The organism is Verrucomicrobiales bacterium (genome assembly GCA_016793885.1).
GTDB lineage: Bacteria > Verrucomicrobiota > Verrucomicrobiia > Limisphaerales > UBA11320 > UBA11320.
Genome location: JAEUHE010000183.1, coordinates 57,672 through 115,342 on the forward strand (window position 1 = coordinate 57,672; position 57,671 = coordinate 115,342).

General features: G+C 57.5%; 48 protein-coding genes and 1 tRNA gene (1 of these 49 only partly in view). 24 read left to right on the top strand and 25 right to left on the bottom strand.

Annotated features, from left to right (window positions below; translation table 11 throughout):
• Positions 1-334: 334 nt before the first annotated feature.
• From JNN07_21425 to JNN07_21455, 7 genes are all read right to left on the bottom strand, one after another.
• Positions 335-571 (bottom strand): hypothetical protein, encoded by a 237-nt coding sequence (locus JNN07_21425; protein MBL9170311.1) that lies wholly within the window; start codon positions 569-571, stop codon positions 335-337.
• Between the two features lie 151 nt (positions 572-722).
• Positions 723-1,739 (bottom strand): hypothetical protein, encoded by a 1,017-nt coding sequence (locus JNN07_21430; protein ID MBL9170312.1) that lies wholly within the window; start codon positions 1,737-1,739, stop codon positions 723-725.
• 26 nt (positions 1,740-1,765) lie between these two features.
• Positions 1,766-2,962 (bottom strand): VCBS repeat-containing protein, encoded by a 1,197-nt coding sequence (locus tag JNN07_21435; GenBank protein MBL9170313.1) that lies wholly within the window; start codon positions 2,960-2,962, stop codon positions 1,766-1,768.
• Between the two features lie 106 nt (positions 2,963-3,068).
• Positions 3,069-3,296, bottom strand: a complete 228-nt coding sequence (locus tag JNN07_21440) for an ATP-binding protein (GenBank protein MBL9170314.1) — start codon at positions 3,294-3,296, stop codon at positions 3,069-3,071.
• Between the two features lie 68 nt (positions 3,297-3,364).
• On the bottom strand, positions 3,365-4,672 hold the full coding sequence (locus tag JNN07_21445; GenBank protein ID MBL9170315.1) for an MFS transporter: 1,308 nt from the start codon (positions 4,670-4,672) through the stop codon (positions 3,365-3,367).
• A gap of 6 nt (positions 4,673-4,678) precedes the next feature.
• Positions 4,679-5,605 (bottom strand): NAD(P)-dependent oxidoreductase, encoded by a 927-nt coding sequence (locus tag JNN07_21450; protein MBL9170316.1) that lies wholly within the window; start codon positions 5,603-5,605, stop codon positions 4,679-4,681.
• 169 nt (positions 5,606-5,774) lie between these two features.
• Positions 5,775-6,890, bottom strand: coding sequence for a hypothetical protein (locus JNN07_21455; GenBank protein ID MBL9170317.1), 1,116 nt, complete (start codon positions 6,888-6,890; stop codon positions 5,775-5,777).
• 371 nt (positions 6,891-7,261) lie between these two features.
• On the opposite strand from JNN07_21455, the gene JNN07_21460 reads away from it, so the two are divergent.
• A complete protein-coding gene (locus JNN07_21460) occupies positions 7,262-8,359 on the top strand; it encodes a hypothetical protein (protein ID MBL9170318.1) in 1,098 nt (365 codons plus the stop codon).
• A 230-nt stretch (positions 8,360-8,589) separates the two neighbouring features.
• Here the strand turns inward: JNN07_21460 and JNN07_21465 are convergent, their stop codons facing one another.
• Entirely contained in the window at positions 8,590-10,062 is a 1,473-nt protein-coding gene (locus tag JNN07_21465; GenBank protein ID MBL9170319.1) for a delta-60 repeat domain-containing protein, read from the bottom strand.
• A gap of 182 nt (positions 10,063-10,244) precedes the next feature.
• On the opposite strand from JNN07_21465, the gene JNN07_21470 reads away from it, so the two are divergent.
• The 4 genes from JNN07_21470 to JNN07_21485 all read left to right on the top strand — a co-directional run bounded on the left by JNN07_21470 (position 10,245) and on the right by JNN07_21485 (position 12,928).
• Positions 10,245-10,604, top strand: a complete 360-nt coding sequence (locus JNN07_21470; GenBank protein ID MBL9170320.1) for a winged helix-turn-helix transcriptional regulator — start codon at positions 10,245-10,247, stop codon at positions 10,602-10,604.
• Positions 10,588-11,076: an SRPBCC domain-containing protein gene (locus JNN07_21475; GenBank protein MBL9170321.1), complete on the top strand. Its 489-nt coding sequence runs from the start codon at positions 10,588-10,590 to the stop codon at positions 11,074-11,076. Before JNN07_21470 ends, JNN07_21475 begins: the two co-directional genes overlap by 17 nt.
• Positions 11,077-11,211: 135 nt before the next feature.
• Complete coding sequence (locus JNN07_21480; GenBank protein ID MBL9170322.1) at positions 11,212-11,562, top strand: GFA family protein; 351 nt, start codon at positions 11,212-11,214, stop codon at positions 11,560-11,562.
• A 139-nt stretch (positions 11,563-11,701) separates the two neighbouring features.
• Positions 11,702-12,928, top strand: a complete 1,227-nt coding sequence (locus JNN07_21485) for a tetratricopeptide repeat protein (GenBank protein ID MBL9170323.1) — start codon at positions 11,702-11,704, stop codon at positions 12,926-12,928.
• 806 nt (positions 12,929-13,734) lie between these two features.
• Here JNN07_21485 and JNN07_21490 read toward each other — a convergent pair.
• Entirely contained in the window at positions 13,735-15,132 is a 1,398-nt protein-coding gene (locus JNN07_21490) for a hypothetical protein (protein ID MBL9170324.1), read from the bottom strand.
• A gap of 489 nt (positions 15,133-15,621) precedes the next feature.
• Here JNN07_21490 and JNN07_21495 point away from each other — a divergent pair, with 489 nt between their 5' ends.
• The 4 genes from JNN07_21495 (at position 15,622) to JNN07_21510 (ending at position 22,490) form a co-directional block, all read left to right on the top strand.
• Complete coding sequence (locus JNN07_21495) at positions 15,622-16,188, top strand: hypothetical protein (GenBank protein MBL9170325.1); 567 nt, start codon at positions 15,622-15,624, stop codon at positions 16,186-16,188.
• 140 nt (positions 16,189-16,328) lie between these two features.
• Positions 16,329-17,612 (top strand): DUF2130 domain-containing protein, encoded by a 1,284-nt coding sequence (locus tag JNN07_21500; protein ID MBL9170326.1) that lies wholly within the window; start codon positions 16,329-16,331, stop codon positions 17,610-17,612.
• Between the two features lie 4 nt (positions 17,613-17,616).
• Entirely contained in the window at positions 17,617-20,520 is a 2,904-nt protein-coding gene (locus tag JNN07_21505; GenBank protein MBL9170327.1) for a PHP domain-containing protein, read from the top strand.
• The gene (locus tag JNN07_21510; GenBank protein MBL9170328.1) at positions 20,517-22,490 is read left to right on the top strand and encodes an ATP-binding protein; all 1,974 of its coding nucleotides are present in this window, start codon (positions 20,517-20,519) and stop codon (positions 22,488-22,490) included. Before JNN07_21505 ends, JNN07_21510 begins: the two co-directional genes overlap by 4 nt.
• A 43-nt stretch (positions 22,491-22,533) precedes the next feature.
• On the opposite strand, the gene JNN07_21515 is transcribed toward JNN07_21510, so the two are convergent.
• The 7 genes from JNN07_21515 to JNN07_21545 all read right to left on the bottom strand — a co-directional run bounded on the left by JNN07_21515 (position 22,534) and on the right by JNN07_21545 (position 30,462).
• A complete protein-coding gene (locus JNN07_21515) occupies positions 22,534-23,865 on the bottom strand; it encodes a type I restriction endonuclease subunit R (GenBank protein MBL9170329.1) in 1,332 nt (443 codons plus the stop codon).
• Positions 23,813-24,220: a hypothetical protein gene (locus JNN07_21520; GenBank protein ID MBL9170330.1), complete on the bottom strand. Its 408-nt coding sequence runs from the start codon at positions 24,218-24,220 to the stop codon at positions 23,813-23,815. The genes JNN07_21515 and JNN07_21520 overlap by 53 nt, the downstream gene beginning before the upstream one ends.
• 6 nt (positions 24,221-24,226) lie before the next feature.
• Positions 24,227-24,823 carry a JAB domain-containing protein gene (locus JNN07_21525; GenBank protein MBL9170331.1) on the bottom strand — a complete coding sequence of 199 codons (597 nt, stop codon included), beginning with the start codon at positions 24,821-24,823 and terminating at the stop codon, positions 24,227-24,229.
• 627 nt (positions 24,824-25,450) lie between these two features.
• Complete coding sequence (locus JNN07_21530; GenBank protein MBL9170332.1) at positions 25,451-26,917, bottom strand: hypothetical protein; 1,467 nt, start codon at positions 26,915-26,917, stop codon at positions 25,451-25,453.
• Between the two features lie 227 nt (positions 26,918-27,144).
• Positions 27,145-27,519 carry a hypothetical protein gene (locus JNN07_21535; GenBank protein ID MBL9170333.1) on the bottom strand — a complete coding sequence of 125 codons (375 nt, stop codon included), beginning with the start codon at positions 27,517-27,519 and terminating at the stop codon, positions 27,145-27,147.
• Positions 27,520-27,804: 285 nt separating this feature from the next.
• On the bottom strand, positions 27,805-28,818 hold the full coding sequence (locus JNN07_21540; GenBank protein ID MBL9170334.1) for a hypothetical protein: 1,014 nt from the start codon (positions 28,816-28,818) through the stop codon (positions 27,805-27,807).
• A gap of 93 nt (positions 28,819-28,911) precedes the next feature.
• Positions 28,912-30,462 (bottom strand): helix-turn-helix transcriptional regulator, encoded by a 1,551-nt coding sequence (locus tag JNN07_21545; GenBank protein MBL9170335.1) that lies wholly within the window; start codon positions 30,460-30,462, stop codon positions 28,912-28,914.
• Between the two features lie 86 nt (positions 30,463-30,548).
• On the opposite strand from JNN07_21545, the gene JNN07_21550 reads away from it, so the two are divergent.
• The 5 genes from JNN07_21550 to JNN07_21570 are packed head-to-tail and all read left to right on the top strand — an operon-like array spanning position 30,549 to position 33,879.
• The gene (locus JNN07_21550; protein ID MBL9170336.1) at positions 30,549-32,078 is read left to right on the top strand and encodes a type IV secretory system conjugative DNA transfer family protein; all 1,530 of its coding nucleotides are present in this window, start codon (positions 30,549-30,551) and stop codon (positions 32,076-32,078) included.
• A complete protein-coding gene (locus tag JNN07_21555; protein ID MBL9170337.1) occupies positions 32,075-32,782 on the top strand; it encodes a hypothetical protein in 708 nt (235 codons plus the stop codon). The genes JNN07_21550 and JNN07_21555 overlap by 4 nt, the downstream gene beginning before the upstream one ends.
• A gap of 13 nt (positions 32,783-32,795) precedes the next feature.
• A complete protein-coding gene (locus tag JNN07_21560) occupies positions 32,796-33,080 on the top strand; it encodes a hypothetical protein (GenBank protein ID MBL9170338.1) in 285 nt (94 codons plus the stop codon).
• Between the two features lie 21 nt (positions 33,081-33,101).
• Positions 33,102-33,668: an RNA polymerase sigma factor gene (locus tag JNN07_21565; GenBank protein ID MBL9170339.1), complete on the top strand. Its 567-nt coding sequence runs from the start codon at positions 33,102-33,104 to the stop codon at positions 33,666-33,668.
• 4 nt (positions 33,669-33,672) lie between these two features.
• Positions 33,673-33,879 (top strand): hypothetical protein, encoded by a 207-nt coding sequence (locus JNN07_21570; GenBank protein ID MBL9170340.1) that lies wholly within the window; start codon positions 33,673-33,675, stop codon positions 33,877-33,879.
• A gap of 28 nt (positions 33,880-33,907) precedes the next feature.
• Here JNN07_21570 and JNN07_21575 read toward each other — a convergent pair whose 3' ends face one another.
• Positions 33,908-35,236: a relaxase/mobilization nuclease domain-containing protein gene (locus JNN07_21575; GenBank protein MBL9170341.1), complete on the bottom strand. Its 1,329-nt coding sequence runs from the start codon at positions 35,234-35,236 to the stop codon at positions 33,908-33,910.
• The gene (locus JNN07_21580; GenBank protein ID MBL9170342.1) at positions 35,233-35,580 is read right to left on the bottom strand and encodes a hypothetical protein; all 348 of its coding nucleotides are present in this window, start codon (positions 35,578-35,580) and stop codon (positions 35,233-35,235) included. The genes JNN07_21575 and JNN07_21580 overlap by 4 nt, the downstream gene beginning before the upstream one ends.
• A 311-nt stretch (positions 35,581-35,891) precedes the next feature.
• Here JNN07_21580 and JNN07_21585 point away from each other — a divergent pair, with 311 nt between their 5' ends.
• Together JNN07_21585 and ltrA are read left to right on the top strand one after the other, a co-directional pair.
• On the top strand, positions 35,892-36,233 hold the full coding sequence (locus tag JNN07_21585) for a hypothetical protein (GenBank protein ID MBL9170343.1): 342 nt from the start codon (positions 35,892-35,894) through the stop codon (positions 36,231-36,233).
• A 637-nt stretch (positions 36,234-36,870) separates the two neighbouring features.
• The gene (gene ltrA / locus JNN07_21590; GenBank protein ID MBL9170344.1) at positions 36,871-38,115 is read left to right on the top strand and encodes a group II intron reverse transcriptase/maturase; all 1,245 of its coding nucleotides are present in this window, start codon (positions 36,871-36,873) and stop codon (positions 38,113-38,115) included.
• 282 nt (positions 38,116-38,397) lie between these two features.
• Here ltrA and JNN07_21595 read toward each other — a convergent pair whose 3' ends face one another.
• Positions 38,398-38,955, bottom strand: coding sequence for a tyrosine-type recombinase/integrase (locus tag JNN07_21595; protein ID MBL9170345.1), 558 nt, complete (start codon positions 38,953-38,955; stop codon positions 38,398-38,400).
• An 88-nt stretch (positions 38,956-39,043) separates the two neighbouring features.
• Here JNN07_21595 and JNN07_21600 point away from each other — a divergent pair, with 88 nt between their 5' ends.
• Complete coding sequence (locus JNN07_21600; protein MBL9170346.1) at positions 39,044-39,268, top strand: hypothetical protein; 225 nt, start codon at positions 39,044-39,046, stop codon at positions 39,266-39,268.
• Between the two features lie 132 nt (positions 39,269-39,400).
• A complete protein-coding gene (locus tag JNN07_21605) occupies positions 39,401-40,693 on the top strand; it encodes a hypothetical protein (GenBank protein MBL9170347.1) in 1,293 nt (430 codons plus the stop codon).
• Here the strand turns inward: JNN07_21605 and JNN07_21610 are convergent.
• Entirely contained in the window at positions 40,690-41,160 is a 471-nt protein-coding gene (locus tag JNN07_21610; GenBank protein ID MBL9170348.1) for a hypothetical protein, read from the bottom strand. The two genes, JNN07_21605 and JNN07_21610, sit on opposite strands and share 4 nt — an antisense overlap.
• Before the next feature lie 139 nt (positions 41,161-41,299).
• On the opposite strand from JNN07_21610, the gene JNN07_21615 reads away from it, so the two are divergent.
• The gene (locus tag JNN07_21615; GenBank protein MBL9170349.1) at positions 41,300-41,602 is read left to right on the top strand and encodes a hypothetical protein; all 303 of its coding nucleotides are present in this window, start codon (positions 41,300-41,302) and stop codon (positions 41,600-41,602) included.
• Positions 41,603-41,883: 281 nt separating this feature from the next.
• Positions 41,884-43,182 (top strand): tyrosine-type recombinase/integrase, encoded by a 1,299-nt coding sequence (locus JNN07_21620; protein ID MBL9170350.1) that lies wholly within the window; start codon positions 41,884-41,886, stop codon positions 43,180-43,182.
• Here the strand turns inward: JNN07_21620 and JNN07_21625 are convergent.
• The 3 genes from JNN07_21625 to gcvT form a co-directional block, all read right to left on the bottom strand.
• Positions 43,142-43,233, bottom strand: a tRNA-Ser gene (locus tag JNN07_21625). The two genes, JNN07_21620 and JNN07_21625, sit on opposite strands and share 41 nt — an antisense overlap.
• 55 nt (positions 43,234-43,288) lie before the next feature.
• Positions 43,289-44,974 carry a class I SAM-dependent methyltransferase gene (locus tag JNN07_21630; GenBank protein MBL9170351.1) on the bottom strand — a complete coding sequence of 562 codons (1,686 nt, stop codon included), beginning with the start codon at positions 44,972-44,974 and terminating at the stop codon, positions 43,289-43,291.
• Complete coding sequence (gene gcvT, locus JNN07_21635) at positions 44,974-46,119, bottom strand: glycine cleavage system aminomethyltransferase GcvT (GenBank protein MBL9170352.1); 1,146 nt, start codon at positions 46,117-46,119, stop codon at positions 44,974-44,976. Before gcvT ends, JNN07_21630 begins: the two co-directional genes overlap by 1 nt.
• A 160-nt stretch (positions 46,120-46,279) precedes the next feature.
• Here gcvT and JNN07_21640 point away from each other — a divergent pair, with 160 nt between their 5' ends.
• A complete protein-coding gene (locus tag JNN07_21640) occupies positions 46,280-46,732 on the top strand; it encodes a hypothetical protein (protein MBL9170353.1) in 453 nt (150 codons plus the stop codon).
• A gap of 325 nt (positions 46,733-47,057) precedes the next feature.
• Here the strand turns inward: JNN07_21640 and JNN07_21645 are convergent, their stop codons facing one another.
• On the bottom strand, positions 47,058-49,844 hold the full coding sequence (locus JNN07_21645; GenBank protein MBL9170354.1) for an immunoglobulin domain-containing protein: 2,787 nt from the start codon (positions 49,842-49,844) through the stop codon (positions 47,058-47,060).
• Positions 49,845-50,059: 215 nt separating this feature from the next.
• Here JNN07_21645 and JNN07_21650 point away from each other — a divergent pair, with 215 nt between their 5' ends.
• Positions 50,060-53,059 carry a PQQ-dependent sugar dehydrogenase gene (locus JNN07_21650; GenBank protein MBL9170355.1) on the top strand — a complete coding sequence of 1,000 codons (3,000 nt, stop codon included), beginning with the start codon at positions 50,060-50,062 and terminating at the stop codon, positions 53,057-53,059.
• 7 nt (positions 53,060-53,066) lie between these two features.
• On the opposite strand, the gene sufT is transcribed toward JNN07_21650, so the two are convergent.
• Positions 53,067-53,618, bottom strand: a complete 552-nt coding sequence (gene sufT / locus JNN07_21655; protein ID MBL9170356.1) for a putative Fe-S cluster assembly protein SufT — start codon at positions 53,616-53,618, stop codon at positions 53,067-53,069.
• 102 nt (positions 53,619-53,720) lie between these two features.
• Here sufT and mutS point away from each other — a divergent pair, with 102 nt between their 5' ends.
• Complete coding sequence (gene mutS / locus JNN07_21660) at positions 53,721-56,288, top strand: DNA mismatch repair protein MutS (GenBank protein ID MBL9170357.1); 2,568 nt, start codon at positions 53,721-53,723, stop codon at positions 56,286-56,288.
• A 563-nt stretch (positions 56,289-56,851) separates the two neighbouring features.
• Positions 56,852-57,671, top strand: the 5' portion of a protein-coding gene (locus tag JNN07_21665; protein MBL9170358.1) for a sigma-70 family RNA polymerase sigma factor. It continues 701 nt past the right edge of the window; the window shows 820 of its 1,521 coding nt (coding positions 1-820); the start codon lies at positions 56,852-56,854; its stop codon lies off the right edge, out of view.

Here is a 57,671-nt window from a genome sequence, read left to right on the forward strand (position 1 = left end):
TCGCTGGAGGCGTCGCCTCGCCCAAGCATGCAGAGTCTGCTTCACTCACTAGGGGCGACCCGGTGCCATTGGCAGTGGTGCGGGCCTTAGTGTCCCCAGGGGTGTTCGACACAGAATCGGGCGCATCCTCATGTCCCTTGTTCGTCATAACAAACGCCAAATTAGCCTGAAAGGACGGCCCTGTCACGATCGTTCCTCCCTTTGAAGTCACGATCGCGGGCCGAAAACACTTTTCGCCCCCCCCATCTACCGCAGCCCAACCAAGGCTCACACTTCGTTCGGAATGCGGTAATGCTTCCGATACGCCGGCTTCAGCAGCGCGTTGGCCGCGTCGCTAGTCGTGTCCGAGCCAGGCATCCCAGTCGAGGTCAGGTGGCGGTTCGCGGTCGGCGATTCGCTGAGGCACACGTTTCTGGACCTTTTCGAGATCCTTCATGATGCCTGCGCCGCGATCCTTCCAGATGTCGCAGACGTACTTGAACTCGACTCCGGGCAATCGCGACATCCCGCCCGAATGGGATGCCGCGCGCCCGCCCGCGCCGATGAGCGCGAGGACGATCTGGTCACCCACGCTTTGGGCGCGGGCGATGCGGGGAAAGCTGAGCGCGGCTGAACCGGCGGCGAGAGTGGCGCTAACCTTTCCGGATGACGCAATGAAATGACGGCGGGCGATGGGTTTTTCGAACCGAGCGCCGCAAGTCGTCGCATGATCCGGTTGCGCGTTATCTATAGGCCGAGACCGGCTTCGGAACGACGCCGAGTTGCTTGTAGTTGAAACCGCTGTCGAGCGGCTGGTAAGTGCCGACGATGTCCACGCTGCGAGTCGGGGTGATAGCGGATTCCAGGCCCATACCCCAATAGGCGGCGTTGATAATGAGCCGGCGCAGCCCGGCGGACTGCAGATCGTGCGCGCTGCCCATGGTGGTGTGAAACACGCGAGCCTGCTTGCCTTCGCTGGTCTGCCAATACTTGAACCACGCGACGGGCAGCGGCTCCAGCTTCGGATTCGGCGGGTCGTCGGGTTTCCGGCCCAGGAGCGGCTGGCCCCAGACCAACGCGGTGCAATTGGTGGGCAGGCTCGTGCCTTCCTTGTAGGTGCGGTACACGTCCGACTTGCCCCAGATGTTGCTCACGCCGATCAAGATGGGATGATCTTTTTGTTGGGGCACGATGGTGCCGCGAGTGGAGTCGGCCTGCCAGCGGCCGTGGTGCTCCAAGAACGATCCACCGAGCACATCCTCGCCCCAGCGGACCTGCTTCCCGTTGATCTTATAGGGCAACGCGGCGTGAAAGCCGTGGTTGCCCGTCCGGATGGACATGATGGGCCGGCCGGAATCGATATACTTCACGATGAGCTGGCGTTCCGACAAGGGGAGCGTGAGCAGGCGGGGAAAGAAAATGACGAGATCGGCCAAGGCGAGTTGCTCCAGGCCGGGAATGTGATGCTCTTTGAACTCCTTACCTTTCTCAGGATAGACCGGCATCGTGGGATCGACTTCGCCCTTTTCGTTCACCGCGAACAATACCGTGCAGTCGAAGCCGTGATGCTGGCTGAGAATCTTCGCCATCATGGGCATCGATTCCTCGCTGCGATACTCCTGATCGGCGGCGATCAGCACGATGCGCTTGCCCCTGCCCGGGCCGTCACCGCCGGTGTATGTCAGCCATGGCGTGCCGTTATCGGCCGACGCGACGACGGCGAACCCGAGCAGCGCCGCTCGGAAGAGATGTCGGTTCATTTTCATTACGGATATCGGACCTACTCTCACCGTTTGGCACCCAGGTTCTCATACCAAACCACATTGCCCGATGCGCGGCCGGCGTTCAGTAAATCGCCGTCGCCATCCCCATCCATGTCCACGGTGCGCAAATCATAGCTCTCCTGGTTGTCGTCCAATGTATGAATGGTGAATTTGCCTCTGCCGTCGTTTTCATACCAGCGGACCCACTTACTCTCGTAACCGCAGGACGCGGCATCCGTGTCGCCGTCCCCGTCGTGATCAAAAACGGTCAGGCTGTGAGGTTGGCGAATCTCGGTGTCGATCTGATGGATGTTCCAGCCGGGGTTTTCGAACCACAGCAGTCCTTTGCTGTGCCCACGGGATGCCAACCAGTCCACCTTGCCATCGCCATTCACATCGCACGGCAGGATGTTGGTCGCTGCCTCCTGATTCTCCGCCAGAATGACTTTCTTCCACGGGCCTTTGACGCCGTCTTTTCCGGGATTCTTCCAGAACGCAAACCAGTTGCCACCGGCGAAGGGTCCGCCCTTGGCCCCGACGGCGATTTCCTTCCAACCGTCGCCATCAATATCCCCGGCGCCCATGTAGTGGCTGCCTCCGCGGGCGTCCTTGTCAGCGAAGATGTGACGCTCCCATCTCTGCGCCGTGAGCGGCTCCTTCGGGATGCTGAACCAGGCAATGGAGTCGCCCAACCCCTTGTCAGGCTCGAAGTTGTTGATAATGAGATCCGCGCGACCGTCGTTATCGATGTCCGCACGGGTGATGCAATGGATGCCGACGATGTCAGGATCGATGAGGCGCGGGGTCCAGACGCGGTTAGCAAGACGCCCACGTCCCGGATTCTCCAACCAGATCGGAGCGGCATGCGACAGGGTACCCGCCCAATCCATGTCACCGTCGCCATCGACATCAATCACCTCGCTGTGAATGGCAGCGGCACCTTCGCCGCCTCCCTTGCCAAGGTAACGGTGAACGACGATTTCGCGCCAGTCCGGCGCCAGAAACAGGCTGACGCGTCCCTTGAAACTGGCAATGACGTCGAGCGCCTTGTCTCCGTTGGCATCAAGGGCGACGGCCGTGTAGCAGTCGCCCTGCTGAGTGATGAGATGCTTTCCCCAACCGGACCTCCTCTCCTGCGCCGTGGAGAAGGAGGCAAGGCTGGACGCGACCACGACGCAGGTGGCGATGAATTTGAAAGTGTAGCAGGACGCGAATTTCATGGTTGCATGTTTGGACGATGCCGACCGCGGCAGCGCTTCAAAAATGATATCAGCACTGGATTCAGAAGGGAATTCTCACTTTTTTACGCTGCTCAGCCTGTAAAGGTCATGCAGCGTGTGGACGCGCACGTCCTGCAATCGCGCCTTGGATCTGGCGGGTGCTGCCTTGATGAAGAGCCGACGCCAGATGGTTGAACGGCTTGAGATGAATCTGTCCGGTGCGGCGACCGAACAGAGGGCTTCGTTTCCCCAGCACCTCGCGCTCGATGAACCTCAAGTAGGACCCGCACAGCACGAGAAAGAAGCTAGCTCTTTCCCACTCGACGGCGCCCATAGACGGGTATGAAGGCGCTCTTCGGAGCGGTCCAGGCTTCCTCGAGGAAGGCGAGTTCTCGCTGACGATCATGTATCGAGCTTCTTTTCGGTGGTGTCAGGCGCCCACCAAATGACGATGAGCCCTAGAAGATAGATAAGTCCGCAGGTCGCTCCGACTTTTGGATACGAACCGCCCATCGCGGCGAAAAGGCCACCGGCGGCCAATACACCCAGTGCAGTAGCGAAGCGGCCAACGTTATAAGCGATGCCGCTCCCGGCAGCGCGTACCCGCGTGGGAAACAGCTCCGGCAGATACAGGGGCAACCAGCCGAAGAACAACGTAGCGACGAAGCCCTGCGCGAACACGATGGGCAGGAATGACGCCTGCAGCGGCGCGGTGCCGAGGAACATCAATGACGTTATGGCCGTCGTGGCCGCGCTGATGATCGCGTAGGCACGGCGGCGTCCAAGCCAGGCGGCAATCTGTGCTCCAAAGAAGCTACCCATCACGGCGCCGAGCGCCCACCAACCCTGCGTGATAGCTTTGTAGCCCGCCTCAGCCGCGCCGCCGACCTTGTCCGCCCACGGAATCATCCACTTGCTCGCCGCCCACGCGCCAACCATGGGAACGGAGCCGAGAAGAATGCCGATTACCGTGAGACGGAGCAGCGGCGGACGCAGGAGTTCGCGCAGGATCCCCTCAGAGCGTGCATTGGCAGAGGAGGCGAGGGAGCTCTGGCCTTCTTCGCCCAGAGCCCAGCGGGTCCCATTTCGTCTACCGTTGCGGGACGCCAGCCACAATGGCGACTCCGGAATCACCGTCAAGGCGAGCAAGCCGAGCACAGCGGGCGCGGCGGCGAGTTGAAAAATCCAACGCCAGGATTCCGGTGTGATGTGCCAGGTGCGGGCGATTTGCGAGAGCATGAGAATGCCGCCATTCAGGGCCGCGCCCATGAGCCCGGCGATGATGGGACGCGACTTATCCGGCCAACACTCAGCGGCGAGAGCCACGGCATTCGGCCACACGCCGCCCACGCCCAGACCCACCATGAAACGCAGCACGAGCATTTGTTCCTGCGTTTTCACAAAGGCGCCAAGCCCGGCGAAGATCGAGTAAAACACCACGCTGACTCCGAGTGCCCGCGTGCGGCCAACCCGATCCCCCAGACTGCCAAGAACGATTCCCCCAACGGCCGCACCGAGCATCAGCGCTGCCGTGAATCGCGCAAACCAATCGCCGCCCAACGCCGGCGTGAAGGCGTCGCCCAGCAGGCTCTGCGATACAGACAGGGAAGCCACGGGCATCAGGCCCAACTCGACGCCATCGAACAGCAGGCCGCCGATGGCCGCGAACAACACGACGAAACGCGAAGAGTTGGAAAGCGATGTGGCCATGCGTGCTCAGTCCACCGCTTCGAACACACGGATGATGGCGCAGTTGTCCAACGGACCGAGCCCTTTCGATTCCGCCTGCTGCAGCAACTGGGCGTGAACGTCAGTCAAAGGTATCCGTGCGTGGCTCAGCTCGGCGGCCCTCTGAATCAAACGAACGTCCTTCAAATGCTGCGAAAGCCGGGCCTGCGGCTCGAAGTCGGCAGCGATCATTTTGTCGCCCTTTGTATCCATGACCCGCGAGTAGGACATGCTATCCCGCAACACAACCAGGGTCTGCTCAAGATCGAGATGCAGTTTTCCCGCAAAGGCCAGTCCTTCAGCCAGGACCGCCCGGTTCAATCCTAGCACCAAATTGCTCACCAATTTCAACTTGGCGGCGCTGCCCCAATCGCCAACGTGGTGGATCTTTCTCGCGAAACAAACCAGCATATCGTTGCACAACGCCGCCGCCGCCGCGGTTCCGCTCGTCATAGCCAGGACCTCGCCACGCCGGACCTGGCTGCTGTTCCCGGAAATTGTGGCCTCCACATAGGCCACCCGGTGCCCGGCCAATCGGCGGCCGGCCGCGGCAGCAGCCTCCGGGCGACCGGTCGTCGTATCCAAGATCACCTGTCCGGGACGAAGAAGGGGCTGCAGCTCATCGAGCACGGTTCGAACCACCTCACTATCCGGGAGGCTGAGGATAATCCGCCGGCAGGAAGTGATTAAATCGGTGACACTCGTTGCAGCACGCCCCCCTCGAGTGACGAACGCGGCCAAACAGCCGGGGTCGATGTCAAAGCCCTGCACCGTGAATCCATGGGCCAGCAGACGTTCCCCCATCGCGCTGCCCATCAGTCCCAAACCAATCAACCCAATGGAATCGCGTTCACCGACTTCCTTCTTAACCGCGGCAATCGACGATGTTTCTGATCCATCAGGGGAAAAGGGCATGCCGTGCAGCCTAGCCGTCGCATTCCGCTGTGGACATGCAAAAATGACGAAGCCAACGAGCGGATTCGCGGCGCGGGCGCGGCCCCATGGTCGTGGGCCTTCCTCTCGACCCCCCGCCCCGCTTCTACCGGGGGGCGGCGATGCGGTGAGAAAGCAGATGCAACAGGTATCACGGCTGGACCCGGCCTAGCCCGAACTGATCGCCCGTGCGCACCGGCTTGCCGCCGCGGAAATGAATCTCCACGATCTTCTCGCTCATGACGGGGCGATTCTCCTCGTCAGTGAGCCGCGCCACTACCTTGCGCGTGGCGATGTCGATGATGTCGCCCGTGGACGGCCAAGCGTGACGGCCATCGAGGCGGAAGGTGACCCAGCCCGGTTCATCCCGCACGGAGAGACTGGCCACCTGCTTCGGCGGCATGACCGTGGCGTCGAAGACATGCATCCGCTGATTGTGCGCGTCGCACACCCAGAGCTCGCGCTCGTCCGGCGTGAGGCCGACCCCATGACTCGGGCAGCCGTGTCGCTTGACTGCTCCCTTGCTGAAACCGCTGACCTCGACGCGATGCAGCCTCTTCCCGGTCCTGAGATCACCGATCTCAAAGCCGAGCAGCTCGTTCACATTGACAAACACCAGCGATTGCGCGCCGTTGACCGTGAACGGCCGAATGGGCTGGGTGAACGGCCCGACCTCGCGGACAATCTGGCGCTTCGCTGTCGCGGCCACCCGCAGGTAAGGAGAGCGCAGACCAGCGAGGTACACCTCGTTGCCGTCCAATCCACAGATCGTGTTGTGAGCGCCTGCCTGAATCTCGATCCGGCGCAGCACATCGCCGTTCACCCCATTCACCACATTCCAGTGATCCTTCTCCAAGGAAGGCAGGTAAATCTCCTTGCCATCCGGCGTCATCGACATGCGATCGCAGCCGCCCTCGTAGTTGCGCTCCCACAGCAGTTTCTCCGTGATCAGGTCGAGGCACAGGAGCGACGTGAGCGTGCTAATGTACATGCGACCCGTGGCGGCGCTTGCACAAACGCCTTTCACGTTGCTCGGCTTGCCCGCCGCATCCAGACCGCCGGTCGCTATGCGTCTCACGAAGCGATAATCGTGCTCGATGTCGAACACCAACAAGCCATGCCCGCCGTACTCGAGGTAATTCCGAATACCCGGCGTGGCGACGTACAGATAATGTCCATCTGCCGGGGCGCTGAACGCAGAGGATTGAACAAAGGGCGCGCCAGCAAACGCCAGCACGGACAAGAGGTGGGTCAGCAAAGTTCTCATGACGGTATTGTGTAACTAGGTGAACGCCCCGAGGCTGACACAGCGGGAGACCATTGGCGAACCGAATTGCCGCAAGGTCAATCGCCCACTGCTTGGCTATTCGGAAGGAAAGTTCCCGGTAGCCCAGGAAGCCACCTCCTGTTGTCATTCCCTCCTGCGGAGCCTGGTCTGACCCGCAACCGGAATCTCCCTCCGGGGGGCGGGAAGCTGCCCTTCCTTTCTGGAGTGCTTGTCGAAATTAATCACAGTTACCCTTCAGAGAATCAAGAATCAGCCGATGATCAGGAATAACTCTAAGCTCTTGATGGAATGCCTGAGGCAGACCAACGCAGCAACCTGACACAGTTAGCACCGCGATACGATTCAAGCCTATGCGCGACCCCGTTTCTCAAGATCCTAAACCTCAACCCAAATTATCCAGCCTCATCCGATGGATTTCCAGAGTCATCTGCAAGAACCCTACAACCACCAGCGTGGCTGCGTTCGCTCTCGTTTTGCTCCTCTGCTTCGCGCGTTGGCATCAGTCCTATGTAGGACCTACCATTCTGGATAGCCGCGGACTTGTTCAGAAACTGAACTTCTCCTTCTCTACTGTGGAACTAGGGTTGCTCCTTATCGGATTGACTCCCGAGGTGCTACGATGCTCGCTCGGCCTCATCTGGATCATTGCCTTACTATCCAAAGCCAAGTCCTTAATCATACTGCTATTGGAGTGGGGGGAGTGTAATCTTCTCCTTAAACGAGAACGCGAATTCAACTTCAGGAGAGATCAAAGAATCTTCGCGGGCAAGCCGATGGGGCACCTTTCGCTGGGTAGTTACGCATTGTGGGCGTTCTTACGATTGTCGATCGGCCTCTATTTGGCCTCGGAATGCGCGGCCGCCGCAGGCCGTAACGAGAGGCTCACTTACCCGACGATCTTCTGCTTCTATTTTGCCCTTCTCTTGATCCACCTTTCCCTAAGCCGGATAGGTGATGTTTTATTTATTGTCTACTGTGACGATTTCACCGGTTACCAGATTCTAGAACCGGTTCGCATCCTCACCGAACGTCACTTCAAGGCTCGAGAGGCGAAGGAAGCCGAGCGACGCCGCAGCCTCCCGCTGTGGTGTGGACCGACGCTGTTCATGGGCTGTGCGAGTGCAGGGATAGTTGGATATTTTTGGCTATCAGAATGGCAAAGAATATCTCTCCTCCAGGGCTGGGTGATAGGTTTCCTCGCCTGGGCTGCGCCGATGTATCTGACCCAGCTCAAACCCCGGGGTTGGCGAGCGTGGTCGTTTTCAAGCGTTGGAGCCGTCGTTGCCTATCTCCTGGCGGTGCTGATGGTCTGGCAGCCCTTAGCACCATTCCTCGGCTTGGGGGCCGTCTGGGGTATTGCGACCGGCTGGGGGGTGCTGAAGATCCACCAGTCCTCATGCGCCACTAGTTCTGGTGATAACTGTTGCACAAGATCAGATGACAGATAGCGGGTATTCAAAATGTTGCGTTAGGCAGTTTTGACCCGACCGAACTTCGTTCCGTTTAAGGCCCGTCCCAAAGATGGGACAATGTCTCCGGCTCGTTGGACTTCCACCCCTCCAATTTCCGGGACGAGGCACACCCAACTTCCACTCCAAGGTCGATTGCCGCTATGAAGTCCCACTGAGTCCTTAAAAACTTTAAGCCGGAGCACGGAACTGACGAGGTTTGAGCATCCCTACTCGGAAACCATACGATAGAAATCAAGAGGAAGGGCCGGGGGAACGGGCCACGGAGAGGTGGCTCCCGGGACATCTGCCCAGATAGGCGAGTTCAGGGTCGGCGTACGTTGCAAACGAAACCCGGAGGGCCAAGTCAGGGTGAGAGAACGAGCCTGGGCGGTGAATCCCAACTTGATCTGCCCTCCTTGGACTTTGACGACGCCGTGGTCCAAAGAGAACTGAGCGCCAGTGAATCCAATCAGCGTTCCCATGAGGTAGGCTGAACCGTCCGGTCCCATCCGAATGTTCTCGGTGACGACGGTGGCGTCGGTGCGGTTGAGCGCGGGATCTTTGTAGCTGCGGTCGCGGGATCCGTCAGGACGCAGCCGGACCATGAAGTCGGGAAGCGCCACACCAAACATTACCAAACTTCCATCAGGCTCCACTCCTACGTAGGGTGATCCGAGGTTAGGGATGGCCGGGATGAATCCTGTGTCGATGTCACCATCCAGTCGAATTCGGCGCAACGGCCCGGGTACCGATGCGCCGCGATAGGCAAACGCTCCGCTGATGTAAAGTTCGCCCTGGGGGCTCACTCGCGCGAAGGGCTCCCGAATCTGAGACACCTCGGCGCGCCCGCCATCCGCAAAGGAGCCATCGAGCCGGCCGGATTCATGCAGGCGGAAAATTTCATACCCGCTATACCCGACCGGTGCATTGGAACGGCCGGCGTTCACAAAGGCGTAGACCGTATTCGTTGGCCCGCTGACCATGTGAGTGACGAACGCGGCGTATAATCCAAGTTCGGCCAACGTCGGGGGAACAAAGCTTCCGACGCGTCCGCCGCTTGAATCCACCTCAGCGATGGGCAACCGCCCCGGGGTGCCGTTGGTTGGGTTGGGGTCCAGACTTTGGTTCCCATAAATGAACACGCGACCGCTGAAGGAGCTCATCGCGCCGCGTGGCTCCATTCCCGCCAGCTTAGGGTCGGCCGTCCCTGCCACCTGTCCATGCGTCGTCAGGGTGACGAAGCCGGTGGATCGTTGGAAGTTGACGTCATTGAACTCACCCACGACCGCGACCCGACCATCCCGAAAAAGGGCCATCCCCGTCGCAGTGCCGCGATTGGTGGAGCCAGGAACTATCGTAATATTGGTTACGATAGAAATGTTGGTGAGAAACCTCGACTCGATCACCGATCGAAACGTCACTGGCGAAAACGCCGGGTCAAGACTGCCGTTGGGCAGCAAGTGAGTCACCGTCGCGTGGCCGCCTGCGCCGTAGTTGATAAAGGTGCCGCCCGCAAAAAGACTACCATCATCCGCGATCGCCAGCGAGGTGGGGAATGTATCCGAACCCGCAATGGTGACAAAGTTCGTGTCCCTCGCTCCTGGAATTTGGGCGAATCCGGTTATCACCCCCAGGCAAAGCCACCAGACATAAAGGTGGAAAACTCGAGCGAAACCTCCAACTTGAACATTCTCATTCACAGCGGAACCAGACACTATTTGTCCCCAAGTTGGCAGTCAAGATGGTAGGATTGCGGGTTGAGCGACAGGGGCTTTGAGCTCACTCAGAGAGTTAATCTCACCCACCTGTAGTTACGCCCGAAAAATTCCTCTGCTAAACTTTGCATTTGCCATCGTTGCGGTCTGCCCTTACATTCAACCATATGGTTGAATTTGATTCACACCTTTTGGATCGAACCTTTGGAGCGCTGTCGGATCCGACTCGGCGGCGCATCCTAGAGCAATTGGCGAAAGGGGACGAATGCGTTACGGATCTGGCCCGCCCCCATGCGATGTCGCTCGCAGCAGTTTCGAAACATCTGATGGTTCTAGAAAAAGCTGGCCTGATTGAGAGGCGGCGCGAGGGGCGCGTCCATTCGCTGGCGTTGCAGCCCAAGCCGATGCAGGAAGCACAGGCCTGGATCAACCGATACCGAAAGTTTTGGGAAGGGAATTTGGATCAATTCGAGCACTACTTAGACAAACTACAAAAGCAGCAAAAGAACCATGACAACGGCCAATAACGAAGTGGAGAAGCCAGATAACGCGACGCTAGTCCTGAGGCGGATGTTGAACGTATCGCCCGAACTTGCGTTCCGCGCATGGACAACACCAGAGCACATCCAGCAATGGATGCGCCCGGAACCTGGAATGGTGGTTCCATCGGCCTTCATGAACTTGAGAGTGGGCGGGAAGTTTCGCATCCAGATGCAGAATCCAGAGGGCGAGTTCTTCACCGCGGCTGGAGAACTCAGGGAAGTTAAGGTTCCGGAGAAGATCGTCTACACATGGGATTGGGAGAAGGACGGTAGCGGTACTGAATTTGGCGAGGTCGAAGGGAAGCCATCCCTGATTACCGTTGAGTTTCTGAAGCGTGGTGAACGCACCGAGTTTGTGATGACGCACACGCGATTTGCCACCGTGGAGAGCCGGGATAACCATGCCCGCGGTTGGAGCCGAGCGGTGGACCACTTCGCAGAGTTTACCGAGCGTTAAACCCTTTACCGAAGCACGCCACTTTGTAGAGAGCGACTTACACTCAATAAAACTATGACCCAGATAGCCCTACCCTTCTCAGGCGGATGCGCCTGCGGCGCGATACGGTATGAATGCACCGCAGAGCCACTCGTCATGCTCAACTGTCACTGTCGCGATTGCCAACGATCGAGCGGAGGACCGTTCTCATCGCTCGTCGTTGTGTCCACTGAAGCCTTCAAGCTCTTGAAAGGCTCACCCCGTGTTCATGCAACACCGAGCGAGATGGGCGGCATGACCCATCGCGGGTTCTGTCCCGATTGCGGCTCGCCGATTAATGTCCAACCTCAAGCGGCCACACACATTGTCGCCATCCGAACGGCGAGCCTGGATGATCCGAGTTGGTTTCACCCACAGCTGGAGGTATGGACCTCCGACGCGCACCCTTGGGATAAGATGAACCCCGGACTACCCCGGTTTGAAAAGTACCCGCCACCTGGACGTTAGGTCGATTGCCAGTTGAACAGTCACGCACGGGACAGTCACTCGCCAAATCCGGTTACCCTTTTATCCGATCCGCCGGATCAAACACATCTGAACTCAACTGCATGCCCGCTCCAAGCATGGCAGATGCCATGCCGATCCGATGTCCAGGAATATTCACCCCTCGAATTCCGTTGAAGAATTCTTCGACAACCTCCTACCGGACAACCGCCAGATCCGCGAGAGGATTCAACAACGATTCTGTACGCCCAGCGTAGGAGCGTTCGACCTATTGCAAGAGATCGGCGCTCGCAGCTCAAGTCGCCACAGAAGCCGTCGATGGTCCTTCATGAAGGCTAATTCCTCGTTAGGTTCTGCGTCATCGCCATCACGGCATCGTTCTCCGCTCGGTCCACGCCGAATGACTTGCCTCGTTTATCTGGTAGGCACTCTGATCCTCCAAAGCGCCGAGCCAAGCGCGTTCGAGAAGCGAATCCTGGCGCTCGTGGATCGCCAAAACTTCGGCCAGGCAGTGACCCTGCTCGAGCGGGAGATCGAGTTGGAGAAGGAGCCGAACGTGGCGCTACGCTACCATGGCTTCCTCGGGGACATCTATTCCGCGATGTACGAAATCGACAAGGCCGTCACCCACTACGATGTCATCCTGAAAACGAATCCGCAGGACCCCAGCCTGTACTTTCGTAAAGCGCGGATTGTGGGAGCGAAGCTTGACCGACGAGAGGAGGCTCTGGGCTTGATCGACACCGCCATCGCGAAGGGGCTTCAAGACACCGAGGCCTACGCTATGCAGGGATTCCTCCGGCGATTGGCCTACGAAGCGGCTCAGGATCCCAAGGAAAGGGCAACTCAGTTGAAGCTGTGCCTGGGAAGCTACGGGAAGGCGGTGGAGTTGGATCCCAGGAACATCGCGGCGTGGGGCAACTCAGCCGACCTCATGTTCAACGCCGGCCTGTATCCGGAGGCCGAGGCCGCGTATCGGAAGGTGCTGGCACTGGCTCCGCAGTCCCTCAAGGCATCCACCCAACTGGCCCATGCTCAGATTCGCCAAGGGCAGGTCGAGTCAGGACTCAAAAGACTCCGACAAGCCGAACAGGAATTCGATCGCATGGCGGCGCCGAAGGGTCCGCCGATGGTCATTGCTCAATGGCTTGTGGAACGGGCGAGTGTCCAGTTCTGGATGTTGGAGGCGCTCATCACAATGAAGCGGGACCAGGAGTTAAAGGCCGTCGCGGAGAAACTGTTGAAGATGATGGAGCCACCCCCAGGCTTCGACCAGGAGGTGGAAAGTTTCGGGAAATGGCGGTCCTTCGCCAATGCCACCCTGGCTCAACTCGATCAGAAACCCATCCAGCCCGGCCCATCGCGATAACCCGACCCCAGGCACCTCCCACCAACCGGAGCCTGAATCCGTGTCCTTTCCTCGCGCACTCGGAGTCTCCCCGAAGCCCAGCATGGAAGCACCGCCCCTCCAGGAGACGCCGATCCACTATCACCCACCCCTCCCTACGACCAATCTCATGAACGTACGTTCGGGCACTTGGTCCGGCTCGACTACCAACTGGCTGAACGTACGTTCGCGGAATTGGTCATGCGCGGGCCGCCGCTTAGGGCGGCTCCTCCGGCCATCACTACCAAGTCAGGTCAGGCTCCACGTTGGCACGCTTCCAGAAATGGGCGATGTACGTCGTCCGCAGCCGTCAGCTTTCCCTGCCGGCGGAGGGATCCCTCCAATCTAATGGACGGGCACCTTCACATCCAGACCCAGGGGCTTCGACATCGTCAGTCTCGATCGGAACGCGGAGTCGCACCGAGACTTGTCTAGGCGGGAGCGAAAGAGTTGCAGAAGGTGGGCTTTTGAAGGAATCCCCGAGCAAATACTCCGCCAGGTTACGGAGAACAAGTGGCGGAGAGAGGGGGATTCGAACGCCCGCCCCTATCCTCCGAATTCGCCAGTAATTCAAGCAATTCCGCGCTGTCAGGGCAAGCACACACACACGGGGACACACAAAGTCCCGGCAAGGACAGTCCAGAACTGACGCGGCTGGTCAGGGTTTGGGGGAAGCTCCCTGTCCACATTCAGAAAACAATCCTCACTTTGGTGGATGCTCATGAGCCGCCTCCCGAAGCGGCTTCGGACCGGCCAGACCTTCGGGTAGCCTGATTCCGAAAGTCGCTTCACCCCTCCTCCCGTTTCAGGATGCCGAACACGGAACTGTGCAGACGCAGTTCGCCGGTGTGGGCGCGGTTGACCATCGCCCGGAAATACGCGCCGGGCTTTCGCACCGGGTCATTCTCGCGCTGCATCGCCTGATCGGTCAGCACAAGGCAGACGGTGGCCCCTATTCTGCCCAGGGTCAGGCACGCCTCGCCCCAATTGCTCTGGCTGATTTGAAGCTCTGATTTCAGGCGATAGGCCGCTTCAACGAGGTCGTTCCAGTTCATGGGTCTTGGCTCGATGGGGATGTGGGCTTTGAAGCGCTCACTGGCGGCGTTAAGGATTTGTTTCGGGGAAATGTGCTGGATGCCGGTGGCAAGCACCAAGTCCTGAGCCCCCTCCTCCCTGCTTCTGTCTCGGGCAGCTTTGCCCTCTGATTTGGGGCTGACTGGTTCGACTACGCTTTCCCGAAAGCAACTGGCGGCACGCCTACCTGTATCTGATTCATCAGATGATTCTTGGTTGGTAAGATTATTGTGGGCGACATTTCTGTCGTCATCGGACGACGGTTTATCCGATTTCCTGACCTCGTGAGGGCCTTCGGCATCCGCCGTGATCTCCCGGTGAAGCTCGCGGTGGGATGCCAGCAGCGCCCGCAAATCCTCAAGGCTCATGTAGGTGCGGATGGGAACAGCCAGGGCTTGGTAACGCGTGGCGGCTGACAACATCCAGTCCGGCCTGTCAGCCCCCTCCTCGGCTTCGGCCATCCGGCCACAGATTTGACGGCGATGCCAGGAAATCTGCCGCTTGGTTTCCATCCAGGCGCGGTCGTAAAGTTCCTTCTCCTGCAATTTCGCCTCAAGGTCTGCTTTCAGATATGCGAGCGGTGTCAGGTCCACGCCGTAGGCATAAAGAATGCGCCCCGTCTTGGCGCAACGCTGGCCGTAGCGCCGGTGGTTGCCGCTGTCATTCCACGTCAGCGCCCCCGCCTCGAATAGCGCCTGCTCAAGGCGCTGAATCTGACGCTCGGACACGCCGAGGTCGAGCGCGGTCTTGGACAGGGATTGATAAACGACGGGGCGAGCCCCCTCCTCCCAATCGCTGTCGCGGGTGAAGGCCATGTAGTAATCCAGCAGGTGAATCATCCGTGCCGAAAACCCGGCGGCTTTTCCGGCCCGCTTAACGAGGAGCAAGAGCCGGTAACGGTCGGTGTTGGCCTCCAGCCCGGCGAAGTCTTCGCACTGCTGCTGGGCGTGACGAAGCTCGGCGGAACTGATCCGCCCGCCCCTGCTGTTTGGGATGCCAGGCGGGACGGAAGGCAGTTCCGATGATAGATGGTGCATGATCTCCAAGCGCGGCCTTGGAAAGCTGGGGAAAAGCACGCAAAAATCCGTTGCAGATTCACGGGTGAATTGCATTCCGATTCGGGCGGTGATACGATTGCTTTCAGATAGACGAAATCGTTTCCCCTAAGACGAACCGCTGCGCCAACAGCGGTTTTTCTTTTTATGGCTTTGGACGGTCGGGCGCTTCCTCTTTGGTTGGTTGAACGGACGGGGTGCTTCGCCCTGAGAGGCGAGGCGGTGGGCAATTCCCGGTTTACATAGCGCTGCAAAAACCCTGTGCAAATCCAAGAATCGTTAATCTGACAGTAGCAGAAGTCAGGTGGACAATCCAGTTGACGAACCCTGACACGGCCTGACGGTCAGGCTCGCAAGGCGTCAGGCAATGAAATCGCGGGCTTGGGAGTAGGGGTGTCAGGTTGACAGTCCGCCCTGACTGTCAGCGTGTCCACAGATGGGCGTCAGGTCTGACGGTGGTTGACCGGGAGGAGGGGGGTGGTCAGGTGTCAGGAAAACGATTACACTGGCCGCTGTTGGGTTTTCTTCGATGTCAGGAGTTGTCAGATGTCCCATAAGGTCAGTGTCAGGGAAGCCGCGTTTCTCACCGGCAAAAGCCGCGAGACGATCAATACCGCCACCAAGGACGGCATTCTTTCCTTCACGCTCAACGAGCGAAATCACAAGGTCATTGATATTGCCGAACTGGAGCGGGTGTATCCGCTGGTGAAATCCCCGGAGGACCTGGAGCGGTCAGGTGTTGTCAACGACGGTCAGGAACTGACGGAGGGCGGTCAGTCAGATTTGCGGGAACAGGTGGCGGTCTTGCGGGAGCGGCTGGAAAGCAGTCTTAGGGAAAACGGGCAACTGAGCGCTGAACGCGAGCGCGAGCGCCGCCAGTTGGAGGACCAGATTGAAACCCTGCGCACGAGCCTGGAGAAGGCCCAGGATCAACACAGCAAGGCGATGCTGCTGCTGACGCACCAGAACGGGGAGGAGGGGGCTGCCGGTCAAAATAACCAGATAAAGGCGCTGGAAGAAACCATGCTGAAAATCCGGCGGCAGAACAGACGGCTTTATGATGAACTCCAAGCCCAAAAAGCGCAGTCGTTTTGGAAGCGGTTGTTCGGCTGACCGACCCCAAGAGATCGTCACCGGAAACTCGGTTTTCAGAAATCAATCGTGGACGCGGATAGCTCAATTTGGTTTTCTTTCTCTCTTGGAAGAAAAAGCGACATGAGTTTTTGTCATAACGCATTTCTGAGGGGAATTCTATGTCTGAGCCGACCATCACTTGCCCCAAGTGCAAGAACGAGATCAAGCTGACGGAATCGTTGGCTGCCCCTCTGATTGAATCCACGCGGCGCGACTACGAACAACGGCTGGCAAAAAAGGATTTGGATATAGCCGGTCGGGAAAAAGCCATTCAAGAGCAGCAAGCGGCCCTCTCGAAGGCCAGGGAATCCCTTGAGAGCCAAGTAGCGGAGCGGATGCAGCAGGAGCGCCAGAAAATTGCTGCGGAGGAGGGGCGTAAAGCAAAACTGGCCCTTTCAAATGACTTGGAACAAAAGGCCAAAGAGGTAAATGACCTTCAGGAAATTCTGAAGGCAAAGGACGCCAAACTTTCCGAAGCGCAAAAGGCACAAGCCGAGTTGATCAAAAAGCAACGGGAATTGGACGATGCCAAGCGCGAACTCGATTTAACTGTCGAAAAGCGGGTGTCTGAAGGATTGAACGCTACCCGGCAGCAAGCGCGCAAGGAGGCGGAAGAAGAACTGAAGCTCAAGGTTTCAGAGAAAGAGCAAACGATTGCTTCCATGCAGAAGCAAATCGAAGAACTGAAACGCCGCGCGGAACAAGGCTCGCAACAACTCCAAGGCGAGGTCCAGGAATTGGAGTTGGAAACACTGCTGCGGACAAAGTTCCCTTTCGATAATGTTGAGCCGGTGCCGAAGGGTGAGTTTGGCGGAGATGCACTGCAAAAAGTTCACAGTCCGCTTGGGCAGCTTTGCGGCACTATTCTCTGGGAATCCAAACGCACCAAAAACTGGAGCGATGGCTGGCTGGCCAAGTTGCGCGATGATCAGCGGAGCGCCAAGGCCGACATCGCCGTCCTGGTCAGTCATGTTTTGCCCAAAGAAACTGAGGCATTTGACCTGATTGACGGGATTTGGGTCACGCATCCGCGTGTCGCAATCCCTGTCGCAATTATGTTGCGGCAGTCCTTGATCGAATTGGCGGTGGCGCGGCAGTCATCCGAAGGCCAGCAATCTAAAATGGAAATGCTGTATTCGTATCTCACTGGCCCTCGTTTCCGGTTGCGGGTTCAGGCCATTGTAGAAGCGTTTTCCAACATGAAGGAAGACTTGGACAAAGAGAAAAAGGCCATAACGAAGCAATGGGCCAAACGCGATGAACAAATTGAGCGCGTGATGCAAGCGACGGTGGGCATGTATGGCGACATGCAGGGAATTGCGGGCAAGACGTTGCAGGAAATAGAAGGGTTGGAAATGAAGGCACTGGAGGCTTCAAAAGCCTCCAGCCAGCTTGGAGATTGAGCGTATGAGTGAAAATATCGCCCTAAAACATGATCCTCGTGGCTCCCTTTGGCATCGGTGGGATTTGCATTTCCATACGCCACGCTCTTTTGATTACGAAAACGGAAGTGTCACAAATCAACAAATTGTTGACGGGCTTGTTGAAAAGGGTATTCGCGTTGTAGCTATTACAGACCATCATCAAATTGATGTTTCCCGTATTCGGGAACTGCAAAAACTCGGTGAAAATAAACTTACGGTCTTGCCGGGCATTGAGCTTCGCGACGATCACGGTGGAAATCCGATTCACTACATCTGCATTTTTCCCGAAGACTGTGATCTCGACCACCTTTGGACAACGCTTCAAGGCAATTTGGGATTAACAAACGTAGCAATCCAAAACAAGGGCGGAGATGACAAAGTTTATGTGCCGATTGAAAAAGGCGCAGAGGAAACCAGAAAGTTAGGTGGGGTTGTTTCAATTCATGCAGGGAGTAAAAGCAATTCCATAGAAGGAATTAAAAATAAAGAACAGTTTCAGCAGCAGATTAAATACGACATTACAAAACACTGGGTGGACCTGATGGAAATTGGGCAGCTAAAGGACATCGACATACATCTAAATAAAATATTTCCGGCGACGGGTTTAGAAAAGCCGCTAATCATTTGCTCCGACAATCACAATATAGAGCAATACACCATTAAGTCGCCGCTCTGGTTCCGCGCTGATCCCACGTTTCGTGGTCTGCTCATGGTATTGCGGGAACCTCATGGGCGAGTTTTCATTGGTGAACGCCCGCCGGAGCATGTGCGTGTCGAACAAAACCCAACGAAATATCTTCGTGGAATATCGTTTGAACGCAAACCGACTGCACCTGCCACTGAAAAGTGGTTCGACGGCAGCATTTCATTCAACCCCGGCCTTGTAGCAATCATTGGGAATAAAGGCAGCGGCAAAAGCGCTCTTTCGGATATGCTCGGCCTCCTTGGAGCGAGCAAGAACGCGGACTCGTTTTCATTTCTTAGCAAGCACCGGTTTCGCCATCCGACCGGCGGCCATGCTCCTCATTTTGAAGCAACGCTTGAATGGCATTCGGGGGAAAAGATCACCCGTTGTTTAGCCGATTCAACCCCGCACGAGGAGGTTGAACGTCTTAAATACCTACCTCAAGAGCATGTAGAAAAAGTTTGTAACGAGCTCGCCGGTATTGGGGAAAAGACCTTTGAACAAGAACTCAAGACGGTCATCTTTTCTCATGTTCCAGAATCTTTGCGGCTTGGCCAGGGAACCTTAGATGAGCTTGTGCGTTTCCAGACGGGCGAAAAGCAAAAGCGCATTGATTCACTTCTGAAGCAACTTCGGGAAATTAGCCGGTCGCGGGCTGCACTCGAAGTGCAGGCTGATCCGGCGTCCAAACTGGAAATATCAGAGAAGATAAAGCGCCGCGAACTAGAACTTGAGGCGCATGACAAAGCCAAGCCTGTCGAAAAGCTCAACCCCGCTGCAACCGGGGGCGACACGCCGCCTGATCCTGCATTGATTCAAAGTCTGACTGACGCTGAAAAGGCAAAAAAGGATATTGAAGGAAAAATTGCCCAGGCGGAAGAAAGTCTGCGATTGTCAGAACGTCGGTCGGCTGTCGCTGGCCGACTGTTGGAAAAGATTGATAACTTCAAAAAGGAGTATGATGTTTTTCTGACTTCCTTGGATGAGGATGCCACGGAACTCGGTCTGAAACCCTCCGATTTGGTATCGCTCAAAATCAAAAAGACTGATGCGGAGAAAGTCAGAAATGAAGCTTCTGCAAAAATAGCTGCAACGAAGTTGGAGCTAGACGATGAAAATCCGGTTGGCCTTAAAAAACAACTGCTCGATAGCCAAACCAAGCTGGGAGATCTTCAGGCGAAACTCGATGCCCCTAATCGCGCATATCAGGCTTACCTAAAGGAATTGTCTGACTGGCAGGAGAAGCGGACAAAACTGGAAGGAAGTGAAACCGATACAGAGTCATTGAAGGGACTCAAGGCCGGGCTTGTGGCCCTGAACGACCTCCCTGCGAAAATTGCGGCATTGAAATTGGAACAAATCACCCTTGCTTTGGAGATTCACGGTGAAAAGCTTGCTCAAGCTGCGGTGTATCGGACGCTTTATGAGCCTGTTCAAAAATTTATTGATTCCCACGTTCTCGCCAAAGATAAGTTGAAACTGGAGTTTCGTGCCGAACTAGCCAACGAAGACTTCACCGACCGCCTCCTTAGCTTGCTGGCTCTGAATCGGAAAGGTAGTTTCATGGGAACGGATGATGGGCGGGCCAAAGCGAACGGCTTTGTGGAACTCGTAAACTGGCAGGAAACGGAATCGGTGCGCGGATTTCTTGACAGTGTTGATCAAGCTTTACATGCGAACCAACGCGAAAAACCACCCGTGCCGGTTCAACTGCGCGACCAGCTTCCAAAGGGTAAAAAGGCAGAGGACATTTTCGACTTGCTCTACGGCTTGGAATACATACAGCCGCGCTACATTCTGCGATGGGAAGGTAAAGACATCTCAATGCTCTCTCCGGGCGAGCGCGGGACTTTACTGCTTGTGTTCTTTTTGTTGATTGAAAAGGGGGATACGCCGTTGCTCATTGACCAGCCGGAAGGCAATTTGGACAACCACACTGTTGCTAAGGTGTTGGTAGATTGCATCAAAGAGGCACGCAAGCGGAGACAGGTATTTATTGTAACGCATAATCCCAATCTTGCAGTGGTCTGCGATGCCGACCAGATAATCCACGCCAATATGGATAAGGCTGGCAATAACGCCATCACATACCGCAGTGGAGCTTTGGAAAATCCGGCGATGAGTCAGTATGTGACAGATGTTTTGGAAGGCACTCGTTGGGCGTTTGGTGTGCGCCGGGAAAAGTATGAGGTGGGCAAATGACAAAATCTCGCGCGGACATAAATCGCAGTTCGTCGGCTTCCAAGAAAATCATTCAAGGTTCGCTTTTTGAGGATGATTACCTCGTAAAAAGCTTGGGCAACATTGTCCGCGACGCAGAATACGCTCTGACGGAGCTCGTGGCTAACGCGTGGGATGCAGGCGCAACGAAAGTAAACATCGTCATTCCACCGCAGCCCAATGGGATTATCAAGGTTGTAGATAATGGTGTGGGATTGACCGCCGATGAATTCAAGCAACGGTGGATGAAGTTGGGGTATAACCGGCAAAAGCATCAAGGCTTGCAGGTAACATTTCCGCCAGATGTTGACGGTGGTAAGCGGCGGGCCTACGGGCGCAATGGTATCGGACGGCACGGCATGTTCTGTTTTGCAGACAGTTACCTTGTGGTCACTAAACGAGCTGGAACGGTCTCGGAATTTGAAATTGAACTGTCCAGTGGGGAACACCCCTTTATCATACGGTCGGAAAAATCGCACAAAGGCGATGGCTTTGGCACAACGGTTCAGGCTGAAGTTGGTCGCAACATTCCAGATGCGAATGCGATTCGTGAGACGATTTCCGCACGCTTCATCCATGACCCCCGATTTGTTATTTCGGTCAATGGCGTGACCATTTCCCTGGCTTCACACCCCGGCGCGGATGATCCTGTAAAATTGAACGTGCCTGATTGCGGCGAAGTGGAGGTTGTTTTGCTTGATACGCAAAAGAGTGCGCGAACCAAGCAAAAACAAGGCTTTGCATTTTGGGTTCAAAACCGACTCGTCGGGGAGCCAAGTTGGACTGTAGGCAGCTTCACGCCGATTGATGCGAGAACTACTTTCGGTCGCCGGTTTACAATTCTCGTCCGGTGCGATTGCATGGAATCAGAATTGGAAGCTGATTGGTCGGGCTTTAAGAAAGGGGCAAAGCGCAATACGTTCTTCAAGGCCCTGAACGACTTTGCTTTGGAAAAATATCAGGAGTTTTCCAAGGAGAAGATTGATGAAACCAAGCGGCGTGCATTTGAGGATAATCTTGCTTCGATTCGGCCATTAAGTGGTGCCGGGCGGGTCGAGGTGGCTGCTTTTGTGGAATCCGTTGTTGAGCGTGAACCAACAATAAAGCCCGAGTCGCTTTCGACGGCTGTTCAAGCCATCATCAATTTGCAGCAGACCAAAAGCGGCCAACGGCTTTTAGAAAAGCTTTCTGCGCTGCCGAGCGATGATGTTGCTGCTTTAGATCGGCTGCTGTCCGAGTGGTCAGCACAGGATGCGCTCACAGTTTTGGACGAAATCGATCATCGGATTGGCACGGTTAGAGCCATTGAGCTTCTTGCTAACAAGAAGGAGACCGACGAACTTCACACCCTTCATCCGCTGGTAACGGAAGCGCGGTGGCTATTTGGGCCAGAATTTGAGACAAACGAATATGCTTCCAACGTCAGCCTAAAAAATGCCGTCAACACGGTGTTTAAGGTGGAAAGCAAAAGAGAGGATTACCCTAACTGGCGCAAACGCCCGGACCTGCTGATGTTGGCGGACTCTACAATCAGCGCCGTTGCCCTGGAAGATATTGATCTCAAAGATGGGCTGGCTGCCACGCGAAAAGTGCTCTTGCTGGAATTAAAAAAAGGCGATTCCAAAATAGGCCGGACTGAACTTAACCAAGCCGAGGAGTATATTGACGCGATTCGCAATTCTGGATGTATCAACGGAAACTTTTTCACTCAAAGTTTTGTTCTCGGAAGTCGGATTGACACTAGCGTCACGCTTGAAAAGAAACTCTCAGCGAACGGCGTAGAACACGCCGCAATCAAAGGCGTCTGCTACTCTACTCTTACGCAAACTGCATCCAAGAGACTGTTCAAGTTGAAAGAGCGGCTTGAAGAACGGTATGCGGCCGTTTCGCAGGGCAGTCGGTCAAAGGTGCTGGATCAGTTGCTCAGTCAACAGGTAATGAACCTCAAATAGGATTCAGTGGCGGACCATTTTGTATCCAGTGGAATAGGGGGTTTTAGCTGGCAGCCTTGTCCCGCAAGGTTTCGTAAAGACCGGCGTGATTGAGCAGGATGTCCTTCATCCCGTTTTGGACGGTGGCGGAATTCAATGCCTGTGTGCTCATCAGGGTGTGCGCATCCAGAGCGCCCATGATGGCATTCAGCAATTCCGTTTTCAGGTCAGGCGAATTGGCGAACTGCTCCTTGGTGTTGTTCGCCGCTTGCTGCCGGAGGGTTTCGGATTCCAGCAATTTGCCCTTAATGACGTTGTTCACATAAACCAGCTTGTCCTGGTCGGTAAGGTCGCCCTCAAAAAGATCGTTCACCTTTTCGATGATCTCATTCAGTAGGGCCTTTTCCTTTTCCTGAACACTGCCGCTGCCCGCCTCGGTGATGGGCTCCAGCTTGGGCGTTTCGCCCGTGTTCAACGGCATGGGCTGCCGCCCGGCATTCTTTAGCTGATGGTGGGTCAGGATCACTTTCGAGAGGTCAATTCCTTCGCGCTCGCGGCCAAACTCAAGTAGCGGCAAAAGTCGCTTGAAGAAGATGGCCCGCTTTTCAATCGCCGTGTTGCCGTAGTCGAAAATCTGCGAAAGGAACGTGTAAAGGCGGATGAACGCGCCCAAGTCGGTTTTGAACAGAATGAGCGCATTCAGTTCGTCCTGGGCGGCTTTGGCGGCAGCTTCGTCCTTGCTGTCCTTCGCCGTTTTCAAAGATTCCTGCGCGGCCTTGTAGCGCTTCATCAGCCGGTCTTCGACCGGGGAAATTGCCGCCAGCAGATCGCTCTGTTGTGCGGTCGGGTTCATTTCCGCCACAACGACACGATCCACTTCAAAGTCATCGTAGTGCCCGGCAGCGTCGAGCTTGGCGCGGAGATTGAAAACCAGATTGGGGTCGGTGGTCGCGGAGAGTTCCGCCGTGGTGTGATACGTCTTGAAGGCCGCGAGGACTTCCGCCGTGTCATTCACGAAATCCACGACGTAGGTCGTATCCTTGCCGGGGTGGGCGCGATTCAGGCGCGAAAGCGTCTGCACGGCCTGAATTCCCGCAAGGCGCTTGTCCACATACATCCCGCAAAGCAACGGCTGGTCAAAGCCGGTCTGGAATTTATTGGCAACGAGCAGGATTTGATATTCGTCGCCCTTGAAGGCTTCCCGGATGTCGCGGCCCCTGAGATTTGGATTCAGGGCGCGACTGTTTTCCGTAAATCCATCCGGGCCGGATTCCTTGTCGTTCACTTCACCGGAAAAGGCGACGAGGGTGCCAATCTTGTAGCCGCGCTCCTTGATGTATTTCTCAATCGCCAGTTGCCAACGCACGGCCTCCACGCGGCTGCCGACGACAACCATTGTCCATGTCGAGCGGGCCGCAGGTGGCAATCAGTTTCACCAGCTTTGCGGCGCGATTGTCGTTGCGCACATACAACGCAAACGGCAATCGCGTCTGCCCCGGCTGGGCCTTTTGGATGGCAAAGCGGAGCATCCAGACAATATCCCAAAGCCGCCCGGCCTCGTCCTGGCCGGTGACTTTGGGCGGCACGGTCACATAGGCGTCAAAGACCGTCCGGGTCAGAAAGACCGGAAAGCGGATTCCGGCCTCGGCGGCGACGGTGGAAACGTCCACCTGCACGCCGTCGGCAAGAGCTTGGGCGCGGGTGTAGGAAAAGATGATTTCGCCAAAAGGCGATTCAGAATGGTTTTTCATAAAGGGTCAGGCGAAGAAATAGCCAAGAGCGCGAAGGGATGAAAAATTGCCGTTGCCGACAATCACATGGTCCAGAACCTCCATTTTCAAAAGCTGCCCGGCGCGGATTAAATCACGGGTCACTTTGATGTCCGCTTCCGAAGGGGAGCTTTCCCCGGAAGGATGATTGTGCATGACAATCAGGGCACTGGCGGCGGTGATGATTGCCAGCCGAAAAACTTCGCGGGGATGCACCAAAATCGTGTCCTGTATGCCGATGGAAACGATTTGATGCCCCTTAACGCGGCGGCGGGTGTTCAAGAGCAAGACCGCCAGACATTCACACTCCGGGTTGAAATAGGGATGCGTGGCAATGTGCATCCGCCAATAATCCGCTGCCTTGTCGGGTGTCTCGCACTGTTGCAACGCTTCCGGCGTCGGACATTCGCGCAACGCTGTCACCTTGTATTCATGGGGTGAGGCGGGAAACTTGAATGGCTTCACCAGTTCCACCAGCCCCGGCAAAATCTGTTCGTTGGCGGTTTCGGCAAGCTGCCCCGTGCTCAACTGTTCGGGACGGCTCTGAAGCTCTGATTTACTGGTTTTGATCGTGTTAGTTTTCATGGTCTTTTTTTTGTGCTCTGCTGTTCGGTCCGGTCTTTCGCCCTTCACGAAAAAGCGGAGCCGCCAGCCTTCCCCCGTGGGAGTGGTCTTCAGAGGGCACCGCGAGGGGCAGGCTGGTTTTGCGGTGACGCAGTGAGGGCGGAAGAAAGGCCGATGCAGAGGGGAGCAACGCGGAAAAAGACCTGAAAACGGCAAGGCAATGGATTACCCACCAATTCCGCGGAGCGGGCGCAACCGGCGCGTTTCATTGCGAACGCCTGAAGCGTGACGGGTAAGCATCATCGGTGGCCTGTCTCCGATGGCTTCAGTGTCGTGAAACGCAATGCAGCGAGAACCGCCGGGCGCGGGCGCGAGGTCGAGGCCGGTGGTGAAGCGGAGAGGAGTGGAGCGATCCTGAAACGGCGGAGTCAGGCGCGGGCGGTGGCGCAAGTCTGCGACGATTCAAGGCGTAGTCTGCCAGGGGAATTGAATGGGCGCTGTCTTGCGCCAGAAAAGAGGCGGCTAGATGTGATTCCAGCCGCCGATGGGTGTTTGTTGCGTTTATTTTTGAATGGAGAGCGCAGAATCCCCCAAGTCCGCCAGAATTCGTCCTGAATCAAAAACGAAGCGCGTGTGATATGCCGTGTCTCACCGTGGTAGGGAGCGGGGACGGGGTGTTTCCGTCCGCGCACCGCCTCGCGAAGTTGGCCGCCCTGAAGGAATTGACTGGAATCCCAGTTCGTTTAGGCGCTTTGAATCAGCAGCATTTCCTTCTTCCAATGCCTTGTTGGCTTTCTCCTCGTCAGTCAACGATTTCATTTTAGACAGAATGAGCTTCTTGGACTTTTCAATTTCTACTCTCTCCTGCTTCAGTTCATTTTGCTGCCTTTTTATGGGGTCAGCCTGTGAATTGTAAGCGTCCGCAGCTGCGGCCATTTCCTCGCGCAAGCTCGCAAGATTCCGCTTCGCCTCCCGATACTCCGCTTCGATTTCTTCGACTTTTTGGCGACTCTTCTCCGCTTGGTCGTTTAGCCACCTTTGCTTCTCATTAGGATGATCCGTGCATTTTTCCCAAGTATTGTTTTCAGGACAATATGAGTAGCCGCTTGTAGAAAGGCGAATTCGGTAAGCCGCCTGACGGTTTGACTTGTAATTAGCGATAACCCTTTCTGCGGCATCTAGCCTTCTCCGCGCCAAAGAAGCATCTCTGGAAAGTGGTTGCACCTCACGAAGTTGTTCGTTCAAAGCACGAGTCTCATCAGCGATCTCATTCTCACGGCTGACAAGGTTTTCCAAACGCCCCATTTCCCCGTTGCGTTGGAAATGCTTTTTTGCGGAAAACACGGTAAGGTTTCGTCTCTCTTCGTCAATTAGCAGTCGGTAAAAGGAACCGGCATCGTCAAACTTTTGCTTAGAAAGCAGGATGAGGCTTTCCAGTTCGCGAATTTTGGCTTCCAACGATGAAACTAGATCATCAATAGCCGGGTTGATGGTCCCGTACATTTCAACCCAATCAAGGGCTAGGGTTCCCGATATATCAACCTGTGCTAATTTTAGAAATTCCGCCTCATAGTAATCACCAAGTTTTTGAGCCACGTTAACCTTTTGGAGATAGCCTCTGAGTTGGCTCAATACTTCCTCTCTTTGTTTGCCGCCGGCATGTTGCTCCGCGAGCCACTTCACTCCACCGGCGAGAGCCGCCCGCCTTTTTTCAGGACTTTCTGAAATGTCTTCTGGAGTGCCAATCGCGGACTCCGGCACGCTAGGAAATTGAATGGCTTTAATTTGCTCTTGGGCACCGTGAATGCGCTTTAATATAGCCTCACCATCGAGCACTCCTGCGGGGGCCTTCCCAACTTTCTCGGCTGCTTTGTCGATTATCTCGGCGTACTTGATGGAAAGCTCTGTCCCTTCCCAATTTTTAATAAGCTGTGTGGTTTTCTTGACTATCTCCTGATAACTGCTGGCGGCGGCAACAGATGCAGTAGTTGTAAGAACGGCGACTGCAATCATCAATGCGATGACAATTGATCGCCTCAGGAAGCCGAGGTCACCCCAACGGTGAAACCGCATCTCATCGGGGATAGCATTTTGATTAACTTGAGCCGGAAACATGCCCTTCAAATCAGATTTACAGCGAATTGTTCGGCTGCTTTAGGCTCGAAGCAAGTTCGTTTTTGAACCGTTGCATGAGTCCGTGTGGCTGGAGTTCTCCATTTTTAGGGTTTGCTATAGTCTGCGACGATTCAAGGCGTAGTCTGCCAGGGGAATTGAATGGGCGCTGTCTTGCGCCAGAAAAGAGGCGGCTGGATTTGATTCCAGCCGCCGATGAGTGTCAGGGATCAATCCTCGCCGGGCATCATTACCGTGATGGCAGGTTGGGGGTCGTCCATGTCCATCGCGGAACAAACCGCTTCCAGTTGGATGAGCTTCGCCTTGCGATTGTCGTTTCGGACGTAGAGCGAATAGGCGATGCGTTCACTGCCGCTGGGGTTGCTCTTGATGGCATGGCGGAGCATCCAAAGGATGTCCCAAAGTCTGCCGGATTCATCCTGGCCGGAAACTTCAGGCAGCACCGCCACGTAATTATCGAAAACGGAGCGGGTGAGAAATACCGGGAAACGAATACCGGCTTCGGTGGCGGTCGCGGACACGTCCACTTGCTCGCCGTCCTCGATGGCTTGTTTGCGGGTGTAAGCGTAAATGAGATCAGTCATGGGAAGCTCCTTTAGTTCGGGGCCGCCCGATGCGGCCTGTTGGCACGGAACAAAAGTCCGGTTCAGCCGGGGCGGAGCGCATCGCGCAAACTGAAAATTGGGGGAGACCTTCAGGGGGAACAAATTTTCTGATTGCGCGGCCCGGCGCGGACTTTACACGTGCCAATCAAACAGGCCGCCGGGTGGCCCTGAAACAGTGAGACCGATGAGCTTCAACGACGAATTTCTCCAAGCAAATCAGGGGGCTTGGGCGGTGGCGAGATTCTTCAAGGTCGGCGGGAAGTTCTAATCCATGAAATGGGGGTGGATAGAAATCTGAGGCGCGTTAATCGCAGTATAGGATTTCATGGCGGCCTTCATCGCGTTTTCTGCATCCACAACGACTTGAGCCAATTTCAACAATTCGCGTCCAGGGGGCGTAACTGAGGCAGTATTGATCCGCCGATGCTCGCGGGAAAATATCCTGAAACCGAGATGCTGTTCAAAATCACGCAAGAAGCGTCCGTCAAGATTGGATGGAGGTTCGCCATTTGCAAATTGGTGCATGTTAAATACCCGTTTAAGCGCATAACCAAAACCGTGATAGGTGCGAGAGGGTATATCCATGCCTGACATGACACGACGGGCATTGCTCAAGGCAATGTTACCGTAGAGAGTCAACTGGTTGGGATTGATCTGCTTCGCAGCGGTCAACTCAAACAGTGGTAAATCCAGATGGCGCTCTAGCCGGTGGAAGTGGTCGAGCAACAGTTTTGGGCATTTGAAATCTAGCGATTGACCCAGCCAATCGTTCCAAGCCACCAAACCTCCAAGGGCCTCGCGCAGGTTGAAGTCTTTGTCAGCTTTTGTGATCGCGGAGGGCGACAACTTACGCCGCACCTTCCAATGATAGTAGGCCAGTGCCGCCTCATCAGTGACACGGGATTCACTAACCCTGCCGCCGTCGGCGACGGGGCTTCCTGGAAACAGGCGTTGCAGCGAGCTGGCGGCGGCGGCGAAAGTATTACCCAAGGCTGACCAACGTCGGCCCACACCAAACGCAACGTGTCGTCCGGATTGATGCTGTCGCAACCAGAACGGCACCAAATCAAGAACGGCGCGGTCTAGGGCCGAAGGCACGGGGCAATCGGTGGGGCGTCGTTCGTTGGCAAAGCTCCCGACGATGCGTTCTGGATGTGCGTAAGCCTCCCGGCTGTGCTGGCGGGGGCTGGTGTTCTTGAAGTCGGCCTGAAACGCCCGCCGGAAGTGGGTCACTGCGTTGCTCCTATCGAACCAAAAGTCGTCGCGAGCTTTTAGCACGAGCCGGGGGGATTTTGCAAATTATGGGAATAGGAGGTCGCCAAGTGGCTGGCAGGACAGGCTAGAAACGAGGAGCCGATAACTGCAAGGAGGTCATTCAGGTGGGGGCGTCGCATTATCAAAGACGACTTGAAAGTCGTCGCTGAGTTTTCTCCAGGCCCGGGAATCCGGATTACGGAGGATGAACATGGGGCCTTTGAAAGCAGGCTTGTGGGCAAGGATCAGGCCGAAATACAGGGCATGGTTGCCGATTTGGAAAAAGGTTGCCATGGGCCAAGCGCGGAACAAGCGCACCTCGATCCGAGCAAACTTTCGATACTTCTTACTGAGTTCGGTAAAGATGCTCAATTGGGTAAGAATCTGCTCTTTGATGTAGTCAGCACTTACTTCTTTATTGAGATGAGCGGCACGAACAGCCAGCACTTCACTCAAGGCGGGGTCGAGCAGGCAAATTCTGAACGATACTTGTTTTTTCAGGGAAATCGACTTGCCCTTGCTTTCGCGGGCGGCGCGTTCCGCCCGCAGTTCAATGGCGTCTTCCAGCCGGATTTGAGGGAAGTAGGTAGATAAGGCGGAAATGGTTTCACCGTCCGCTGACGATTCGATGGCGGCGCGAACCTGCGCGTCATCCCAAGCGTCGAGCATCGAAAATAATTGAGGCGCTGGTTTGGTTGGAAGGACCTCGAATGGAGCGAGGGTCGCCAGAAACTGTTCGGCGGCGCGGGTATCAAATTTTCTTCGAGATAGGCAAAATGAACCGCTGCAAATTTTGCGCCCATAATCCACCCCAAACCAACCGCCCACAATTTGATTTGTTTCTTTGATGGGGCGGTCAAAGCGCCAGACCACTTGTTCATCAAGTTGGTTCTCGGCCTGGACAGTCACTACTACCCGCTCATCGCCCTCAAATTGCACTCTGCCGTGGTAACGCAGTCCGGTGCCCTCATGGGTGATAGTGCAATTAGCTTGCGCGTCAATGTGCCATCGGCTGCGCATCGACATGGGTTGGCCTTGACCATCACGCGTCCAGTGGTAGCTCCACCAGTCCTCTTTCAGATAGGCAATCAATTCGGAAAGTGATCTTCGGATGGGATTGGTTGCGCTGTTTGGAGGCTTCGTTTTATTGGCTTCCAGAAATTTTACGAGCAGGTCAACGGTGTGCGCGAGTCGCTCCTTTGGTTTTTCGCGCTCAATCTTACTGATAGCGCCCCGCGTCAGGTGGGCAGCGGCGGCAAAATCCTGCTGGGACTTTCTTAATGCCCGCCGAAATTGTTTGACCAATGCTCCGTCCAGCCAGCCCTCCGGCGTCAGGATTGTCGTTGGCAACTGCATCGCCGCAATGCTGTCGGATATGCAAGGAATGTTCAAGCCGTTGCACACTGGCGGCCCCTCCAGTAGCAACGAAAACCGTCCGGAATCGGTGCCCGTTTCGGAACACCGATTTAACGTTGCGCTGTCGTAAAGACATCGCGCCTGTGCGATGAAGCAAACTTTAGGGTCGAACGCAGGCCGACCCTCACGAACGGAAAGGACAGTTATGTTGAAAAAAGTTGGAGAAATTTGGGAAGAGTGCGCGGAACCGAAAAAGGGCGGTCCGGGCACCTTCGCCATTATCGCAGTCGTCGTCATCGTGCTGCTCTGCATCGCAGGGTGCAACGGCTCAAATTAGAAACGCGGCCTGGGCCAGCCCGGTTAATTGGGCTGGCCCAGCCTCGGCAACCCGGAACACGATGAAAGCAATATCACACGCACTTCTGGCGGACGTGCCGCGTGGCGTCACGAGCCGCAGCCTGGATGAGCATTTTCTGCCGATGGGCGCTTGGGCAGCCCCGGAAGATATTTTGCGCAGTGAAAAACTCCGGCACACCACTGGCAAGGTGTTGTTGGGTTCGCTTGATGGGCAACTCCTCGGGACGGACGATAATCGGCACGTGTTGCTGTGCGCGGGAAGCCGGGCGGGCAAGGGAGTTTCAAGCCTGATCCCGAACGGCCTTTGTGGGCTGGGCGGGAGCGCCATTTACAATGATCCCAAAGGCGAACTGGCGAGCATTTTCGGGGAATATCTGGCGGAGAAGCTGGGGCAGAAAGTGTATGTGCTTGATCCGTTTCAACGCACGGCTCCGTGGGTGCATCGATTTCACGCCTCGTTCAATCCCATAGCCGTGCTTCAAGACCCGGAAACGATGGTGGAAAATGCGGGATTGATCGCGGACGGGTTGGTGAGCCAGCGGAGTCAGAATGATCCTCACTGGGACGAGTCGGCGGTCAATTTGCTGGAGGGGTTGATTCTGCACGTCGCCACTTTTCCTTCTTACGAAGACAAGCGGCATTTGATCACCGTGCGCCGGTTGTTGAAGCGGGGCGTGACCATGCCGGGAGAAAAATCGCTGCGGGGGCTGGAAGGCTTGTTATGCGAGATGGCGGGGAACGAGGCGTTGGACGGGTTGATTCAGGATTTTGCGGTATCGCTGGCAGGCAAGACGGAAAAGGAACTGGATTCCATCATCTCGACGGCGGAACGGCACACAAAGTTTTTGGATTATCCGGCAATGCGGCGGGTGCTGGTGCGGCATGACTTCGATCTCCCGGATTTGAAGCGATTGCCGACGGGCGTCGTGGTCTTCCTCTGTCTTGCGGCGGGTCGGATGGGAAAATGTAATCGATGGATTCGGCTTATCATCAATCTGGCACTGGAAGCGATGGAGAACACGCGGCTGCGACCGGGCGGGCCGCTGGATGAAACGGGCACAGGTCGTCCGGTAGCGTTCTACCTAGATGAATTCCCCTCGCTCGGGCACATGACGCAGATTGAAACTGCCGCCGCACAAATCGCGGGCTTTGGCGTCAAGCTGTTCTGCGTGGTGCAAGACCTCTCCCAACTGGAGGCGCATTACGGCAAAGCGTGGCAAACTTTCTTGGGCAATTGCGGGGTGCAAATTTTCTTCGGAAACAATGATCCCTTCACTTTGGAATTCATCAGCAAAAAGTTGGGGCAGACCACACTGATTATTAAACATCGCAGTCAGCAGACCCACGGGGCACACATGGCCGGAGCCACTGGCGAGAGTTTTAACACACAAGTGCAAGCCCTGCTGACGCCGGAAGAAGTGGGGCGCTACTTCGCCCGCGACGACCGGCAGCGGCGACAACTCGTTTTGCTGGCAGGCAAAGACCCGATGATTTTGCAACGAGTCGTGTATCACGACGCCACGCTGCCTGAGCATCATCATTTCGCGGGCAAATACCGGAGGTGGTCATGAACGCCTGGTTGAAAGAATATCCCATCCGCAAGGGCGTGTGCGTGCGGGTGGGCGGTTATCTGCCGCCCTTTCGGGCGCGGGTCTATTTCCTCGGGTTGACACTGGTGACTTTTATCATTGGGGCAATCCTGTCGGCGGTGCTGATGGCGCAAGACGATGCCATTACGCCGTATTTCCGAAAATTCGGGATTCCCGTCTGGATATACTATCCGCTCACGCTCCTGCCGTTCTTGTTGCCGATGCCTTTCGTCGCGACCCCCTTGGGCCAGTGGTTGGGCGAGCTTTTCATCGGCGCCCGGTTCAAGGTCATCATCACCAAGGATTACATTCAGGTAATCCGATGGTGGGTTTATCGCCCCAAGTATCCTGTTGCGCCCGGCATCGCGTTCGAGCGGCAACCGCATCCCAAAGCGGCGGAGGAGATCATTGGCAACGAACTGCGCAAGGCGCAGAACCCAAAGAATCCAGCCAAGGCGATGCAGTTTTACGAATACCAGAAATCCCAGGTCGTTCTGCTGCGCTGTGGTTCAAAAGCAATTCGCCTGGCGAACATTTTTGACCGCAAACCGGCGGGCTTGGGGCACAAGGCGGACGTTTTAGTGTTAACGCTGCAACGCATTTACGGGGCAATGCAAACCGGCAATCGAACGGCGGATGTCAGCCAAACGCCGCTGCAATACGGCAGCCGCCCGAGCATGGCCTGATCTCTCATGATTTATGAACGAATGGAAACCAAACGCGCCGCAGTTAAAGCGGGCTTTTAATCGCACGCCAGAACCGGGACCGCCACGGCAGGCGGTCAGCAAGGCAGAACTGGAAATGTTGGAACGGCAGCGCGAGCGGCGAACCCCTGAACTCCGGCTTTCAATGGGCGGAGGCATGGGGGCAACAGCCCATGCGAATGCCAATGAAGCTGTGGAGAAACGGATTCAGTATATCCGGGAGCGTTTGGCGACGCAGCGCGAACGCGCCCGGAAGGGACTGCAACTGGCAAATTTTTGACGACAACCCCCGAATAAAAATATGAACACACTCATTGAAAGACCTCCGCAAATTTCCGGCGCGGCGGAGGCACAATTCGAGCGCCGGATGGAACGGGTCATGACGGCGGTGGACCTGCACCACGTGCATTTGCTGGACTACCTTTTCCAACTCACGCGACATCGGCAGGACTCGGAAGACCTGGCGCAGGAGCTCTGGCGTTATGTCCTGCATAACTTCCCGGAAGAAAAGATCACCGCATTGTCGCTGCTGCGCCGGAAAGCATATCAGCTTTTTGTGGATCACTACCGGGCCGCAAAGCGCCGTCCGGAAGTGCCTTTGGAGGAAGTCCACGACAGGCCGGTTTACGTCTCTCGTGAAGCCGCATTCTCGGATGCGGAGGAGGGGCGGATGAAAGCCAGTTTCTGGCTGGAGTTTCACGGCATTGATCTCACTGAGGCGCAAAAGGAAGTCCTGTGGCTGCATGGCCGCTACGGATTCACCTATCAGGAAATCGCGGCGCAAACCGGTGTGCCACCGAGCACGGTGGGCGACTGGATCGCCTTGGGCCGGGAACGCCTGATGAATTACCTCAATCAAAACCAATGAACTTATGAACCCACATCACAATCACGTTTATCGAAATCAGAAAGAGGCGGACCGGATCATTTCGCTGTTTGGCCGGAAGCCATTGGACAGCACGCGCCAGAAGCTTCAGGAAGCGTTGCTGGCCGAGAAACAAAAGTTTCTCGACCGGGAACTGATCAAGACTCGGATGACAGGGCGCGGGAGGGACAGGACTGATGAGCGGGAACGCTGATGAACACTCAGCAGCGGAGCGGTGCTTGTCAAAGCTCCAAACTGCTCTCGCCGCGACTGCGGTCGGCGCGTTTGCTCTGAAGGAACTGTTTCATCAGCTCGCGTTCCTCCTCGTTGACATAACCCGTGGGGCGGGCGCGTTCCGCCCGCTCCACGGTCAGCCGTTTCTCGGCTTCCTGTTTTTCCTGGAGCTTGGCAAGAGCGGCAGTTCGTTCGGCCTCGATCTGGCCCAGGCGCTCCTGCATCCGGCGCTGGGCGTCTTGCAGATTCAATTCGAGTTCCTCCAACCTGATCTGGTCTTTGCGAGCAAGGCCGAACAGCTTTTTCCATAGCGCCGGATTCCTGGACTTCGCCTGCTGTTGCGCCACCGCAGCCTGTTGTTCGTCCAAACGGTAGTGCTGGGCGAGTTCGGTTTTCTCCCGCGAGAGACGGTCTTCGTAACGATTGAACGTCTGCGCCCGCTGCTCCGCATGGCGGCTCTGCATCTGGTTCTTCTGGCGGGCGATTTGTTCGTCGTGTTCACGGCTTTGCTCGTAGCGTCGCCGATTATCTGCCTGCACCTTCCGGCTTACGGCGGTAGCGTCTGGAAGGCGAGCGGGTTCAAGGTCTTGGAGGCGCTTGTTAAACTCTTTGGTGCGGACATTTTCCAAGTGCCGCAGGGGATTGATGGACTGCCCATAGGGGTCAATGACGACGAGCCGCTTGCGGCCCTGTGCGAGTTGGTAGCCTTTATCGCGCAGGGCGGCGGCGAAGCCCCGGCCATTGTCCGACTGTTCCCAGGCGGCGGCAATGTGTGGATTGCGATACACGGTTCGTTCCCCCTGTGTTCGTTTCTGGTGGTTGGCTTCCCGTTGGCGGCAATAGACCTTGCCGTGCTCCTGTTCGTATTCCCTGGCGAAGTCACTGAGCTTGAGTTTGGAATTGCTCAAGCCCGCCGCCAGTCCGGTCAGGGGATGCACCCGGTTCACGATGACGTGAACATGTTTTTGGGGTTCGTCGCGGTGCGCGACGATGACGGCCTCATGCTCCGCCAGTCCAAGATCGGCGAGTGACTTTCGGGCAGCCGTGAGCATGTGCTCCCGGTCGGGCTGCTGCTCCGGGTGCCATGCCAGACTGTAAGCGAAGACGGGCAAGGTCAGTTTGCGGCCCGTCCGCTTCTGGCTGGTTGCTTCTTTCAGGCGGTCGGCCTCCTTGGCGGTGTAGGCCATGACCTTCCACGCCTTGTCGGGGTCGTCGGTCAGGAGGTTTTCGGTATGCGTCCAGGCGACCCGTTCCCGGGTCGCCCGGCCTTTGTCGTGGAGGTAATATTGGAATGCGCCTTTGAAGCTGCTGCCACCTGCGGTGATTTTACAGATCATCCGCGCTCCTCGGTTTCGGCAGCGGCCAGCACCATCCGGCGGATTTCATCGCAGAGCTGACTGACCTTGGGGGAGACGTGCCCGAAGATGTGCGCGTTGTGGACGAGCTGGTTCAGGTTGAGTCCCACGGCTCGCACCTGGGCGATGAACGCCGGATCAAGACGGCGCGTCGTGTGAATCACGACCCGCTGGTGTCGCCGTAGGGTGATGCGCCGGGCGAATTCGTTCACGCGCAGACCGGCGCGCTCGGCCACCGCCTGCAATTCGGCGTATTCCGCTTCGGTCAATCGGAAGATGACCTGGCGGGGATGCTGAGTGTCGCTCGATTTACGCGGTCTGGACATGAGCAAGTAACGCGAGTTACGCAAGAGAAAGAACGATGAGCGACACGGGTTTGACCGAAGCGCCCGGGACAGGCGGGGCCGGAACAGGGGGGATGCAACGGGGGGATTTATCCCACCTTGCCAAGATGGTTTTTGTTTACAAAAACGACATCTTGCTATCCGGCAATTTCGAGCGTAACGGAGTGATTCGAGGCTGAAAAGTAGCGCGGCGCGTTTTTCCACAACCAATGCGAGTCCCCGCCCGGATATTTCCGAACGTCCGCACGTTCTCTTACCTGAAGACGGTCACGCAAACCTCAACAGCAAACACCATGAACGAAAAGCAAAACTCAGGTAACACTCAACAGCGCGGCAACGGCAATGCCCCCGAACTGCACCCCGACCAAGAATTGGTCTATCGCCTTAAAGCGGCCATTGACCAACGCGGACGATACAGTTTTCGGCTCAACGATATGGCGGCTGGTTTCGCTGCCGGTCAGGGCATCTCCAATGCCGCCGCCCGGCGTGCCATCGAAGATCGGTTCACCGACCAAGTTGGCCGCTCCCCGCAAGAGTATCTGGACAAGCACTATGATGAGCGTCGGCAGCAAGGGCAGGAAACTGTCCGCAGTCGTTCCCGTCAGCGGGATCGAGGCGACGATCGCGAGCGATAATCTGGAAATCGGTTTTAAGAAAAATTGTGCCGCAGGCTTCACCTGCGGCATTTCTCTTTGTGCGCCCGGCAGGGCGCACTTTCTCAGGGGTTCAAGTCCCCGACAGGCCCGACAAGGGGAACTGTTAGCTGCACGGCAAGGGTGTCCACCGCGAGGTGGGATCTGAAGGAAGCCGGAGGCAAAGCACTGGATCGACGAACAGGAAGCGGATACGAGGCGAACGTGAGGGATGAGAAGGCAAAGATCTTCAAAGTCCGAAACTTGTCCGGAACTCACGGGCGTAGATCCGACGGTCATAAGTGTGGAAGAAAGTGCGCATTACCCGGGGAGATCTCTGGCGTTGCGATAAAGCTAGTGCCGTCGAAAGGCGGTGACGAAGACGCCGGAGAAGTCAGCCGAGATCGTAGTAGGTCGTCTTGCGACTGAAGGATCGAACATGAAGACAAGGTAAGAGGTCACGACCGCGATGAGAGATGGAGAACCAGAAGCGAGGGCTGAGATGCCCAAGGTGGATCTGCATGGCCCGAGCCGGAGGCGACGGGGAGGGCAGAGCCGCGGTTCAAATCCAACGGGGTTGGTGGAACCATCCGAACCTGGAGAGCCGGAGCTGATCGAAAGAATGCTCGGGCGAGACAACATGCTCAGAGCCTTGCAGGCTGTGGAAGCCAACCAGGGGGCCGCCGGAGTCGACGGTCTGGAGGTGGGGCAACTGCGGGCCTACCTGCGAGGGAACTGGGCAGGCATAAAAGAGCAACTCCTCAAAGGGAGCTATGAACCCCAGCCCGTGCGGCGGGTGGACATTCCGAAAGCTGGAGGAGGCACCCGCATGTTGGGGATACCGACGGTCCTCGACCGTCTGATCCAACAGGCGATTCATCAAATACTCAGCCCCCTGTGGGAGCCAGAGTTCTCGGTGCACAGTTACGGGTTTCGGCCCGGACGAAGTGCGGCCCAAGCGGTCAAGGCGGCCCAAGGGCATATCACCGCCGGCAAACGCTGGGTGGTGGATATGGATTTGGAGAAGTTCTTTGACCGTGTGAACCACGATGTGCTGATGGCCCGGGTGGAGAGGCGGGTGAAGGATCGACGTCTGTTGAGACTCATCCGCCGCTATCTGGCCAGCGGGATCATGAGTGGGGGACTGGTGAGCCCAAGGACTGAAGGCACTCCGCAAGGAGGACCGCTGTCCCCATTGCTCTCCAATATTCTGCTGGATGATCTGGATCAGGAACTGGAGAAGCGGGGACACGCTTTCTGTCGGTATGCCGATGATTGCAACGTGTACGTGAGCAGTCAGGCAGCCGGAGAGCGGGTGCTGGCTTCGATGACCCGGTTTCTGAAGGAAACACTCAAACTGACGGTCAACCTGGCGAAGAGTGCGGTGGATCGCCCATGGAAGCGGAAGTTCCTGGGCTTTTCGTTCACGAATCAGAAGGAGAGCCGTGTTCGGGTGGCACCGCAATCGGTGACGCGATTCAAGGAATCACTTCGGCAGAAGTTCCGCGAGGGGCGAGGCCGGAACTTGGGAGCGTTTCTGGGTGGACTGGCACCGAAGTTACGGGGCTGGTCCAGCTACTACAGCATCGCGGAAGCGAGGACGGTATTTGAGGACCTCGACCAGTGGATACGGAGGAAACTTCGTTGCATGGAATGGAGGAAATGGAAGCGACCTCGGACGCGCTGGAAGCGGCTGATCACCTTGGGGCTGGATCGGGAAAGAGCCCGGGCCAGCGCCTTCAATGGCCGTGGACCGTGGTGGAATGCTGGAGCCTCGCATCTGAATGCCGCGCTTCCGACCTCGTACTTCCGCAAACTTGGGTTGATCTCATTGATGGAGGAAGTTCAGTGGCACACTCTGAAGCGCAAGCTTCGGTCGTCATGAACCGCCGGATACGGAACCGTACGTCCGGTGGTGTGGGAGGACGGCGGGGGCAACCCCCCGCCTCCTACCCGATTCGCAAAAGATTGTAGTGGGGCAAAAGTGGGTTGCAGCGGATGACAGATGGGCAAAAATGCTCGCCAATTGGCGTCTAGTGGGTGATGGTGGCGTGCGGTGGATATGAACCAAAATCCGTCATTCTGGTTCACGCGAAAATTCTCGCACTCTTTTTGCCGGTGGCAATTAGATTCACGTTCTGAATTCAGATTTTCAGCCCTGTTGATTTTAGCCCTCCCGCCACAATCGTTTGGCTAATTCGCGCTCCTCATCGCCCCCTGCATCCAGGTAAATCGCCGTGGTTTCCAGTCGCGCATGGCCCAGCCACTTGCGCACTGTGGTCAGGGGAATTCCCCGCGAGATACACGCGATTGCAAAACTATGCCGTAAACCCTTCGGCGAGGCCTTCACGCCCTCGATGTTCGCCTCTGCCATGTAGTGTTTGATCAGCCGGTAGGCTGTTGTGCGTGAATAGGGCCACACCCGGCCATCGGAAATCTTCTCCGCCAGGATGCTCTGTAACAACTCCACCAGCGCGTCAGGGATGGGGATGGCGCGATAGCGCCCGCGCTCTCGTTGCTTCAAGGTTTCAAAAACCAAGGCTCGCTCGGTAAAGTCCACCCGCCCGCCGGTAAGCGCAATCCCTTCGGAGATCCGGCAGCCCGTGTAAAGCAGCGTCAATCCAAAGGCGCGGCGACAGGGATTATCGTCCTGTTTCACCGCCCGGCGGAACGCCTCCCGCTCCGGCCAGTTCAGATACTTGCGGTTGCCCCGGCGGTCAAACATGCCCCTTCCTCCCCGCCTTGAAACAAAATGACGGATTCTGGTTCAAGTTTAACAAACCAAAAGCAAACAGTCATCAACACCAAAACCTATGAAGATCAAATACGTCCTATGGGGTCACGGACCAATCATCCAAGCCTGCAACAACGGGGCCTGCCCTGGGGCTCATATCACCGAAGACGGGCACGCCATTATCCAGGGATACGAGCTGACCGAAGCGGAAAAGTCAGCCGTGCCGCTGACGCCCGGTGAGGGCTTCGTAAAGATGCCGCTCAAAACGCTGAAGCGCATCGCCGCTCAGGTCATGATTGAATGAACGGCTCAAGGGGCAGCGGAGTCATGCTCTGCTGCCCTCCCTCCAATATCGGGTTGATTATGGCAACTGTTGGAAGTAAACAGCAGGCATGATTTGAAGGTAGATTGTGTCTCCTGCGTTCAAACACTTGAAATGAAGCCCTCGTTTGCAACCACCGTGCTGGCTGTTTTGCTGGCGGCATCCGCGCATGCACAGTCTGAAAAGCCCCGCGGCCCGCTCGACGCGGACGCCCCTTCAAATTCGAATCCGCTTTTCAGACTGATCGCCGAATCCGCGAACAAACAACCCGCCAGCAGCACACCGGCGACATCCGGCCCGCTCAGCGCCTCGGGCCCGCTGACCGGCACCCGCACCGCCGCGCCAGCCACCAACACCGCGCAAGCCACCGCGACCTTTACCGCCGCCTCCGCCCCGGCGAATGCGAACACGGCACCGGCGGGAGTTGCAAGAACGGAAACAGAGAAAGAGTTCAAACCCACGATCATCAGGCAGGCAGGAGATTATTCCGAAACCAATCAGGTCGTGAGCTTTTTCGTGCTCAAAGGCAAGAAGAATGAAGGCAATTTGACGGGAGATGATATTGCCAGAACAATAGCCAATTATTTTACCCAAAACGGCATCCCCGTTAAGGGCTTCGTGGAACCATCAGAAGCGGACAACACCGCTATCGGGTTTTTTGTAAAAGGCCGTCTTTATGGGCCCGTTGGCCTTAGGAAGGCCGCAGTAGCTGCTGTCGGTGTTGGATCTCAATACAGGGACGCATATAGCGCCCACTTCCCGTCGGGCTCAGGTTTCGCTGTGCCACCAAGCGGCCCGCTCGACGCGGACGCCCCTTCAAGTTCCGGCCCGGTTTTAAGACTGATCACCGCATCCGCAAACACACAACCTGCCGCCAGCAGCACACCGGCGACATCCGGCCCGCTCAGCGCCTCGGGCCCCCTGTCCGTGACCGGCCCGCTGACCGGCACCCGCACCGCCGCGCCCGCCACCAACACCGCGCCCGCCACCGCGACCTTTACCGCCGCCTCCACCCCGGCGAATGCGAACACGGCGCCGGCGGGAGTTGCAAGCACGGATACGACCGAACAGAAACCGACACTTATCAGGCAAGCCGGGGAGTATTCCGAAACCAACCGGGTTGTGAGCATTATCGTTTCCAAAGGCAAGCAGAACGAAAGTGGTTTGACAGGCGAGGACATTGCCCGGACAATAACCGCTTACTTTACGAAGCGTGGAATTCCGGCTAAGGCATTCGTTGGGCCATCGGAAGGAGATTACACAGCCATAGGCTATGCGGTAAAAGGCCGCATTTACGGGCCCGTTGGCCTTGATAAAGCTGTAGGTATGGCGGTTGTTGCTGGCTCTCAATTCAGGGATGCCTATGCTGACATCCCGTCGGCTTCGGAAAAGTCACGGCGGAATTAGCACAGCGCGCTATCAGATTTTTCCTTGATGCCCCCGGTAGAAGTTTTGAGGAGCGAGTCCATGTAGGTTTGGAACGAGGCGGGATAGTAGCTTCGGTAGGACTGCCAATGCCGCCGCATGCTATCGAGTGCAAGGAAGTCGCGCATGTCGCGCTCCAGGCTCTCGCGCTGTTCGCTGGAGAACAGCCCCCGGTCCTGAATGGCGTTAATCAGCGCCATCTGATTGAGCCAGAGTTGCAGGTAGCGGCGCTCCCAAACCGGGTCGGTGTTTTGACTGCCTTGTAATATGTCAAAAAGTTCCGGCGTCGAAAACCCGAGCATCAAGAGTTGGCGGTTGATGTCATAGACCTGGATGAGGGATTCAATCTTCCGCTGTTCGGTGTGGCCGTGAAGCTGGAAGATCACCAAGAAAATGGAGATGAAGGAAAAGACTAGCGCGACCGCCGTCGGATAATCGAAGCCCGTCATGTGGGTTGCTCCTGTGAGGAAATCTTGGGCTCAGATAGCACTTTAACCGGCGTGAGTAAACGGCTGATTGGCTTGCCAATAATGCGGGTTGAATTGTCATAATTATTATTATCCAACATGAAGTGTTTGCCGTAAGCCCTTGAAAACATTCAAGAAAATGCGCTTCAACTTCGGATGCGTTTTTCGCTTCTTGCCGTTTCGTTTCCCTCGCCTTTCGCGCCGTTATCAAGACTGGCACGACTATCGGAAACGCACCGATCAATTAACCGCAATCTTCCAGCAACGGCGCGGATTGCCCCAAGCCGAAGCGCGAACGCTGGTCCTCGGCGGCAGCGTGCCGCTGCATCCGCTATTCAGCTCGCACAGGAGCTCAAGGCAAGGTGTGGAAAATAAGGCGGGCAATTTTGCTTTGAAGAACATATCGCCAGGTTCAAGGACGTAAGCAGGAAACGGTAATTCGGACTGCACTCAGTCGGAAATCGGCATGGGGCGTCACGTTCATTCTTGTGATGACACCTCCAGCCATAGAACAAAGCACGAACGAACAATTGATCTCCCTGCCCGCCGCCGCAGCGAAGCTTGATGTCTCGCTGCGGAGTTTCTATCGCCTGATCGCACAAGGCGACCTCCCTCCTCCCGTGAAGGTTGGCAGGTCCTCAAAAATGTTTCAGAGTGACCTGTCGGGTTACGTCCAGAAACTGAAAGCCCAAAGAGTCTGAGTTTATGATTGCGTATGTCTATAAACCGAAGCGCCGCGTCGAGGGCAAGCTTGAGGTCCAACGCACCTATCGCGGACGCTACCGCCTGGACGGTGAATTCTCCTTAACGGATGTGACGCTGGACACACCTGACAAGCAGGTGGCGCAAACCAAGCTGATGCAGATTATCGCGGAGAAGGAACGCGAGCGGGCCGGTCTGACAGCCCCGGCGTCAGAGCGTCAGGCAGTCGGTAAGTCCACCCTCACGCACCTGACTGATTTCCTCGCCGACCTGGAAACGCTCGGACGGGCGAAGGAATACACCCGCCACGTCAAAAGCCGGGTTGAAAAGCTGATTGCGGATTGTGGTTTTCATAAGCTCGGGGACATCGCTTCTGACAAGTTTGTGTCCTGGCGGAGCAAGCAAAAGGATTTGAGTGCGAAAACGCTCAATGAGTATCTGAACTCCATGTCGGCCTTCCTGAACTGGATGGTCGCTCAGGAGCGGATGGCGAGCAATCCGCTCGCGAAGGTCTCCAAGGTTGACATCCGGGGCCGTCAGGCGAAACGCCGGGCGATTACGCCGGACGAGTTGCAGGAGCTTTTCAAGGTCACGACCCCGAAGCGCCGCTTGATCTATCTTGCGGCGATTTACACCGGCCTGCGCCTCGGTGAACTCAAGGCAATGGTCAAACTGGATTTGCACCTGGACGACGCCCGCCCCTATGTCGCGGCACGCGCGTCCACGACGAAGAACAGGAAAGAGGGTGCTATTCCACTGCACCCAGCCCTAGCGGCTGAACTGCGCGAGGCGACCAAGGATCACAAGGACGGTCAGCCGGTCTTTCAACTGAGCAAGCGAATCAGCCGGACGTTCAAGGCGGATTTGCTGCGGGCGGGAATTGAGCCGGTGGACGCCCTGGGGCGCAAACTGGACTTCCATGCCTTACGGAAAACCTTCGGAACGCGCCTGGCCGCGAAAGGGGTCGCGCAACGGCTCGCGCAAGAACTGATGCGCCATCAAGACCCGAAGCTAACGGCTTTGAATTACACCGATGAGACCCTGCTCCCGACCTTCGCGGCGGTCGCTTCACTCGATTGGGAAGGCGAGGCCCCTGCTCCCGCTGCACACACGGACACACACATAGACACACAAAAAACAGGCCCGGCGGGTCAAAACGGGGCACAAGCTGGCACGTTAAACGGGGGCGGAAAAGTCGCTGGAAGCCCTGAAAATAAAGGCGAAAGTCGCGTTCTGACGCAACCTGTCACGAAAGGGAAAATGGCGGAGAGAGGGGGATTCGAACCCCCGATACCCGGTTAAGGGTATAACGGTTTAGCAAACCGTCGCTTTCGACCACTCAGCCATCTCTCCGTCAACCGTAGGGTTAGGGATAATCGACCAAATCATCCGCCAAGCAAGCAGAAATTCATGCCGTCCGCACCCAAAGCGTCTTCAAATAGCCCGGCTCCTCGCGCGTGATCGGGAAATCAGGGGGCTGAGCCACATAATGATGACGCTCGACCTTCCGGCCCGATCGCTGAACGGCCGCGAGGACGGTCTCCACAAATTTCTCCGGCTCCAGTCGTGCCGCGTTGGTCGATGCCAAAATGACTCCTCGAGGCGCCAACACTCCCAGCGCCCCAGTCACTAGATCCCCGTAATCCTTCTCCGCCTGAAAACGCCCATGTTCCTTGGATTCCGAAAAGGTCGGCGGGTCCAGGATCACCGCGTCAAACTGGCGTCCCTTCTTCGCCCATCGCCTGAACCAATCAAAGGTGTCGCCAAACACCGAATCATGTTCCGCCGGATCGAGGCCGTTCAGAACGAAATTACGCTTTCCCCACTCCAGATATTTTTTGGACAAATCCAGGCTGGTGGTGCGCCATCCCCCAGCCGCCGCGGCCACCGAAAACGCACAGGTGTAGGCAAAGGTGTTCAATAACTCGGGCTTTGCCCCCGACGGCTGCCTGGCTCCCAGATCGAAACCGGCCGCCACATGGCCGGTCAGACAGCGCCGACGATTGTCCCGCTGATCCAAAAAGATGCCCACCGAATAACCTTCCTGAAAACTCAACTCGAACTTCAGCCCGTTCTCACGCAGGACAAACCTCTCCGGAGCCGCGTCACCGTGGATCAGAACCGGCGACACTGACTGAGGTGCCGTCCCTCGAATGCGCCGCAGCAGCAGCTTGTGATAAACCCCTCGAACGACCGCAGCCGCCCCCCGCTCAGTCCCTCCACCCACCGCCGCGCTGAGCGTGGCTTGTTGACTACGGGTCAGCGGCTCCTCGCTCTGCGCCAATAGATACTCCCCCAACCGATCCACGAAGCAGCCGGGCCAGTCGTGGCTTGCTCCATGAATGACCCGGTACCCATCGGTCAGAGCCGGATCCACAAATGCTGGAGTGGCAGCCGAATCAGGATCATCCCCCCCCGGAAACTCGTTGGCTTTGTCCCACGGAGCCGGTGAACGAAACTCGAGCGTCTCTCCGCTCTTCGGATGACGGAACGACAGCTCAGCCGCATGCAGAAAGACTCGAGCAGCCGGAGCCCCTCCGTAAAGAGTGTCCCCCCAAATAGGAAATCCGCGCTCCGACGCATGCACGCGAATCTGATGCGTTCTTCCGGTCAGAGGTTCCGCACGCACCACCGTGAAGGGTCGCCCCCCTGCCCCACGACGCGCCACTGTGCCCAGGACCGTGAAATGCGTCTCGGCTGGCTGTCCTCCCGGTCGGCTCCCATAGCGTTCGCCCAGTCGGATCAAGTCGGACTTGACCGAGAAGTCTTTCTCTTTCGGCGATTGCTCGGTCAGGAGCAGGTAAGATTTAGAGACCTCCCGGCCGGTAAACTGAAGCGTGAGCGACTTGTTCGCCTCGGGGGTCTTGGTAAACACCAGCACCCCGGAGGTTTCCTTGTCCAGTCGATGCATGATCGCCAGGCTCGCCCAGCGAGGCTCACGGTGTCGCAGAAAGTCATAGACACCTTCGTTGGCGTAGGGCGACGGAGCATGGGTGTTCCATCCAGCCGGCTTGGCGATCACCAGCAGATGATCGTCCTCAAAAAGAATCAATCGAGGCAGGGCATCCGTAAATGGAGGGACCGGAGAACCCATCAGCTCCGCTTGAAGATCGGCTTCTTCACGACGTTGGCCGGCCAGCGTCGGCCGCGCACCTCGATCTCAATGGCGGTGCCGATCTCGGCGAACGCCGGCGGCACGTAGCCCATGCCGATGCCGCATCCCAACGAGGGACTCTGAGTCCCGCTGACCACCTGGCCTAGCACCTTGGCATCCGGCCCCACACTCCAGATGGGGTAATGGGGCCGCGGTGGTGCGGTCTTCTCGGCCATACGAAACGCCACGCAGCGCCTGGTGATCCCCTCGGCTTTTTGCCGCGCAAGGACCGAGCGACCACAGAATTCACCCTTATCCAGCGCCACGAAGAAGCCCAATCCCGCCTCGATCGGGGTTGTTTGCTCGTCCAGTTCGTGACCGTAGAGCGGATAGCCCATCTCGGTGCGAAGCGTATCGCGGGCACCGAGCCCTGCAGGCTGGCAGCAGAAGGGATGTCCGGCGGCTAAAATCTGGTTCCAAACCGCTTCCGTAAACTCAGCACGGGTTATGATCTCAAACCCTTCCTCACCGGTATAGCCCGTGCGCGCCACCAACACTGTGCCGATGTCCTTGGAGCTAAACACTCCGATCTGGTTTTTCTTAAGTTGGCTGGCTGCGGTCACCTGCATACCGCCGATGGAGCCACCCGGAAAACAAGAATCAATGAAGAGGGGCGTCTTCGGTCCCTGAAGTGCCACGGCACCATAGGCGTCCGACATATCGCGGAACTCGACCTGGGTGCGGTCAACGAAGGATTCGAGCCGGGATTTCATCCACGCCACGTCAGGCTCGATGCGCGAGGCATTGATGATGAGGAAGAACTCGTTGTCGGCGATCCGATAAGCGTAGAGGTCGTCAATCACCCCGCCCGCCTCATTGCACATCAGGGTGTATTGTCCCTCCCCCACAGCCAACTTGCGCAGATCGTTGGTCAGCAATCCGTTCAAGAATGCCAGGGCTCCGGCTCCGCGCACCTGCACCTCGCCCATGTGAGCAATGTCGAACAGGCCGGCAGACTTCCGAACGGCTAGGTGCTCGTCGACGATGCTGGAATATTGGACCGGCATCTCCCATCCGCCGAATTCGATGAGCTTACCGCCAGCGCGCTGATGCGCGGAAAACAATGGAGTTCGTTTGAGTGTCATCCGATGTCGGACGCTAGCAGCTCACGCCGCACCGTCAATGACATGGTTTGTTTTGACAGAAGCTTGGCACTTTCCGTTTCATGGCGGGCGGGCAGCGTAGAATGAAAGCAATCGCAGCCCGACGCACCGACACTCCGAACGAATGCCGCAAGGCGCCACTATGATGCCCAACACCAACTTCTTGAACCAGCTACCGATGATCACGGTAGTCATCGTGGCCTTTGTGGCATTCGTGCTCTACCTAGCGGTCAAGGGAACGATTTGCTATCTGATCATCCAAAGCCTGCAGAGAGTTCCCGCCGAGCACCGCCGCATCGAGCCCGCGATGATCTGGCTGCTGCTCATCCCTTGCTTCAGCCTGATCTGGAATTTCTTTGTCTTTCGTCGAGTGCCGGATTCGTTCGCCTCGTACTTCGCCGCTCAAGGACAGTCTGATGTGGGCGACTGCGGAAAGACTATCGGCACTTGGTACTCCGGACTTGCTGTCGCCGGTGTCGCCATCCCGCTCTACGGAGCGGCAGCGGGGATCGCCGCACTGGTGCTTCTGATCCTCAGCCTGGTGAAATACAACGAGCTCAAGCAACGAATCGATCGCACGTTGCCGAAACCCTAGCAGCAGAGACGGACCGTCGGAGATAGGAACCGGGACATATTGCCGACGGATCATGCAGACCACACCGATCTGAGAAGCGACACGTTCAACCTCGTCCCCTACAGCCGTTGGGAGTGTAGGAGCCGAGGTGACGAGGCTTGGTTCATGGAGGGGAGCTGGCTACGATCGGGCTGATCTGCACGATCCTTCGGTTCTCACTGATTGAGGGCTCCCCCGCGTTCTCCGCGCCTCCGCGAGAAAAGATCCCTACCCTGACTCGGAAGGACTGCCGAAATCTCTCGCGGAGGCGCGGAGAGGAAAGAGTTCATGGAGAGCGCCCGCGGGTTCAAGGCCGCTCGATGACTCGATAAAACAGGGGACCAGGAGCAGTGGACACGGAATCTAGGAGCCGCACCTCGCCCGTCTCAGAAACCACGGGCGGTGGCAGCAGCGTCCATTGATCTAGGGGCAGGAGCAAGCCCGTGGTTCGATAGACCTGAAGCTTGGACACCCGACCGGCATCGATCGCCGACCCATCGGCAGAAGCGAGCACCAAACGCAGCCTTCCCGCGACGATCTGAATCGAGCCGATCCTCGTGCCCTGAGTTCGGATGGCGAGGCTGCGATCCCAACCCGCGCAGATGCCACGAACGGAATTCAATACCGAGGGAACCTCGGATTGTCCTGCGCTCGTGCTACCCCACGCGATGACGTGATTGTTCGCCAGCAGGGCCAGGCAATGATCCGATCCAGCGGCAATCGCAATAGCTGGGAGAGGAAGCTCCGGCACCGTGGATTGACCATGGCCATTGTCACCCCAGGCCACGACGGAACCATCCGTCCGGAGGGCGAGACCATGGGCTCGTCCAGCCGCAATGGAAACGACATTGCTCAGCGATGCGGGCGGCCGACGCTGGCCAAATTCATTACGCCCCCAGCCGGTCACCGTTCCGTTCTCCAGCAGAACGAGGTTGAAGTCATGGCCGGCGGCGATAGCCACGGCTTGGCCAACTCCGGCAGGAATGACGGATTCGCCCGCATGCTGACTTCCCCAGGCAATCAGGCGGCGATCCTGGAGCAGCGCCAGAGTATGAGAGGTGCCGGCTGACACCGCCACCACGTTGGTCGCGGCGGAACTGACGGCAGTCTGCTGCTCGTCCGATCGTCCCCAGGCCACCACTGTGCTGTCCTGCCGGATCGCCACACTAAAGCCATCTCCGGCAGCGATCGTGCTGACCACTCCCAAGCCGGCGGGGATGAGGCTTTCCCCGTGTTGATTGTCTCCCCATCCGTACACGGTGCCGGCGGTAGTAAGAGCCAGGGAATGGAGTCGTCCCGCCGCTACCTGTTTGATGGAACTCAACCCTACCGGCGGCTCGACCGACACAAACGAGGATCCATTCCACAGACTCGCCTCGCCCCAGCCCACAACTTCGGAAAAAGAAGCTGGGGCCGACACAACCACCTGAACCACCGGGCTCGTGTTGGTACCCCAGGGATTCGTGATTCGAACGGAATACCCACCCGCATGCGCCGCGGTGACGGGGCTGAACGTGAGCGTCGGTGTGGTAGCGCCCCCAACGGGGTTTCCATTCCTGAGCCACTGGTAGCCCACCGTGTCGGCCGCCTCTACGGACAAAACCCCAAACGTGCCTGGAAATGCGGTGAACCCGACCGGTGTGCGAATGAAAGTGGGTACCGGCTTCACCTCCACGCGGGCCACGGCGCTGGTTACGGCACCATAAATGTTGGTGACCACCACATCATAGGAAGCCGCGTCACTCAGCTTGAGCGGAGCCAAAGTGTACTGCTCGAAGTTGGCACCGGGAACCACCGTACCGTCCTTTCGCCACCGATAGACCAATCCTTCTCCCGACGCCTCCACGGTCAGAGTCACCGTGCCCCCTGCCGGAAATGTTCCCCCTTGAGGTGGAACTTGAATCACCGGGGGCGCTTCGACGACCAGGCTGGCGTTGCGACTCACGACGGATCCCGCCCCGTTGGAAACCAGAACCGAATAAGCGCCCGCATCCTGAAGGCGTAGGTTCGACACCGTCAGGCTGGGCGTCGTGGCTCCAGCAATCGTGAGATTGTTACCGTTCAAGCGCCATTGATACGTCAAGGGTTGACCGCCTGCGGCAACGACCGTGAAGGTCGTGGAAGTTCCGATCAACGCACGTCGGTCCTCGGGTTGAGTTGCGATGGTGGGAAGATCCACCACCATCGCCAGAGCGTGCGTCGATCCAATGGCGATTCGATAGACATTGGTCAAACCCGACGGCGGATTCCACTGCCCAAAGGTATTGTCGCCCCAAACCCGCACGGTGCGATCCGATCGCAGGGCGACGCTAAAATTGGCTCCCGCCCCGATGGCGATGACAGCGCCCAGATCAGAAGGGACGGCGATCTGTCCGAAGGAATTATCACCCCACGCGAACACCCGACCGTCCTCCCGCAAGGCCAGACTGTGGTTCCCTCCCGCAGCGATGGCCTTCATGCGTCCTTGAAGCGCGGGGGTGCGGGGCGCCTGCCCAAACGTGTTGTCACCCCAACCCACCACCGTTCCATCAGCGCGGAGGGCCAGCGAGTGTCCCTCCCCGGCGGCGATCGCCACCACACTTGCCAAACCGCTCGGGACCGCGATCTGTTGACGATCGTTGTAGCCCCAACCCACCACCGTTCCATTGGGCCGCAACGCCAGGCCATGCAAATCGCCCGCCGCGATGGCATTGACCGCGCCCAGATTTCCCGGAACGCGGAGCTGCTCGTCGGTGCTCCATCCGAAAACGAGATTGTTGGTCGCCAAAACCAAACTGTGAAATCCTCCGGCCGCCACCGCTTTGGCTCGAGGCGTGCCTGACGGCACGGCGATACCTCCCCCCCAAGCAACGACGGATCCGTCAGGTCGAATCGCCAAACTGTGAGAACGCCCCGCGGAGAGGGCGATGACCTTCCCCAGATTGGAGGGAAGCGTTGCCTGTCCCACACTGGAATCACCCCATCCCACCCCGTCGCCCTGCGTTTCAGCGGCTACTGCCGAACTCAAACCTACCAAATGGGAAAGACCCAGGAAAACAACGGCCACAAACGTGCGACGCGCTATCGCGGATCGCGATTGCGCACAACTCCTCATTGGATACATATTTAGTTCAATTCCACAAGAACCGGGCAGATCACACTATCAGGGATTTAACCTCCGAAGGCAAGCGTGGTACTCGCCAAGCCGGACGCTAAGCCCCTGTTTTCCTGGGCAACTGCTGCATTGGACATGGCCGGCGGCGAAGCATCACGAGCGTTTTTTCCGCATTTGCCTCGATTCCCCGCGATGAGGAATCCTAGTGTCATTCCATGCGCAGCGAGAAACCAGTTCCGGCCACGACGCCCGCATGGCATCCAACCGGGTGTCTGTCCCTGCTCGTCTTTTTTCTCAGCTGGACCGGCTTGGTCACTCCCGGGTCCAGCGGGGCCCAGGCCCAACGCGTGGCTTGGACGAGCTCGCGGGTTCAAGGGTCTCCAGAACCACCACCCCTCGCGGTGGCGGAACGAATCCGGCCCGAGGTGAAATTCAAAGATCCCCTTGAGTTGGCTTCAACCCCCTCCCTGCCTCACCTCTTCGTTCTGGAGCAATCCGGGAAACTGTTCTCCCTCAAGCTATCCGACCCGAGCGCCAAACCGGACCTTGCGTTAGATCTCAAAGCAAAGATTCCCCAGTTCGGATCCGCCTACGGATTGAGCTTCCACCCGGGGTTCGCCACCAATCGCCAACTCTTTCTTTGCTACACCCTGAACCGCGATGTGCCAGATGGCACCCGGGTTTCCCGTTTCAGAGTCACAACGCTCACCCCACCCACTGTCGATCCCGCATCGGAGGAAATCATTCTGACGTTCCCATCCGGCGGGCACAATGGTGGCAGCCTGCAGTTCGGAGCCGACGGAATGCTCTACATCAGCACCGGCGATCAAGCTTCGCCCAGCCCGCCCGACCCCCTCAACACCGGCCAGGACATCAGTGACCTGCTGAGCAGCATTTTGCGCATCGATGTCAGCGCATCGGACGGCTCACGCCCCTACCGAATCCCGTCCGACAATCCATTCCTACACACTCCAAACGCCCGTCCCGAAGTCTGGGCTTACGGACTGCGCAATCCCTGGCGGATGAGTTTTGAGCCTGGCACGTCGGTGCTGTGGGTCGCCGACGTCGGCTGGGAGTTATGGGAGTCGGTGTTCCGACTTGACCGGCCTGGAATGAACTGCGGCTGGTCAATCCTCGAAGGAAGTCAGAAGGTGCGAACCGACCAGAAGCGCGGTCCGACTCCCCTAGAAAAACCGATCGTGGCCCACAGTCACGAAGAAGCAGCCTCCATCACAGGCGGCTATTTCTATCGCGGAGAACGCTTGCCCGCGTTGCGGGGCGCCTATGTTTACGGCGATTGGGAAACCGGCCGCATGTGGGCACTCCGCCACGATCAGGGGCGGCTCACGGAGCGAGTTGAGATTGCTTCAACCGGACTGAAGCTCGTTGCTTTTGGAGAGTCAGCTGATCAGGAACTCTACTTTCTCGACTATGTGGGGGGCGGGTTGTATGCGCTTGCTCGCAACCCGGTGGCTCAGTCGAAAGATCCCTTCCCAAAGCGACTGAGTGAGACCGGCCTGTTCAGCTCGGTCAAGGACCAGGTCCCGGCCGCGGGTGTTTATGAATTTAATGTCGCCTCTCCGCTCTGGAACGATGGAGCGACGGCTCGACGATGGATTGGACTTCCGTCGCTGCAGCCGGTTCGTTTCACCACCAGCTATTGGCAGGCGCCACGGGATCTCGTTCCCACCAACACAGTACTAGCCCGGACCGTCACCATCGAAACCCGTCGATCCGATCCCCAGACGCGCCGACACCTGGAGACCCAGGTGCTCCATTTCAACGGGCTCGGCTGGAATGCATATACCTATCGGTGGAACGAGGACCAGACCGACGCCGTGCTCGTACCGGCTGCGGGCGCTCAGCAGACCCTATCCATCCAAGGTGAACGCTTGCCCGCCGGGAAAGAAACCCTGAACTGGCGGCATCACAGCCGCAGTGAATGCCTCCGCTGCCATAATCCCTGGAATGGAACCCTACTGGGATTCAATCCATCACAGCTCGCTCGGGCCGTGCCCCCAGCCTCGACCTCGACCTCGACCTCGACCTCGACCTCGACCGAGTTCGATACCGAAGCGAAGCGTCTGAGCGCGCTGGGACTCATCACGTTGACCGAGCCAATCAAGGCCTCCGCCGTCAACCCGCACGAATCGACCCACGCCCTGCCCGATCGAGCCCGTTCCTACCTGCATGCGCAGTGCGGACATTGCCATCGAGACAACGCCGGCGGCGCGGTGCTGGTGAAGCTGAATCTGGAACCGTCGCTTGCAGACCTGAGCCTCGTGCAAGCCCGACCGGTGCAAGGTCACCTGGGCCTGACCAACGCACCCTTACTCAGTCCAGGCGACCCGCTCAACTCGCTCCTACTCTACCGATTCGCCAAGCTGGGAAGTTCGCATATGCCGTACCTGGGATCGAGTCTCGTTGACGAGACCGGACTGAACCTGCTCGCTCGTTGGATTCAGGAGATGCCCAGTTCGAACCTGGTGTCCCATCACCCTCGCCTGCTCTCAGCGGCTCGCGCAGTGCTGCCTCAGCTCGGATCCCCCGGCACCCACTCTCAGGGGCAGTTCGCTGCACTCATCCAATCGCCCCAGGGAGCACTGGCGCTGCGCCTAGCCATCGCGGAACGGAGCTCGCCCACCGTCCTGGACCAGGGCATCCTCAATTTGGCCCAAAACGCAGAATCCCCCCTAGTGCGGGATCTGCTTGCCCCGCTTCTCCCCGCGCACGCTCGACGCCAAGTCATTGGAACCGAGCCCGATGTCGAAGCCCTTATCGCTCTTCCCGGAAGCTCCGAACGCGGCAAGGGACTCTTCTTCTCCTCAGCGGGGCTGCAATGCCAGAATTGTCACACCGCACAGGGCGCCGGAAAAGCGATCGGGCCTGATCTGAGTCAGGTCGCCAAGAAGTACACTAAAGACCAGATCCTCCGTCATATTTTGGAGCCCAACCTGTTGATCGACCCGGCCTACGCAACCTGGACCGCGGAAGCCGCCGACGGGGAAAGCTACACAGGCTGCTTGGTCCAGGAGTCGCCCGACCACATTGTTCTAAAGGACACGACGGGGAGCCTGCACTCGCTGCCACGCAGCAACGTGCGGAGCCTGCTTAAATCCGGAACGTCGCTGATGCCAGAAGGCTTGTTGAGCCAATCCACTGCCGAGGAAGTAGCCGACTTACTGGCGTATCTCACTGCACTCCGGGGGGAGTGAGTGGGTTCTACTCCAGACCAAGGATCCGCCGCCCCTGCTCGGTAATCATGGACTGATGCCAGGGGGGATCCCAGACGATATCGACCGACGCCTCTTCGATACCGTCCAGCATCAGAATCTTCTGCTGAGCGTCGCCTGCGATGGTGGCACCCATGCCGCAGCCGGGCGCGGTGAGGGTCATCTTCACGCTCACCTTGCTATGGCCGCTCGGCAGCCTATCGATCGCCATGTCATACACCAGGCCCAGATCCACGATGTTGACCGGGATCTCAGGATCGTAGCAGGTCCGGAGAGTGTCCCAGATCAGCTTCTCATCAACCACCCCGGGAGTGACTGTGGCTGGCTTGGCGACGGCTTCGGGGGGCACCGGCACCCCCAGGGCATCGGCATCCTTGCCCGCGATGCGGAACATGCCTTCGGGCGTGCGAATTGTGAAGGTTCCCCCCAGCGTCTGGATGATGTCGACCTGGGTGCCTTTGGGGAGGACCGCGGAGGAGCCATAGGGGATCTGAACCGCAGTACATTCCCGCAACAATTCAGTGGAAGTCACGTCCGTCATAGTTCGGCCAATGTAGCCGATGCACCGGGACGCGCAACGGCTTTCAGGCAGGATTTCTTCGCGATTGCCCAGGGGGGCCAACGGGTCTAAGCTCCGCCCCCGATGTCAGCCGAGCCCCAACTCACTCCAATGATGGCCCAGTATCGACGTATCAAGGGCGAACTGCCCAAAGATGCGCTGCTGCTGTTTCGCCTGGGGGACTTCTACGAGATGTTTTTTGAGGATGCGCAGGCCGGATCCCAGATCCTCAACGTGGCGTTGACCAAGCGCGGGGTGATCCCGATGTGCGGGATCCCCTACCATGCCGCCAACACCTACATCAGCCGCATGCTGAAGGCCGGCCGCAAGGTGGCGATCTGCGACCAGATGGAGGAGGCCAAGCCCGGACAATTGGTCAAACGGGAGGTCACTCAGATTCTGAGCCCCGGCACCCACTTCGATGAGCGGATGCTGGTGGCGGAACGGAACAACTTTCTCGCCTCGGTCTGTCAGCACGGCTCCGCCTACGGACTGGCGGTGGTTGATCTGACCACCGGCGACTTCAAGGCAACCCAGCTCGAGAGCGAGGCCGCGTTGGTCACCGAGATCGATCGATTGCGCCCAGCCGAAACCATTCTTCCCATGGAAGCCAGCAAGCTCCGCGACTTGCTGCTCACTCGGGTCTCCGGGCTGAACGGTTACGACGACTGGGTGTTCGCCCCGGAGACGGCGCTGTATACCGTGCGTGAGCATTTCAAGGTCGCCTCCTTGGATGGCTTTGGACTGCGCAACAAATCAGCGGCGGTCGGCGCCGTCGGTGCCGCTCTGCACTACCTCGCCCAGCATCTGCGTCGGGATGTGTCGCATCTCCTGCGCTTGAGCACTTATGAGGCGGCAGACTACCTCATTCTCGACAGCACCACCCTGCGACATCTTGAAATCCTGGAGCCGCTGCATCGGGATGCACCGAAAGAAGCGACGCTCTTCGGCGCTCTGAACCGCACCACCACCCCGATGGGCGCGCGTCGCTTGCGGGACTGGCTCTCGCAGCCTCTCTCCAATGCCCTGGCTATCCGTTCGCGGCAGGCAGTCATCGCCCAATTCATCAACGACCCAAGTGTGCTCGATCAACTCCGCGCACTGCTCAAAGGCGTGCGTGATCTGGAGCGAACCATGGGACGATTGAGCATCGGCTCCGGGAACGGCCGTGATCTGACCGCGCTCCGCCAAGGCCTCGAGCCCCTGCCCGCCCTTAAATCCCTGATGGAACAAACGCTGGAATCCGCCCGGCTCCAACCGGACGATGAGGCCCTCATCAACGAGGCCGACCCCAGCGCATTGGGCCTACTCGAAGAATTAGCCGGCCAGATCACACCACAACCTGCCCTGGTCGAACTGATCAGTCGGGCCATTGTGGACGAGCCTCCCTTGGCGCTCAAGGAAGGTGGCCTGATCCGGGAGGGCTTTGATCCCGCCCTCGACGACATCCGGATCGGCGCCCGTGAAGGCAAAGATTGGGTGGCGAAACTGCAGCAGGATGAAATCGAGCGAACCGGGATCGCCTCCCTCAAGGTCCGCTTCAACTCGGTCTTCGGTTACTACATCGAGATCACCAAGAGCAATCTCGACAAGGTTCCCGCGCATTACATCCGCAAACAAACCGTAGCCAATGCGGAGCGGTTCATCACTCCCGAACTCAAGGAAGTCGAGGGACGCATCCTGGGAGCGGAGGAGCGCAGCACGAAGCTCGAGTATGAGCTGTTCCTCAAAGTGCGCGAGGAAGTGTTGAGCTGGCTCAAACCCATTCAAGAGACGGCCGCCGCGCTAGCACAGCTGGATGTGCTAGGCAGCTTTGCGGAGACCGCGAGGCTCCACCAATACGTGCAGCCGGTGGTGGCCGAAGAAGGAGTTCTGAACATTCGCGATGGAAGGCATCCGGTTTTGGAACAGACGCTGACGGAAGAGCGTTTTGTTGCCAACGACACCGAGCTGGATCTGGCCCACTGCCAAATCGCATTGATCACCGGTCCCAACATGGCGGGTAAGAGCACCTATCTGCGTCAGGTGGCTCTGCTGGCGCTACTCGCCCACACCGGGTCGTTCCTGCCGGCGGCCGAGGCGCGGATCGATCTACTCGACCGCGTGTTCACCCGAATCGGGGCGAGCGATGATCTGTCGCGGGGGCAATCGACCTTCATGGTCGAGATGAGCGAGACCGCCAACATTCTCAACAATGCCACGCCCAAAAGTTTGATCGTGCTGGATGAGATCGGACGCGGCACCAGCACCTTCGACGGACTAAGCCTGGCCTGGTCCATCGTGGAGCACCTGCACAACGCGGTAGGGGCGAAAACTCTGTTCGCCACTCACTACCACGAGCTGACCGAACTCGCCCAGCGACTCAAGCGGCTCAAGAACTACAATGTGGCCGTGAGGGAATGGAACGATCAGATCGTGTTCCTGAGAAAGATCCTCGAGGGCGGAACCGATAAGAGCTACGGCATTCAGGTGGCACGGCTAGCAGGCGTGCCCAAAACGGTGGTGGAGCGGGCCAAGCAGATTCTGGGCAACTTGGAAGAGAGTGAGCTGACCCCTGAAGGCAACGTGAAGCCGCAGGCACGTCAGAAGGCCGAGCGGGAGAAACTCCGCAGGCTGGCCCCCACCGCCCAGCTCGATCTGTTCGCGAAGTAGAGACAGGTGGGGAAGGTCGGCCCGCTTCCCCTGTAGGAGTCGACTTGTCACGTCGTAGCTGCCAGCGTAGACGGACCGTTAGAAGGCTTCGGGCCACCTTGCGTGAAGGGCAACGTCTCAGGGATAGGCGGACGCCAAGGACTCGTGACCTCGTCCCCTACAGAACGAGAGGGTCTATGAGACCAAACCGTTGGAAACGGAGAGCCTTCGTTTCGCTCGCCGAGAAAGATTGGGAGGGGGAGACTCCGTCGAGCCCATGCATGCCCCACGTGGGAAAGAGTTTAGTGAGTCACGGCGACCAGCGTTGATGGGCGATCAAAATCGAGAGGCCTTATCGGGCTGACCCGTTGTTGTGCAGGAGAGCCTGGGGCCATTATGGGCTCGACGGAGTCTCTCCCTACCTTACGTCCACCTCGTGTTTAGCCTCCGGCAAGGATGAGAGCCCTCTACCGCTTCCCCGCCCCCCCGGCGGGGATCCTGGCGGTCCTGACCCGGAAATAAGACCCGCGGAAAAGTCTGTCCGCTTTTGGAGTCGGTGGCCATCATACAGTGGAAACCGACACATGGACAAAAGATCAGACCACGATCTGCTGAACGAATTCGCAACGAATCGCTGCGAGGCGGCCTTCGGTGCCTTGGTCGATCGTCATATTGGCTTGGTCTACTCCGCGGCCCTTCGCCAGGTAAACGATGCGCACCTAGCTGAGGACGTAACTCAGGCAGTCTTTGTCCTGCTGGCCAGAAAGGCTGGCACCATCCCGAAGAGGTGCATCCTTTCCGGATGGCTCTATCGAACCGCACGGTTCATCGCATGCGACGTAATCAAAAGCGAAGCCCGGCGGAGAAAGCGCGAGAAGGAAGCCACACAAAGCAGTTCATTGCATTCGGAGCAGGAAGACCAATGGGAGCAGGCTGAACAACAGCTAGATCAAGCGTTGTCACGACTGAGCGAAATCGAACGAGCGGCCATATTGTTGCGGTATTTCGAAGCGAAGAGTTTGAACGAAGTCGGGGAGGAGCTTGGCTGTAGTGAAGAAGCTGCTCGAAAACGCCTGGATCGCGCGATCGAAAAGCTTCGCCGCCATTTCGGAGGCCGAAACGCTCTGACGACAAGCGGTATGGAGCAACTTCTTTCCAGCGCTCCAGCCCATGACGATTTTCCCGTCGGTCTCACCATTCGAACCTCCACCGCGGCTTTGGCGGATGGGGTCGGGGCGGGGGTGAAAGTGCTCGCTCTGGTCGAGAGGTCACTGCGGTCCATGTTCCTCACCAAACTCAGGCACATGATAGCGGCCGCGGGTCTCCCGATCGCTCTGCTTTTAGCGATTCATCATTCAGGCCGCCGCAACATCCCCACAGGCTCCGAGATTATTGGATGGCACC

Bases quoted from the DNA above. Each gene is read 5' to 3' on its own strand.
- JNN07_21560 (MBL9170338.1), top strand. From the start codon at position 32,796: ATGAACGAATGGAAACCAAACGCGCCGCAGTTAAAGCGGGCTTTTAAT.
- JNN07_21480 (MBL9170322.1), top strand. From the start codon at position 11,212: ATGCTCAACTGTCACTGTCGCGATTGCCAACGATCGAGCGGAGGACCG.
- JNN07_21500 (MBL9170326.1), top strand. From the start codon at position 16,329: ATGTCTGAGCCGACCATCACTTGCCCCAAGTGCAAGAACGAGATCAAG.
- JNN07_21585 (MBL9170343.1), top strand. From the start codon at position 35,892: ATGAACGAAAAGCAAAACTCAGGTAACACTCAACAGCGCGGCAACGGC.
- JNN07_21595 (MBL9170345.1), bottom strand. From the start codon at position 38,955: ATGTTTGACCGCCGGGGCAACCGCAAGTATCTGAACTGGCCGGAGCGG.
- JNN07_21460 (MBL9170318.1), top strand. From the start codon at position 7,262: ATGCGCGACCCCGTTTCTCAAGATCCTAAACCTCAACCCAAATTATCC.
- JNN07_21535 (MBL9170333.1), bottom strand. From the start codon at position 27,519: ATGACTGATCTCATTTACGCTTACACCCGCAAACAAGCCATCGAGGAC.
- JNN07_21600 (MBL9170346.1), top strand. From the start codon at position 39,044: ATGAAGATCAAATACGTCCTATGGGGTCACGGACCAATCATCCAAGCC.
- JNN07_21640 (MBL9170353.1), top strand. From the start codon at position 46,280: ATGATGCCCAACACCAACTTCTTGAACCAGCTACCGATGATCACGGTA.
- sufT (MBL9170356.1), bottom strand. From the start codon at position 53,618: ATGACGGACGTGACTTCCACTGAATTGTTGCGGGAATGTACTGCGGTT.
- JNN07_21515 (MBL9170329.1), bottom strand. From the start codon at position 23,865: ATGGTTGTCGTCGGCAGCCGCGTGGAGGCCGTGCGTTGGCAACTGGCG.
- JNN07_21555 (MBL9170337.1), top strand. From the start codon at position 32,075: ATGAACGCCTGGTTGAAAGAATATCCCATCCGCAAGGGCGTGTGCGTG.
- JNN07_21430 (MBL9170312.1), bottom strand. From the start codon at position 1,739: ATGAACCGACATCTCTTCCGAGCGGCGCTGCTCGGGTTCGCCGTCGTC.
- JNN07_21530 (MBL9170332.1), bottom strand. From the start codon at position 26,917: ATGTTTCCGGCTCAAGTTAATCAAAATGCTATCCCCGATGAGATGCGG.
- JNN07_21520 (MBL9170330.1), bottom strand. From the start codon at position 24,220: ATGAAAAACCATTCTGAATCGCCTTTTGGCGAAATCATCTTTTCCTAC.
- JNN07_21490 (MBL9170324.1), bottom strand. From the start codon at position 15,132: ATGCAATTCACCCGTGAATCTGCAACGGATTTTTGCGTGCTTTTCCCC.
- JNN07_21485 (MBL9170323.1), top strand. From the start codon at position 11,702: ATGTCCAGGAATATTCACCCCTCGAATTCCGTTGAAGAATTCTTCGAC.
- JNN07_21435 (MBL9170313.1), bottom strand. From the start codon at position 2,962: ATGAAATTCGCGTCCTGCTACACTTTCAAATTCATCGCCACCTGCGTC.
- JNN07_21550 (MBL9170336.1), top strand. From the start codon at position 30,549: ATGAAAGCAATATCACACGCACTTCTGGCGGACGTGCCGCGTGGCGTC.
- JNN07_21450 (MBL9170316.1), bottom strand. From the start codon at position 5,605: ATGCCCTTTTCCCCTGATGGATCAGAAACATCGTCGATTGCCGCGGTT.
- JNN07_21475 (MBL9170321.1), top strand. From the start codon at position 10,588: ATGACAACGGCCAATAACGAAGTGGAGAAGCCAGATAACGCGACGCTA.
- JNN07_21650 (MBL9170355.1), top strand. From the start codon at position 50,060: ATGCGCAGCGAGAAACCAGTTCCGGCCACGACGCCCGCATGGCATCCA.
- JNN07_21610 (MBL9170348.1), bottom strand. From the start codon at position 41,160: ATGACGGGCTTCGATTATCCGACGGCGGTCGCGCTAGTCTTTTCCTTC.
- JNN07_21605 (MBL9170347.1), top strand. From the start codon at position 39,401: ATGAAGCCCTCGTTTGCAACCACCGTGCTGGCTGTTTTGCTGGCGGCA.
- JNN07_21580 (MBL9170342.1), bottom strand. From the start codon at position 35,580: ATGTCCAGACCGCGTAAATCGAGCGACACTCAGCATCCCCGCCAGGTC.
- JNN07_21510 (MBL9170328.1), top strand. From the start codon at position 20,517: ATGACAAAATCTCGCGCGGACATAAATCGCAGTTCGTCGGCTTCCAAG.
- ltrA (MBL9170344.1), top strand. From the start codon at position 36,871: ATGCTCAGAGCCTTGCAGGCTGTGGAAGCCAACCAGGGGGCCGCCGGA.
- JNN07_21570 (MBL9170340.1), top strand. From the start codon at position 33,673: ATGAACCCACATCACAATCACGTTTATCGAAATCAGAAAGAGGCGGAC.
- JNN07_21620 (MBL9170350.1), top strand. From the start codon at position 41,884: ATGATTGCGTATGTCTATAAACCGAAGCGCCGCGTCGAGGGCAAGCTT.
- JNN07_21495 (MBL9170325.1), top strand. From the start codon at position 15,622: ATGTCCCATAAGGTCAGTGTCAGGGAAGCCGCGTTTCTCACCGGCAAA.
- JNN07_21470 (MBL9170320.1), top strand. From the start codon at position 10,245: ATGGTTGAATTTGATTCACACCTTTTGGATCGAACCTTTGGAGCGCTG.
- JNN07_21445 (MBL9170315.1), bottom strand. From the start codon at position 4,672: ATGGCCACATCGCTTTCCAACTCTTCGCGTTTCGTCGTGTTGTTCGCG.
- gcvT (MBL9170352.1), bottom strand. From the start codon at position 46,119: ATGACACTCAAACGAACTCCATTGTTTTCCGCGCATCAGCGCGCTGGC.
- JNN07_21545 (MBL9170335.1), bottom strand. From the start codon at position 30,462: ATGCAGAGCAGCACGATGACGACGACTGCGATAATGGCGAAGGTGCCC.
- JNN07_21565 (MBL9170339.1), top strand. From the start codon at position 33,102: ATGAACACACTCATTGAAAGACCTCCGCAAATTTCCGGCGCGGCGGAG.
- JNN07_21505 (MBL9170327.1), top strand. From the start codon at position 17,617: ATGAGTGAAAATATCGCCCTAAAACATGATCCTCGTGGCTCCCTTTGG.
- JNN07_21575 (MBL9170341.1), bottom strand. From the start codon at position 35,236: ATGATCTGTAAAATCACCGCAGGTGGCAGCAGCTTCAAAGGCGCATTC.
- JNN07_21440 (MBL9170314.1), bottom strand. From the start codon at position 3,296: ATGGGCGCCGTCGAGTGGGAAAGAGCTAGCTTCTTTCTCGTGCTGTGC.
- JNN07_21525 (MBL9170331.1), bottom strand. From the start codon at position 24,823: ATGAAAACTAACACGATCAAAACCAGTAAATCAGAGCTTCAGAGCCGT.
- mutS (MBL9170357.1), top strand. From the start codon at position 53,721: ATGTCAGCCGAGCCCCAACTCACTCCAATGATGGCCCAGTATCGACGT.
- JNN07_21645 (MBL9170354.1), bottom strand. From the start codon at position 49,844: ATGAGGAGTTGTGCGCAATCGCGATCCGCGATAGCGCGTCGCACGTTT.
- JNN07_21455 (MBL9170317.1), bottom strand. From the start codon at position 6,890: ATGAGAACTTTGCTGACCCACCTCTTGTCCGTGCTGGCGTTTGCTGGC.
- JNN07_21630 (MBL9170351.1), bottom strand. From the start codon at position 44,974: ATGGGTTCTCCGGTCCCTCCATTTACGGATGCCCTGCCTCGATTGATT.